Raw genomic sequence first — 56636 nt, forward strand, 5'->3', positions numbered from 1 at the left:
CCCCACCCGGCGACCCCACCCGCGGCATCCCCGGACCGCATGAGACACCCCCACCCGGCGACCCCACCCGCGGCATCTCCGCCGCACCGTCGGCGTCCTGGCAGGACCGGGCGCGTACGGCGGGGTGGCTGGTGCTGCGGCAGTGGGCCGGGCTGCTGTATTTCGTCCCGGCCATCCATCTGTCCGGGCTGGCGTTGGCGCTGCTGGACTCGGCGTTCGGCAGGGCGGAGCGCGTCGGCCCGCTGTCCCTCGGCGAGCCGAGCTGGTGGCACGGTCTGCTGGTGCCGCTGCCGCTCCTCGCGCTGTACGGGCTGACGGTGGCGTTCGGCGCGGCGGCGGCGGCCGCGGCCCGCCGGCTGCTGGGCCGCTCAGCCGCCGAGCGGCTGGCCGAGCTGGAGGACCGTACGGAACGTCTGCTGGAGCACAACCGGCTGGCGCAGGAGCTGCACGACTCCATCGGGCACGCGCTGACCGTCTCGGTGGTCCAGGCGGGCGCGGCGCGGGCCGCGGGCAGCGCGGAGTTCACCGACCGGGCGCTGGCCGCGATCGAGGAGACCGGCCGCCAGGCCCTGGAGGACCTGGAGCGCGCGCTGCGGCTGCTGCGCCAGGACGCGCCCCGCAGTGCCCAGCGCCCGGCACTGGCCGACGCCGAACGGCTGCTGGAGTCCGCGCGGGCCGCGGGCTCGCCGGTCCGCTCCCGGATCACCGGCGAACTCGCCGCCCTCCCCGGTCCAGTGTCGCGGGAGGGCTACCGCATGGTCCAGGAGGCCCTGACCAATGTGCTGCGGCACGCGGGCCCGGTGCCGGTGTCGGTGCGTATCGCGGCCGCCGAGGACGTACTGGAGCTGGAGGTGCGCAATCCGCTGCCGCCGGGGCCGCGGCCTTCCCCGGGCGGCGGGCGCGGGCTGCGGGGACTGCGTGAGCGCGCCGCGCTGCTGGGCGGCACCGCCGAGTGCGGACCGTACGAGGGCGAGTGGCGGGTGAGCGCCAGCCTGCCGCTGCGCCCCCGGTCCGCCGCCTGGCCGCCCCGCTGATGCGCCCGCTGCCTGTCCCTCCAAGACCCAGGCCCTAAGGTGATCACGTGCCGATATCCGTGCTGGTGGTGGACGATGAGCAGCTCGTGCGGGCGGGGCTGCGCGCGATCCTGGAGGCCCAGGGGGATATCGAGGTGGTCGGGGAGGCGGCGGACGGCGCCGCGGTCCTGCCGCTGGTGCGTCAGCTGCGGCCCGATGTGGTCGCCATGGACGTACGGATGCCGCTGATGGACGGGATCGAGGCGACCCGCGCGGTGCTGCGCGCCGTGCCCCAGCCGCCGAAGATCCTGGTGATCACCACCTTCGAGCAGGACGACTACGTCTATCAGGCGCTGCGGGCGGGGGCGGACGGGTTTCTGCTCAAGCGCTCGCGCCCCGCGGAGATCGTGCACGCGGTGCGGCTGATCGCCGAGGGCAGCTCGCTGCTGTTCCCCGCGGCGGTACGGGCCCTGGCCGCCGGGCACGGCACCGCGCGGGCCCGCGCGGACTTCGAGCGGGCGGCGCTGACCGAGCGGGAGCGGCAGGTGCTGCGCCTGGTGGCGCGCGGGCTGAGCAACGCGCAGATCGCCGCCGAGCTGCTGGTGGGGACGGAAACGGTCAAGACGCACGTCAGCTCGGTGCTGGCGAAACTGGGCGCGCGGGACCGTACCCAAGCGGTGATCGCGGCGTATGAGTCCGGATTCGTGGCACCCGGCTGAGGCGTGGGGCGGGGCGGGTCTCGCCGCACACCGGCCGACCGGTTACGATCCGGCACACAAGCAAAGCGAGGGAGACGGACGTTGGGGCGGCTCACCGGCGGGGATCCCTCCCTGCTGCGACGGATCAACTCCGCGGTGGTACTGCACGCGCTGCGTGCCGCCGACTCTCCCACGCTCACCGACCTGGTGAAGGTCACGGGCCTGTCCCGGCCCACGGTCGAGGGCGTCGTCGAGGGGCTGATCGAGTCCGGCCTGGTCGTGGAGGCCGCGGCCGAGGACAGCGCGACCCGGCGGCAGGGGCGCCCGGCCCGGCGCTTCCGGTTCCGCAAGGAGGCCGGGCATCTGCTGGGCATCGAGATCGGGCCGCACCGGGTGGCGGCGCTGCTCTCGGACCTCAGCGGCCGGGTGGTGGGCTCCGCGCAGCGCGCGGTGGCCGAGACGGCGTCGGCGGACGTGCGGCTGGAGAAGGTACGGACGGCGGTGGCGGAGCTGCTGCGGCGTACGGGCGTATCGCGCGGTTCGCTGCGCGCGGTCGGCGTGGGCAGTCCGGGCATCGTGGAGGCGGACGGCACGGTACGGCTGGGCACGGCGCTGCCGGGCTGGACGGGGCTGCCGCTCGGCGAGCGGCTGCGGCGCTCCTTCCGCTGCCCGGTGCTGGTGGAGAACGACGCGAACACCGCGGCGGTGGCCGAGCACTGGAAGGGCGCGGCGACCGAGACCGACGATGTGGTGATGGTGCTGGCGGGGCTGAGCCCGGGCGCCGGGTCGCTGATCGGCGGCCGGCTGCACCGCGGCTTCGGCGGGGCGGCGGGCGAGATCGGCGCGCTGCACCTGCTGGGGCGCGAGGCCCGGCCGGAGAAGCTGCTGTCCACCACCGGGGAGCCGCTGCACCCGCTGGACGAGGCGCAGGTGGCGCGGGTGTTCGCGCTGGCCCGCGAGGGAGACGTACGGGCCAGGGCCGCGGTGGACCGGTTCATCCAGCGGCTGGTGCACGATGTCGCGGCGCTGGTGCTGGCGCTGGACCCGGAGCTGGTGGTGGTCGGCGGCTGGGCCGCGGGACTGGACGGGGTGCTGGAGCCGCTGCGCGCCGAGCTGGCCCGTTACTGTCTGCGGCCGCCGCAGGTGACGCTGTCGCTGCTGGGTGAGGCGGCGGTGGCCACCGGCGCGCTGCGGCTCGCGCTGGACCATGTCGAGGAGGAGCTGTTCGCGGTCGAGGGGACCGTGACGGCCCGGCACTGAGGGCCTGGCTTCCGCGTCACGTATCGCCGGGCGGCCCTGGTTGTCCAGGGCCGCCCGGCGTCCGTGGCGTCAGCCGGCGAGGACGCTGACCGGGTCGCTCTCGCCGAAGGTGAGGCGGCAGGTGTCGGCGCGGTAGGTGGAGAGGGCCACGGCTGCCGTGCGGCCGCCCGCGAAGTAGCGGGTGGTGACGACCAGGACGGGCGCTCCGGGCAGCCGGTCCAGCTGTTTGGCGTCCTCCGCCCGCGCCGAGCCCAGCTCCACGGCCCGGTCCTGGCCTTCCAGTTCGAGGCGCTGCAGCTCGCGCAGCACGGCGCGGGCGCGGGCCGGCGCACCGGCCGCCGCTATGTCGGGAAGGCCCGGTACGGAGGCGGAGGGGACGTACAGCAGCTCGGCCGCGACCGGCTGGGTGTGGGTGACCCGGCTGCGATGGACGATGTGCACCACGTCGCCGGGCGCCGCCTCCAGCAGGCGTGCGACCGCGATGGGCACGGTCTCGGCGGCGGTGGCGTCCACCGCCTGCCAGGCGTCCCCCGGCGCTCCGGGCCAGGTGTGGCTGGCCGGGTCCACCGCGACGCCGACGCGCGGCGGGGCGACGGTGGTGCCCACGCCGCGGCGGCGCTGCAGCCTGCCCTCCAGCTCCAGCTGTTCCAGTGCCTGCCGGAGCGTGGCGCGGGCGACGCCGAAACGGGCGGCCAGGTCCCGCTCGTTGGGCAGGACCTCCCCGACCGCGAACTCCGAGTCAAGGGCATCGCTGAGCACGGTCTTGAGATGCCAGTACTTCGGCTCCGGCACCGATTCGAGCTGCGTGGTCCCCACCCTGTCCTCCGAAATGGCCATGTCGCCGACGGGGCTGATCCCCCGCCGGACGCGAGCTCGGATATGAGCGTTTCTTTATTAAAGGTTGTTGCAGTATGCCTGCGACGATATGGCGGCCCCCACCCTTGGTCAAGACCAATTGGGGAACCGTTTGCCTTCGGGCACCCGGCGCCGGGCGGCCGCGCACAGGGGGCCGGACACCGAGGTGATCTTGTGTGCGCGGGCCACGGCGGGCCCGGCCAGGGGACGCGGGAGCCACCGACCGCTCCCGCGACCCCTCCGGGTCCTGCCGCGCCCCGCCTTCCGCTAACACCACCGGCCCCGCGGGCGCCGCGCGGCACCGGCCCGCGCGGCGCGCGGGCAGGCCGGAGCCAGGCGTGAACGGGCCGCGGGGCGTGGGGAGTTCAGTTCCGGGGCAGCGAGGAGCACAGCCGCTCGATCTCTTCCTCGGTGTTGTAGTAGTGCACCGACGCCCGCACCCAGGGCTGCGGCTGGCCCGGGCGGGCCGAGGCCACCGACACGTTCACCCGCCGGTCGGCCAGCTGCCGCTTGATGTCCTGACTGTCGTGCCCGGCGATCGTGAACATGACGATCCCGCACTGCCGCGCCCCCGTGTCGTGGACCTCGGCCCCGGGGACGGCGCGCAGCGCCCGCCGCAGCGTCCCGGCCAGGTGTGCCACCCGTTCCTCGATCGCCTCCAGGCCGACGCCCAGGGCGTAGTCGGCCGCCACCCCGAGACCGGCCTTTCCCGCGTAGTTGGTCTCCCAGGTCTCGAAGCGGCGTGCGTCGTCGCGGATTTCGTAGGTGTGCTGCGAGGTGAGGGTGGCGGCGTGCAGGTCCAGGAAGGGCGGCTCCAGCTGCTCAAGGACCCGGCGCGAGCAGTACAGGAAGCCGGTGCCGCGCGGTCCGCGCAGGAATTTGCGGCCGGTCGCACTGAGCAGGTCGCAGCCTATCTCCCCTACGTCCAGAGGGAGTTGGCCGATGGACTGGCAGGCGTCCAGGAGGTAGACCACGCCTGCCTCACGGGCGGCCTTGCCGATTTCGGCGGCCGGGTTGACCAGCCCGTTGTTGGTGGGGACGTGGTTGACGGCGATCAGTTTGACGCGCTCGTCGAGCATGTCGCGCAGCGCGTCGACGTCCAGCTGCCCGGTGCTGTCGTCGGGGACGACGTCGATGCTCACCCCGCGGTGCCGGGCCGTCTGCAGGAAGGCGATGACGTTGCTGGCGTACTCGCTGGAGGTGGTCAGGATGCGGTCCCCGGGCCCCAGCGGCAGCGCGTAGAAGGCCATGTCCCAGGCGCGGGTGGCGTTCTCCACCACGGCGATCTCGTCGCGGTGCGCGCCCACCAGCCGGGCCAGCGCGTCGTAGGTGTGCTCCAGCCGTTCGTGCCGCTCGGCCGCCGCCTCGTATCCGCCGATGCGCTCCTCCAGGCGCAGGTGCTCCACGACCGTGTCGGTCACCTGGCGCGGCGGCAGCGCGGCGCCGGCGTTGTTGAAGTGTGCCCTGCGGTCACAGCCCGCGGTGTCGCGGCGTACCCGGTCGACGTCGATCCCCATGGCTTCGCTCCCCACAGCTCACCCTTTCCCGATCTCCCGCCCCCGTCGTTCATGTCGCCGCGCCCGAACACCCGGCTGTCCCCCACGCCGTGAACGAACCCCGCGCCGTGCGGCCACGCCCCGCGGCGCGGACCGCACCCCGCCGCCCGCGCCGTACCCTGCCGCCCCCGCGTCTGGTGCGCGCTAGTGCCCCGGCTGGAGCCCGGTGAGCTTGTCGGGGTTGCGCAGCACGTACACCGTCTGCACCTTGCCATCGGCGATGTCGAGCTGGAAGACCGCGTCCAGCACGCCGCCCACCGTCCCCACCACTGCCCAGCCGCCGTTGAGCTCCATGAAGGAGAACTCCATGCCGGGCGGTGTGCTGTGGGCCACGCCGATGAGGAAGCGGCCGACCTTGTCGGCGGACTCGATGACCCGCAGCGGCGCCTTGGACTTGCCGCCGCTGTCGCCGACCAGCCGTACGTCGTCGGCCAGCATCTTGAGCAGGCCGTCCAGGTCCTCGCCGACGGCCGCGGCCAGGAAGCGCTCGGTCAGATCGCGCTGGCGGGCCGGGTCGACCTCGAAGCGGGGCCGGCGCTCCTCGACGTGGCGGCGGGCCCGCCCCGCCAGTTGGCGCACGGCGGGCTCGCCGCGCTCCAGGATCGAGGCGATCTCGGCGTACGGGTAGCCGAAGGCCTCGCGCAGTACGAAGACCGCGCGCTCCAGCGGCGAGAGGGACTCCATGACGACCAGGACGGCCAGCGTCACCGACTCGGTCAGGGCGGCACGCTCGGCGGTGTCGGGGACGCGGTCGCCGAAGCGGGTGACCACCGGCTCGGGGAGCCACGGCCCCACGTAGGACTCGCGGCGCGACTGGAGGTGCCGCAGGCGGTCGATGGCGAGCCGGGTGGTGACGCGGACGAGAAAGGCGCGCGGTTCGCGCACCGTGTCCCGGTCGGCGGCCGACCAGCGCAGCCAGGCCTCCTGGACCACGTCCTCGGCGTCGGCCATGCGGCCGAGCATGCGGTAGGCAACGCCCAGCAGGATGGAGCGGTGCTCCTCGAAGAGGTCGGTGGCGGAGTCGGTCGGCACTCCTCTATCCCAGCTGGCACCGCGCCCCTTGTCCAGCGCGGATGGCAAGAATCCGCGGCGCCGGGGCGTGGCGTGCGGCACAGTCGCGGCCCGGGCGGGCCGTGTACGGGCGGCCCGGCGCCGTCGCCGGGTGCCGCTCAGTTTGGCGAAAAGCCGTCAAGCGGCGGCTACCACTGAGTAGTTATTGCTGACATCGTGTCTACAACCGGCCCCGCCGGGCTCCCTACCGTCTCCGGCATCCCCCGAGGAGCATCCATGGCCACACCGGTCTCCTTCGCCACCGTCACCCCCGCGGACCTGCCCTCCTTCTCCCTCGCCTACGAGCGCAAGGGCGCGGGCGAGCCGGTGGTGCTGCTGCACGGCATCGGCCACCACCTGAAGGCCTGGGACCCGGTTTCGGACATCCTGGCCGCCTCCCACGAGGTGATAGCCCTGGACCTGCCGGGCTTCGGCGCCTCGCCCGCCCTGCCCGAAGGGGTCGGCCACGACCTGGGCACGGTCAGCCGGCTGCTGGCCGCCGCCTTCGAGGAGCTGGGCCTGGACCACCCGCACGTGGTGGGCAATTCGCTGGGCGGCCTGCTCGCCCTGCGGCTGGGGCGCGACAAGCTCGTACGGTCGGTGACGGCGCTCTCCCCCGCCGGGTTCTGGACGGAGGGCGAGCGCCGCTACGGCTACGCGGTGCTCCAGGGCCTGCGGGTCGGCGCGAAGGTCCTGCCCGCCCCCGTGGTCACGGTGCTGTCCCGCTCGGTGGCCGGCCGGACCGCGCTGACCGGCGCCATCTACGCCCACCCCGGCCGCCGTTCACCCGCCGCGGTCGTCGCCGAGACCGAGGCGATGCGCGGCGCCACCGGCTTCGCGCCCACCCTGGCCGCCGGCCGCGGCCTGCGCTTCACCGACGACGTCCCCGACGTCCCGGTCACCATCGCCTGGGGCACCCGCGACCGCGTCCTCCTGCGCCGCCAGGGCATCCGCGCCAAGCACACCGTCCCCGGCGCCCGCCTCATCCGCCTCCCCGGCTGCGGCCACGTCCCGATGAACGACGATCCGGCGCTGGTGGCCCGGGTCATTCTGGACACGGTGCGGTGAGGGGCGGGGCGCGCTGAAACATCCTGGTGCGGCGGCCGGGCCGGAGCGTACGGCCTGGGTCGCGAAGAGGCGCGACGGCAGCGGGCGTTGGGTTCGCCGCGGAGTGCGGGGGCCGCACCACGCTCCGGGTCATCGCGTCGCTGCGGAGTGCTCGGGTCGGCAGCGCGGGCCGGAACGCCCTGATGTGACGCGCCGGCCGGCTCCGGGGCCGTACGGCTGGGTCGCGGAGCGCCGAGGTGGCATCGGTGCGATCAGGTGTCGTGGGGCGCCGAGGTGTCGCGGGGCGGGGCGGTGGCCGGTGGACGGCCGTGCGAGCGGTCGGTCTTGGCGGGGCGGCGGCGCAAGGCTCCGGTGCCCAGGGCCACGCCCGCGGCGACCAGGGCGCTGCCTGCCGCCTGGGCCGTGCCGTAGGTGCCCGTACCCGCGAGGGGGGCGGTGAGGGCGGCGAAGACGGGGATCAGGCCGGCGAAAAGGGTGGCGCGTTCGGCCCCGATGCGCTGCACGGCCGCGTACCAGCACACGAAGCCGACGACGGTGACCACGGCGGCCTGCCACAGCAGCGCGCCCGCCTCCACCGCGGTCGGCATCCGCAGCCAGTGGGAGCCGTCGGCGAGCACGCCGATCAGGGCCGACTCGGCGGCGGCCAGCGCGCAGCCCGCCGCCGAGAGGAGTCTGGGGCCGAGCGGGGCGAGGACGGGCACGGCGAGGATCGCGAAGCCCGCCTCGCCGCACATCGCCGCGACGGAGAACAGGATGCCGGCCAGGTCGGTGCGCCCCCAGCCCTGTACGGCGGCCGCCCCGGCGGCCACCACCAGCGCCCCGCAGACCACCGTCCGGGTGGGCCGGCGGCCGTCCAGCGCGGGCACGATCACCGCGACCAGGACCGGCGTACAGCCCACGAACACCCCCGGTACGGCGGGCTCCGCGGTGCGCTCGGCGGCCAGGACGGCCAGGTTGAAGCCGACCATGCCGACGGCGGCGGACAGCGCGAGGCGCCCCCACTGGCGCGGGGTCAGGGCGCGCAGCGGCGCCGTGCCGCGCCGGCCGAGCAGGGGCAGCAGGAGGAGGGCGGCCAGCCCGTAGCGCAGCGTCTGCCCGCCCGCGTACGGATAGTCGCCCAGCAGGCTGTTGACGGTGAAGGAGCCGCCCACGCAGAAGAAGGCGGCGGCGGCGAACAGGGCGCCGCTTCGATGGGTCCGATGCATGAGACGGACGTTATGGATCACCGCGGTCCGGCTTAAGGTCCAATCCCATGACGGAATCGGGGACCACTTCGGGCGGCGCGGGCGAGCGGGTCGGCGGGGACTGGAGCGCGGCGTGGGAGCTGCTGCTGCCGACCGCTTCGGCGGCGCCGCGCCAACGCGGCCGGGTGCTCCAGCGGGCGCTGCGCGACGCGGTGCGCTCGGGGCGGCTGGCGCCCGGGACCCGGCTGCCCGCCAGCCGCGAGCTCGCCGCGGACCTGGGGGTCTCACGGGGCCTGATCACCGACGCGTACGAGCAGTTGACGGCCGAGGGGTACCTGAGCAGCAGCCGGGGCGCGGGGACCTGGGTGAGCGGGACGGTACGCGCCGCACGGCCGTCCGGCGCCGCGCCCGATACCCAACCACCCACCCCCGCCTACGACTTCACGCCGGGCACCCCCGACCTCTCGCTCTTCCCGCGCGCCGCCTGGTCGGCCGCGCACCGGCGGGCGCTGGCCCGGCTGCCGCACCGGGGCCTGGGCTACCCCGACCCGCGCGGGATCCTGGAACTGCGCACCGCCGTGGCGGAGTTGCTCTCCCGGCGCCGGGGCGTACTGGCCGACCCCGAGCGGGTGGTGGTGTGCTCGGGGGTGGCACAGGCGTTGACGCTGATCGGCTTCGCGCTGAGCGGCAGCGGGGTGCGGTCGGTGGCCGTCGAGGACCCCGGCAGCCCGGAGCACGCGGCGCTGTTCGCGGCCACCGGCGTGCGGGCCGTCCCCGTGCCGATGGACGGCGACGGGCTGGACGTGGCGGCCCTGGCCGCGAGCGGCGCGCGGGCCGCGGTGCTCACCCCCTCGCACCACTTCCCTTCCGGGATCGCCTACAGCGCCGCGCGCCGGTCCGCGCTGCTGGAGTGGGCCCGTACGGCGGACGGGCTGATCGTCGAGGACGACTACGACGGCGACTTCCGGTACGACAGGGCGCCGGTGGGCGCTTTGCAAGGGCTGGACCCGGACCGGGTGGCGTACGCGGGGTCGGTCAGCAAGTCCCTGGCGCCCGGGCTGCGGCTGGGGTGGATGGTGCTGCCCCGGTCGCTGGCCGCGGACGTGGTGGCCCGCAAGCGGACCATGGACATGGGCAATCCGGTGCTGGACCAGGCGCAGCTGGCCGACTTCATCGCGCGCGGGGACTACGACCGCCATCTGCGGCGCTGCCAGCGGGCGTACCGTGCGCGGCGGGACGCGCTCGCCGCCGCGCTGGCCGAGCGCTTTCCCGGTGCGCAGGTGACCGGCATCGCCGCGGGGCTGCATGCCATCGTCGCGCTGCCCGCGCGGTACGGGCCCCAGGAGCGGTTCCTGGGCCGGGCGCGCGGTGCGGGAGTGGCGCTGCGGGCACTGTCCGAGTACGCCCTCGGCGGTGGCCGGTCGGGCGAGGACGGCCGGGTGCATCTCGTTCTGGGGTACGCGGGCCTGTCGCCCGCCGAGATCGCCCGTGCCGTCGCGGTGCTGGCCGGTGCGTGAGCGCGTCCGTCGGACCAGCGGCTGTGCGGTCGTGACGCCGCGGGCCGGTGAGGGGCTGGTCGCGCCCACGCGGCGGAGCCGCACAGCGACGCGGCCCCGCGCCCCTTACGGGGCACGGAGTGCCCAAGTGGCCGACGGGTGGGCGGGGTTCTGGACGGGGGCCGTCAACGGCAGCATCATCGGGCGCGGTCGCCCGCCGTTCACCGTGTGTTGGGGCAGTGGGCACCCGGCACCGATACGAACGGGACGTCACCGAGATCAGTACGGCAACAGGAGGTTTCCCATGGCGCGAGTTCCGGGTCCGGCGGCGGGGATCGGGCGGCGGGCGGTGCTGGGGGCGGCTGCGGGTGCCTCCGCCGTGGTGGCGCTGCCGTCGCGGGCGCTCGCCGCGCCCGCACAGATCCGCTCCGGGCGGCCGAGTGCCGCGTGGGGTGTGCAGGCCGGGGATGTGACGGCGTCGTCCGGGCTGGTGTGGACCCGCTCGGACCGGCCGGCCCGCATGATCGTGCAGACCGCCGCCACCGAGTCCTTCCGCGGGGCCAGGACCTGGTGCGGGCCGCTGCTCGGGCCGGGTACGGACTTCACCGGGACCACCGCGCTGCACGGTCTGCCGCCCGGCGAGCAGATCCACTACCGGGTGCTGCTGGCCGACCCGGACGACCCGCGGCGCAGGAGCCGGCCGGTGACCGGGACCTTCCGTACCGCCCCCGTGCGCAGACGGACCGATGTACGGATGCTGTGGTCCGGGGACCTCGCGGGGCAGGGCTGGGGTATCAACCCCGAGCTGGGCGGCTACCGCGTCTACGAGGCGATGCGCCGCCGCGACCCGGACCTGTTCCTGTGCAGCGGCGACAACATCTACGCCGACGGTCCGATCCAGGAGCGGGTCACGCTGCCCGACGGGCGGATCTGGCGCAACATCACCACCCCCGAGAAGGCCAAGGTCGCCGAGACCCTCGCGGAGTACCGGGGGAACTTCCGCTACAACCTCCTGGACGAGAACCTGCGCCGCTTCAACTCCCAGGTCCCGACCGTCATCCAGTGGGACGACCACGAGGTGCGCAACAACTGGTACCCGGGCCAGATCCTGGACGACCCCCGCTACACGGTCAAGGACGTGGATGTGCTCGCGGCCCGCTCGCGGCGGGCGTTCGGCGAGTACTTCCCCATCCGTACGCTCGGCGCCGGACGGGGCGACCGCGTCTACCGGGTCGTCCACCACGGCCCGCTGCTGGATGTGTTCGTCCTGGACATGCGCACGTACCGCAACGCCAACTCCCCCGGCCGGCAGCCCGCCGACGGCCAGGGCATTCTCGGCGCCGAGCAGCTGCGCTGGCTCAAGCGCGAGCTGTCCCGGTCGCGGGCCGTGTGGAAGGTGATCGCCGCCGACCTCCCCATAGGGCTCGTCGTCCCGGACGGCGCGGAGAACTTCGAGGCGGTGGCGCAGGGCGATCCGGGCGCGCCGCTGGGCCGCGAGCTGCAGATCGCCGAGCTGCTGCGGCACATCAAGCACCGCCGCATCACCGGCACGGTGTGGGTGACCACCGATGTGCACTACACCGCCGCCCAGCACTACGACCCGGCGCGGGCGGCCTTCAAGGACTTCGCGCCGTTCTGGGAGTTCGTCTCGGGTCCGCTGAACGCCGGAGGGTTCCCCGCGGTGAAGCTGGACGGGACGTTCGGGCCGCGGCAGGCCTTCGTCAAGGCGCCGCAGCGGGCGAATGTGTCGCCCGCCGAGAGCCCGCAGTACTTCGGTGAGATCGACATCGAGGGGGCGAGCGGGGAGCTGACCGTACGCCTGCGGCAGGACGACGGCGCGGTGCTGTTCCGCCAGGTGCTGCAGCCGGGACGGGTGGGGCAGTAGCGGCCGCGGAGTCTTTTACCCATCGGTCACAGAGCGTTTGTGATCAGGCAACACCGCTCCGCGAGGCTGTCTGCATGAATGAGGTGACCTCTGCGAAGAAAGCCCGCCGTCACCACTGGCGGCGGGACCTGGTCGAGCTGGCCGCGCTGTTCACGGCCGTGGCGGTGGCCGACTGTGTGGCCAACACGATCGCGCACGGCCCCTCGGGCCCGGGGCTGCTGGGTGTCTCGGCGGTGGTGCTGCTGGCCACGGTCGCGTTCCACACCTGGTGGTCACGCCGCCATCAGCACGCCCCGCCGCCGACGGACACCGATACCGGCCGTGATACCGGCGCCGCGGCGTCCGTCTCCCCCGCCGTCGCCTCCGACGAGGGCGGGCAGGGGACGGCGCTGTGGCGGATGCGCACGACCGTACGCGACGAGCCGGGCAGTCTGGCCGCGCTGTGCACGGCGCTGGCCGGGCAGCGGGTGGACATCCTCGCGCTGCAGACCCACCCGCTGTCCGACGGGACGGTGGACGAGTTCGCGCTGCGCGCGCCCGCCGCGCTGCCGGCCGCCGAGCTGACCCGTACCGTCGCCGCGGCCGGCGGGCAGCACACCTGGCTGGAGCGGGCGGACGCGCACGACCTGGTGGACGCCCCGGCCCGGGTGCTGGCCCTGGCCACCCGCACCGCCCTGGACTCCTCCGAACTGCCGCTCGCGCTGCGCCAGTTGCTGGGCCGGTGCACCATCCACTCGGTACCGGCCCGTTCGCTGACCGGACAGCCGCTGGCCGAGCAGGTACCCGAAGGCGGCATCCTGACCGAGCACACCATGAAGTTCCGCGATTCCTCCGGTGGCTCGCTCACCATCGAACGCCCTCAACTCCCCTTTACTCCCACCGAGTTCGCCCGCGTACGGGCGCTGGTGGAACTGGACTCCCGGCTGGGCCAGCGGGTGCCGCCGCGCCGCGAGGTGCTGACGCTGCCCGCGGGCAACGACATCACCGTGCGCCGCGCCGACACCTCCGACCTGGCCGCGGCCCGCGAGATGCACGACCGCTGCTCGCCGGGCACCCTCGCGCTGCGCTACCACGGGCCGGTGGGCGACGCGGACCGCTATCTGGCGCATCTGCTCAGCCCCCGCTTCGGGCGCACGCTGGCCGTGGAGACGGCCTCCGGGCGGCTGGTGGCGCTGGGGCATCTGCTGTGGGACGGCGAGGAGACCGAGGTCGCCCTGCTGATCGAGGACGCCTGGCAGCGGCGCGGCATCGGCGCCGAACTGCTGCGCCGGCTGGTGGCGATGGCGGCGGACAGCGGCAGCAAGAGCGTGTACGCCATCACCCAGTCCTCCAACACCGGGATGGTGGCGGCGATGCGCGGCCTGGGGCTGCCACTGGACTACCAGATCGAGGAGGGCACGCTGGTGATCACCGCCCGCCCGGCGGCGGACGGTGCGCAGCGCGCGTCGGCGGGCGCCACGGACGGGCGGCGGCCCGTACCGGCGCAGGAGGTTCCGGCACGGCGCTGAGCAGGAGTTCCGGTACGGCACTGAGCAGTGGTTCCGGTACGGCGCCGAGCGGCGAGCCGTGCCGTACGGCCGGGCGGCCCTACCCGTACGGAGAAACCCGCCCCGTCAGCATCGACCGGGAAATTGATGGTGACGGGGCGGGCCCTTCCGTATGAGGATGGGCCCCATGTCTGCCCACACCTCGCCCATCGGCGACCCGCTGCCCCGTCAGGTCGCCGACGCCTACGTCGACGCTCTGGTCGACCTCGACCCGATCCTCGGCACCTACCTCGGCCTGCCCGAGAGCTCCGGCAAGCTCCCCGACTTCTCCCCCGCCGGCCTGGAGGCGCGGGCGCGGCTCTCCCGCCGGACCCTGGACCTGCTCGCCGAGGCCGAGGCCAGGCCGGGCGGGGACAGCGAGGCCGAGCGGCGCTGCGCCCGGCTGCTGCGCGAGCGGCTGACCGCCGAACTCGCGATGCACGAGGCGGGCGAGGAGCTGCGCGCGGTCAACAACATCGCCTCCCCGCTGCACGCCGTGCGCGACATCTTCTCGGTCACGCCCGCCGAGACCGAGGCGGACTGGGCGGCGATCGCCCAGCGGCTGCGGGCGGTGCCCGACGCCCTGGACGGCTATCGCGCCGCACTCACCGAGGGCATCAAGCGTGATCTGCCCGCCGGTCCGCTCCAGGTGGCCACCAACATCGAGCAGCTGGAGGAGTGGCTGGGCACGGACCGCAGCTGGTTCGCCGACTTCGCCGCGGGCGGTCCCGCGTCGCTGCGGGCCGAGCTGGACGCGGCGGCCGAGGAGGCCACCGCGGCGCTCGCCCAGCTCCACGACTGGTTCCTGAACGTCTACGGCCCGCAGGTCGCCGACGCCCCCGACGTGGTGGGCCGGGAGCGCTACGCCCGCTGCTCGCGCTACTTCAACGGCACCGACCTGGATCTGGACGAGGCCTACGCGTACGGCTGGTCGGAGTTCCACCGGCTGCTGGGCGAGATGCGCGCCGAGGCCGAGAAGATCCGGCCGGGTGCGAAGTCGCCGTGGGAGGTGCTGAACTGGCTGGACGAGCACGGCGAGGCCGTCGAGGGCGTCGAGGAGACCCGGGTGTGGCTCCAGTCGCTGATGGACGAGGCCATCGAGAAGCTGGACGGCACGCACTTCGAACTCGCCGAGCGGGTCAAGCGGGTGGAGTCGCGGATCGCGCCGCCCGGCGGCGCCGCCGCCCCGTACTACACCGAGCCGTCGCTGGACTTCTCCCGGCCGGGCCGCACCTGGCTGCCGACGATGGGCCAGACCCGCTTCCCGGCGTACGACCTGGTCTCCACCTGGTACCACGAGGGCGTGCCGGGCCATCACCTCCAGCTGGCGCAGTGGGCGCATGTCGCCGAGAGCCTGTCCCGCTACCAGACGACGGTGGGCATGGTCAGCGCCAACGCCGAGGGCTGGGCGCTGTACGCCGAGCGCCTGATGGACGAGCTGGGCTTCTTGACCACCGCGGAGCGGCGGCTGGGGTATCTGGACGCACAGATGATGCGCGCGGTGCGGGTGATCATCGACATCGGTATGCACCTGGAGCTGGAGATCCCCGCGGACTCCCCCTTCCGTCCCGGTGAGCGCTGGACGCCCGCGCTGGCGCACGAGTTCCTGAGCCTGCACAGCGGCCGGCCCGCCGAGCACATCAAGAGCGAGATCATCCGCTACCAGGGCTGGCCGGGCCAGGCCATCGGCTACAAGCTGGGCGAGCGGGTGTGGCTGCTGGGCCGTGAGGCGGCCCGCGCCCGGCACGGCGCCGACTTCGACCCCAAGAAGTGGCACATGGCGGCTCTCTCGCTGGGCTCCCTGGGCCTGGACGACCTGCTCGCGGAGCTGTCCGCGCTCTGAGGCGCCGCTTGCCCGGCTCCGGGCCCTATGGGCAACCAGCCCCGGGCCCGGTGGCCGACCGGCTCCAGGGCCCGGTGCTCGCCCGGCGGCGGCCGGCCACTGCGTATCCCGTTGTGGCCGGCCGCCGTCAACCGTAAGGTCCGCTGTCATGACCAGCGTCTTTCTCCTGTCGGGCGACCCGCTCAAACCGGGCCGCCCCGATCCGCAGTTCGCCTCCGACGCCGCGTCCGCGCGCTCGGCCGGTGCCCGGGTGGCGGTGATCGACCACGAGGCGCTGGCCTCGGGGGACGCCCCGCGGGCCGTGGCGCGGGTGCCGTACGGGGCGGGCGCCGCGTGGTACCGCGGCTGGATGCTCACCGCCGAGCGCTACGAGGAACTGGCGGCGGCGCTGCGCGAGCGCGACTGCACCCTGCTCACCGAGCCCGGCCGCTACCGCGCCGCACACGAACTCCCCCACTGGTACGGCACGTTCGCCGCGCTGACGCCGCACAGCCGCTGGCTGCCGTGCCCGCCCGGCCAGGCCCCCGGGCAGGACGAACTGGCCCGCCTGGCGGCCCCGCTGCTCCCCGGCCCGCTCGTCGTCAAGGACTGGGTCAAGTCCCGCAAGCACGAGTGGGAGGAGGCGGCGTACGTCCCCGACGGGGCGGACACCGCGCATCTGACCTCGGTCGTCAAGCGCTTCGTGGAGCTCCAGGAGGAGTTCCTGACCGGCGGTGTGGTGCTGCGCTCCTTCGAGCGGTACGGGAGCGGCGGCGAGGCCCGGGTGTGGTGGGTGGACGGTGTGCCCGTACTGACCGGCGCGCACCCGGACGCACCGCTGCTGCGTCCCGTACCGGATCTGCGGGAGGTGGCGCCCGCGGTACGGGAGTTGGGCTGCCGCTTCGTCACCACCGATCTGGCGCTGCGCTCGGACGGGGTGTGGCGGGTGGTCGAGGTCGGTGACGGGCAGGTCAGCGGGCTGCCCGAAGGGGCGGACGCGGACGGGCTGTTCGAGGCGCTGGTGACCGCGGGCGAGGGCTTCCCGCTGGTGCTGGCCGAGGGGCGGCTGGAGCTGCGGGCCCAGCTGCCGCACGCCGCCGCTGCCCTGGCGGACGGCCACGGCGCCGGGCTGACCTGGGTGGACGGCGCGCCGCCGGCGGGCTCCGCACAGGGCGCCGGCATCGTCGCGCGGGCCGCGGCGGGCGGGCTGTACCGCCCGGGCTGGGGCCTCTTCGCGATAACCCGCGCCACGGACGGCACCGCCCTGGGCAGCATCGGCTTCCACGGCCCGCCGGACGAGGAGGGCACCGTGGAGATCGGCTACGACCTCTCGCCCTCGGCGCGCGGCGCGGGCTGGGCCACGGACGCGGCGCGGCTGCTGGCGTCCTGGGCGGCCGCCCGCGCGGAGGTCCGTACGGTCCTGGCGACCACCGATCCGGACAACACTCCCTCACAACGGGTGCTGGAGCGCGCCGGGTTCGAGCCGGTGGCGGACCGCGACGGCCTGCGGGCGTACGTCTTCGAGGCCACCTGACCCGGTGACCGCGCCCCCGAGCGGCGCGGGGAACTGCGCGACCGGCCACGGCGTGCCCGCGGTTGTCTCACAGCACATCCGGCGAAGCCTTCAGGCCAGGAGCCGGGCGTCAGGAGTCGTCGGACGCCAGGTGCTTGGCGAAGAAGGCATCGATGCGCTGCCAGGCGTCGGCGGCCGACTCCGGTTCCGGGCGTATGCCCATGATGAGGCGCATCAGGGGGCGCAGGGCCGGCGGCACGTTGTCGGCGTCGTTGAGGAAGGAGTGGCCGGCGTTCGGGTAGACGTTGACCTCGTGCTCGACTCCGGCCCGCTCAAGCGCCTCCTTGAGCTTGGGGGCGTTGCCGCGGAACGCGCGGTCCTTGGCGCCGTAGTTGGCGATGACCGGGCAGGCCGACGCCATCGTGGCGTGCAGGTTCTTGGGTACCTGCCCGTAGTTGGCCGCCGCCACGTCGTAGCGCCCCTGCCCGGCCAGTACGAGGGCGAAGCCGCCGCCCATGCAGAAGCCGATGACGCCGACCTTGCCCGTGCAGTCCTCGCTCTCCAGCAGCCACTGCCGGGCGGCCTCGATCTCCCCGTACGCAGGGCCCTCGCCGGCGGAGAGCTGGCGCATCATCGAGACCATGCACTGGCGGGCGGGACGGCCGTGGTAGAGGTCGGGCATCAGGGCGAGATACCCGGCCGCCGCCATCCGTTCGCCCAGGCGCCGGTTGACCGCGTCCGGGCCCCCTCCCTCGAAGAGCACCACTACGCCCGGCCAGGGCCCCTCCCCTGCGGGGCGGGAGAGGAATCCGGACAGCTGCGCGGAGCCGTGGTGCCGGACGCTCAGCCCGGAAAGATCAACCGTTGAGTTCATGGTGGTGACCGTACGGGAAACGGCTCCCACCAGGCATGGGTTATTTTCGGCCACCACGCAACTCCCGCGCCCGCGGCCGAACCGCTCCCCGCGCGCCGCCCTCCTCCTCAGCGGCGGAATCCTCCCTCGGAGTCGATGACCTGGCCGGTGATCCAGGACGCCTCGTCGGTGGCGAGCCAGGAGATCAGCCGGGCCGGGTCGTCCGGCTCGCCCCAGCGTCCGGCCGGGAAGAGCTCCGCCGTCCGCAGGATGTCCTCCTTGGTGGCGTAACCGGTGTCCACCGGGCCGGGGTTGACGGTGTTCACCGTCACGCCCAGGTCGGCGAGGGCGGTGGCCAGGGTGCGGGTCGCGGAGGCGAGCGCGCCCTTGGCCACGGCGTAGGCGACCTCCTCGGGCATGCCGGGGCCCAGGTCCTGGCCCGAGGTCAGCAGCACGACCCGGCCGCCGCTCTGTCCGTGGTGCCGCTGGCGGGCGTAGGCCTGAACGAGGAGGATCACGGACCGGGTGTCCACCGCCCAGTGGGCGTCGAGCATGGCGGCGTCGAGGTCGTCCAGGGGGCCGTCGCTGCCGCTGAGGGCGTGGTTGGCGACCAGGATGTCGATCCTGCCGCCCAGGGCGCGGGCGGCGCTGTCCACCAGGCGGGCGGGGGCGTCGGGGGCGGTCAGGTCGGCCGGGCCGTGCGCCACCACCGCGCCGGGCGCGAGGAGTTCGCGTACCCCCTCGGCGACCGCCTCCGGTCCGCCGGGGTCCGCGCCCCAGGGCTGGGCCGCGTCGTGCGGGGCGTGGTGGTGCAGATACACGCCGGCGCCGTACGCGGCCAGCCGTCTGGCCACGGCGTATCCGATGCCGGCCCGCCGGCTCGCACCGGTGACCAGGGCGGTACGGCCCCGCAGGGGCAGGGGCGCGCGGTACGGGGCGCTGGGATAGTGATCGTCTGTCATGGTGCCCCAGCCTCATGCCCACCGGGCGCCGCCGCCATGTGATTTACCGAACAGGGCCGCCGCCTCCACCGCTCACGCGTCCCTGAGCAGCTCGCTCGTCCCTCAGCCGACGAAGGTGAACTCGGGATAGCGCGCCGAGGGACCGTCCAGCAGATGGTCGTCGCGATGCCGCAGCCAGCGGTCGAAGAAGGAGGTGACATAGGCCCGTTGGGCCGCGACGGCGCGCTCCGGGTCGGCGGTGCCTATCTCGCCCTCCACGACGCCGCGGTCGAGTCCGGTCTGCGGCATGACCGTTTCGAGGTCGGTGTAGCTCTGGTGCCGGGAGCCGCGCAGGGTCAGATCGCGTTTCCAGCCGCCGCTGTTCTTCCAGAAGGCGCCCCAGGACGGCTCGGTGGTGTGGTCGTTGCCCTGGCTGCCCATCAGCAGCAGGGGCCGGCGCAGTCCGTGTTCGGCGACCGGCATCAGGTGGGTCCCCTCGGGCTTCTGGTTGTACTCCAGCGTGCCGTCCATGTTGATCCCGGCCTTGATGCGCCGGTCCTCGTACATGCCCTCGGCCGCGGTGATGCCACCGCCGGACTGGCCGAACATGCCCACCCGCCGCGGGTCCAGGGCCTTGGAGAGCCCGTGCGGCAGCGTGTCGAGGCGGTCGAGTACGAAGCGGGTGTCCGCGACCCGGATGCGCAGCACCTTCTCCAGCAGGGCCGGCACGGTGTCGTCCCGGCCGGCCTGCGCGAACTCCTTCAGCATGGGCGCGTTGCCCTTCACCGAGCCGTCGGGGAACTGGACGGCGGAGGCCTCGTAGGTGTGGTCGAGGGTGATCACGATGTATCCGCGGCTGGCCAGCTCCTCCACCAGCGCCGTGTTCCACGTGCGCGGGTCGCCGGTGCCCGGTGAGTAGATCACCACCGGCCGCCGGCCGCCGCGGGTGTCCACCGGCGCCTCTTCGTACGCGTGGGTGCGGGTGGCCGCCCAGTCGACCGTGCCGCGCGGCACCTTGTGGCCGGGGCCGCCGGTGGGGTCCGCGTCGAAGCGCTCGGCCGCGCCCGGTGCCATATGGGGCGCGAGGCGGTGGCCCGCGGTGCTCCGCGCCGGGTACCACACGCTGACCATCAGCTCGCGGTACGGCACCGTCTTCACCCACGGGTCGGGCCGGGAACCGTCGACCAGGCGCAGCGAGACCGTACCGATCGCGTGGCTGCCGGTGGGGGCGGGCAGCGCGACCCGCACGCCCGCCGGACGGGCCTGGGCGGGGGCTGCGGCCAGCAGGGTGGTCGCCGCCAGTCCGGCGGCCGCGAGCGCCCGGAGCCCGCGGCGCGACCGGGTGGAGCGAAGTGACCGGTTCGGTGGAGGAGTTGACGGAGCGGAAGGCGAAGTACTCATGTCTCCATGCTGATCAACGGCGGGCTCCTGGTCGATGGTGCTGGCACGACACCACGGGGTTCGGTCTGCCCCACCCCGGACGTGCGGATCACCCCAGGACGGCCTCGTACACATGTCACCCTCGGCCGGTCCTCGCCGCGCGCCCTCTCGGCAGCCGCAGCCCCCGCCGCCCGCCCTCTCAGCAGCCGCAGTCCTCGCCGCCGGCCGGTGCGGTCAGCGGGTCGGCCGGGAGCTGCCGGGGCCCCTCCCAGGTCTCGACGGCGTAGCCCTCACGGATCCAGTATTCGATGCCGCCGAGCATTTCCTTGACGTGGTAGCCGAGGCTGGCCAGGGCGAGCGCGGCGCGGGTGGCGCCGTCGCAGCCCGGTCCCCAGCAGTACACGACGACCGGGACGGCCGGGTCCAGCACCTGCCCGGCCAGACGCGGGATGTCCGCGGTCGGCAGGTGGACGGCGCCGGGCACATGGCCCTGGTCCCAGGCGGGGGTGGAGCGGGAGTCCACGACCACGAAGCCGGGGTCGTCGCCGGCCAGCGCGGTGTGCACATCGGCGACATCGGTGTGGCAGGCGAGTCGCGCCGCGAAGTACGCCGCCGCCTCGGCGGGCGCGGCGGGCGGCACGGCCAGGACCGGGCTCGTGGGAGTGGCCGAGGGGGCGGGGGTGCGCTGCGCTGTCTGTGTGCTCATGCCGAAGAATCTACGGAGCGCCCGCGCCGCCCGGAACCAATGATCAACGGCAAAACCCTTGATCCGCCGGGGATTTCCCTGCTAGACACCGCACATGACCGGTTATTCCCCCGACGCCACCGACTGGCGCATCCTCGACGCCCTGCAGAGCAACGGCCGCGCGGGCTTCGCCGAGTTGGCGCGCGCGGTGAACATGTCCGCGAGCGCGGTGACCGAGCGGGTGCGGCGCCTGGAGGAGAGCGGCGTGATCTCCGGCTACACGGCGACCATCGACCCCGAGCGCATCGGCCTTTCCGTCCTGGCCTTCGTACGGCTGCGCTATCCCAACGGCAACTACAAGCCCTTCCACGACCTCCTGGAGGGCACGCCCGAGATCCTGGAGGCGCACCATGTCACCGGCGACGACTGCTTCGTGATGAAGGTCGCCGCCCGCTCCATGAAGCACCTGGAAGAGGTCGCTGGCCGCATCGGCGCCCTCGGCTCGGTCACCACCAGCGTCGTGTACTCCTCTCCCCTGCCCCGCCGCCCGATCAGCCCATGAGGCCCCGGCCCCGGCGCCCGCCGGCCGGGGCCGGGACGCCGCGGACATCCGTCAGATCACAAGCGCCCTAGTCGTGCCCGCGGTGCCGTACGGAGGAGCCGGAGCGTTCCTTGACGACCTCGAGTTGGGCGGGGATGCGGCGGCGGAGGTCGGTGACGTGGCTGACGATGCCGACGCTGCGGTCGCGTTCGCGCAGGGAGTCCAGGACGTCCAGGACCTCGTCGAGGGTCTGTTCGTCGAGGCTGCCGAAGCCCTCGTCGATGAAGAGGGTGTCCAGGCGGGTGCCGCCCGCCTCGTCGGTGACGACATCGGCCAGGCCCAGGGCCAGGGCGAGCGAGGCGAAGAAGGTCTCGCCGCCGGAGAGACTGGCGGTGTCCCGCTCGCGTCCCGTCCAGGCGTCGATGACGTGCAGGCCCAGGCCCGAGCGGCGGGTTCCGGCGGCCCGTTCGTCGGAGTGGACCAGGGTGTAGCGCCCGGCGGACATGCGGTGCAGGCGGGCGCTGGCGGCGGCCGCGACCTGTTCGAGCCGGGCGGCCAGGACGTAGGACTCCAGGCGCATCCGGCGTTCGTTCTCGGCGGAGGTGCCCGCGGCGAGCCCGGCGAGGTGCGCGATGCGGTCGAACTCGGCGCGCAGCGGGGCCAGTTCGCGGGCGTCGGCGAATGCGCGGGCCGAGAGGCGGTCCAGTGCGGCGCAGCGCTCGCGGGCCGTGGCGAGGGCCGCGTGGGCCGCGCGCAGCCGCCGCCCGGCCTCTTCGTGGGCGGCGCGCGCCCGGTCCGGTTCGGCGGGCGGCTGCCCGGCGGCGGCGCACAGCTGCGGGTCGGCCAATTCGGCTGCCACGGCGGCGGATTCGGCCTGCCAGGCGTCCAGGCTGCGGCGCAGCTCGTGCCAGGCGCGCTCCTCCAGGATGGCCTCGGCGGCGGCGCGCGGGGACTCGAAGCCGGCGCGGTGGGCGGCTTCGGCGAGTTCGGCGTCGGCCTCCTTCAGGCGCTGGGCGCAGGCGTCGGCGGTACGGGCCGCCTGTGCGGCGCGGGCGAGCAGGTCGCTCTGGCGCTCCAGGCGCCGGGCACGGTCGGCGACGCTCGCACTGTCGCCCCTGGCGCGGGTCAACTCGGCTTCCAGGGAACGCTGTTCGCCGTCCAGGGCCTCGCGCCGGGAGGTGCGCGCCGCGGCCCGGCTCTCGGCCTGCCGCTGGGCCGCGCGGCGCTGCTCGTACTCCCGCTCGGCGCGCGCCAGCGCTTCGCGGGCGGCGTGCAGCGAGGCCCCCGCGGCCTGTTCGCGCGCGTGCGCGGTCCGCAACTCCTCTACTTCCCGGGCGAGTTCTGCGACCGTACGGCCGTCGGCGCCGACCGCGGCGGCGGCCAGCTGTTCCTTGAGCGACTGGAGCCGGTCCTGGACGTCCTGGCGTACGGACTCGGCGCGCCGGTGCTCCTCCAGCGCGGCCTCCTCGGCGCCGCGGTCGACGTGCCCGGCGCCCGCGCGGGCCGGGGCGGGGTGCTCGGTGGCGCCGCAGACGGCGCACGGGGACCCGTCGGCGAGTGCGGCCGCGAGTTCGGCGGCGATGCCGCGCAGCCGCCGGTCCTTGAGGTCCAGCCAGTGTTCGTGTGCGTGTGCCGCGCGCTGTCTGGCGTGCAGCAACCGGTCCTCGGCGGCGGCCACTTCGGCGCTGAGGCCATCGCGGCGACGGGCGGACTCCAGGCGCTGCTGGGCCGGTTCGATCCGGGCGGCGAGCTGCTCGGCGCGGGCGGCCGCCTCCTGGGCCGTCTCGATGCGCCGCTGGTGCTCGGCGCGGGCCGGTTCCCAGCCCGCGAGCCAGTGCTCGGCGTCCAACAGCGCCTGCTCGTCGTCCTGGGCCTCGCGCTCCAACGCGGCCCGATCGGCGCCGATCTCGGCGGCCCGCCGCTCGGCGCGCCGGGCCGCTTCCAGCGAGCCCAGTTCCTGCCGCAGCTCGCCGTCGAGCTTGGCGATCCGGTCCGCGTCGGCGTCGCCCAGCTCCGGTGGCAGCGCGGACCGGCAGCTGCGGTCGGCGCGCTGTGCGGTGTCGTGCTCGCGCCAGGCGGCGTCGCGCAGCGCGAGGGCGGGGGCGACGGCCTCGGCGGCCCGCGCCCGCTCCATGCGCCGCCGGGCCGCCGTCACTTCCTCGTCCCGGCTCTCCAGCGCCTCGGCCCGCCGCCGGGCCCTGGCGTGCTGGTCCTGGAGGCGTGCGCGTTCGCGCTGGTCCTCCAGGTGCCGCGCGGCCGCGTCCTCGGCACTCTCGGCGGTACGGACCGCCGTCAGCGCCGCGTCCCGCCGCTCGCGCGCCGCGGCCCGGGCCACCGCGGCCCAGGTCAGCACCGTCTCGGCGAACCCGGGCTCACCGGCGCCCGGCCGTCCGGCCTCCTGCGCGGTGGTCGCGTTCCCCGTCGCCTTGCGTCCGCCGCGCGCACGGCGGGTGCCCGCTGCCGTACGGCCCTCTTCGTGCGCCCCGGCCTGCGCGGGCACCGTTCCCCCCGCCGCCGGACCGATCCCGGCCGGTGCGGGCAGGGACGCATCGCGCAGGTCCGGCAGGTCCCCCGCGGCCTGCGCCATGCGGTGGGCCAGCGCCAGCAGCCCGTCGTCGGCGACGGCGACGCGGTCCGCCGCCGTCTTGCGCCGGGCGGCCAGCTCGTCCTCCAGCGCGACGAACCTGCGGGTGTCGAAGAGGCGGCCCAGCAGCCGGGCGCGGGCCTCGGCGTCGGCGCGCAGGAAGCGCGCGAAGTCCCCCTGGGGCAGCAGGACGACCTGGCAGAACTGCTCCTTGCTCATGCCGAGCAGCTGGCCGATCTCCTCACCGATCTCCTGGTGGGACTTGCTCAGCGCCTTCCACGCGCCCGCACCGGAAGCCGCGTCGGCCTCGCCGGGAACGTATTCGCGCAGCCTGCTCTGTGCCTTCTCCCGGGTGGTGCCGGTGCCCTTCTTCTTCGGCCGCGGCTGCTCGGGGCAGCGGGTGATCTCCAGCCGCCGCCCGCCGACGGTCAGCTCCAGGACGACCTCGGTGAGGGTGTGCGGGTCGGCGAGGTCGCTGCGCAGCGCCTGGCCGCCGAGCCGCGCCCCGGGCACCGAGCCGTACAGCGCGAAGCAGACGGCGTCCAGCACCGAGGTCTTGCCCGCGCCCGTGGGTCCGTGCAGCAGGAAGAGACCGGCTGCCGAGAGCCGGTCGAAGTCGATGGTCTGGGGGGCGGCGAACGGCCCGAAGGCCTGGACGGTCAGCCGGTGCAGCCTCATCGCGCCACCTCCGCCACGGCGTCCTGGACGCGCGCCCGGTCGATGGCGGAGCGCAGCACGGCCCGCTCCTGCTCGTCGGCCGCTCTCCCGGAGCGCACATGCTCGACGAAGTCCTCGGCGATCTGCTGGTCGCTGCGGCCGCGCAGCCGCTGGGCGTAGGAGGCGGGCGAGGTGGCGGGCACCTCCTCGGGGTCGAAGGCGAGGCCCAGGATGTGCTCGAAGCGCTCGGCGAGCCGGGCCATGGGCTCCTGCGGGCGCGCGGGGTCGGTCAGTGTCGCCTCGACCCAGGACTGTTCGTGGCGGGCCAGCGCCGCATCGGCCAGCAGGTCCTCCAGGCGCCCGCGGATGCGGGCCAGCGGCCGGGGCACCGGGCAGTCCACCCGCTGCGCGTCCAGCGCGCCGTCCGCGTCCAGGTCGATCAGCCACATGCTCTTGCGGTGGTCGGCCTCGGAGAAGGAGTACGCCAGCGGCGAGCCGGAGTAGCGGACCCGCTCGGTGATCTTCTGGCAGCCGTGCAGATGCCCCAGCGCCACGTAGTCGACCCCGTCGAAGACCGCGGCGGGCACCGAGGCCACGCCGCCGACGGTGATGTCGCGCTCGCTGTCGCTGGGCGCGCCCCCGGTGACGAAGGCGTGCGCCAGGACGATGGAGCGGGTGCCCGCCGGGCGGGCGGCCAGGTCGGCGCGTACCCGCTGCATCGCGGCGGTCAGCACCTGCGCGTGGTCGGCCTTCGCGGCGCCCAGCTCCTCGCGCACCATGGCCGGTTCCAGGTAGGGCAGGCCGTAGAAGGCGACCTCGCCGTGCTCGTCGGGGAGCACCACCGGGGTGTGGCAGTGCGCCGGGTCCGTACGCAGGTGGATGCCGGCCTTCTCCATGAGTCCGGAGCCGACGCCCAGGCGCCGGGCGGAGTCGTGGTTGCCGGAGATCATGACCGTGGGGACGCCGAGGTCGGCGAGGCGGTGCAGGGCGTGGTCGTACAGCTCGACGGCGGCCAGCGGCGGCACCGCCCGGTCGTAGACGTCGCCCGCCACGAGCACCGCGTCCACCCGCTGCTCGCGGACCGTCTCCAGGAGGTGGTCCAGGAAGGTGCGCTGGGCGTCGAGCAGGTTCACCCGGTGGAAGGACCGGCCCAGATGCCAGTCGGATGTGTGCAGAATCCTCAAGACACCGCTCCGACCTGCATGTTTCTCATTCCTCCGCACTCAAGGTCAGCACCGGGTCAGTACCGGCCCGCTGTCAGCACCGTCAACGCTAGACCCGGTCGGTACCTGGTCCATCACCGACCTCAGTTTCCCATCCGCTTTGGGCGTCAGGTCGCCTCGGTTCGGGTGGCGAAGGTGCGCCGGTGGACGCCTTCGGCCTTGAGGACCGAGTGGCAGGTGCTGCGGCGGCCTTGTCCAGGGCGCTGCCCGGCCCGTGGTTTGCACCGGTGACGGGGAAGCGCTGTCCGGCCAGTCTCAGCGGGTCCGCGGCGAACCGGGCGCGCTCGTGGTGAGCGGTCGTGCAGTCCATCGCCGGACCGTACGGCTGGTCCGGCGCGTGTTCGGCCCTCCGCCCGCAGCGCGGGCCGACCCGCGCCGCGCCTGGTGTGCGGGCGGCCGGACCCTGCCTTGAGCGCAGGGTATGACCAGGTCACTGGGGGTCCGCCCGCTTCCGCTCAGGGCGGCGGTCCCGTTCCGCAGGCCCGTGCCGCACGTGGCTGCGCGCGCCCGAACCGCGGCGGGGCACCGTCCGAGCGCCGCGGCCGGCGGGTCCGGTCACGGAGACGACACCCGCCTGCCCCATGGCCGAAACCTGCATCTGAACAACCCAGCAATCTTGGGATTCTCTGGTCATGCGCCTCTCCAGGCACTTAAGTACCTGTCGGGCATGCGCTACCGGCCGAGCGCGACCGTCACCGGCCGGGTTTCGCGCCAGCGGGCATCGCTGCCCTGCTCGTCGGCCCACGCCGCTGTCCTTTGCACGACCGTGCCGTCCCGTTCCACCTGCCCGAAGGGTCCGCAGCCTATGGCCGCCAGTGCACACCGTACGGTGTCGTGTCCACACCACCCGGTGAGCCGCAGCGCCGACGGCAGCGACCGGGAGGCGCCCTCCGTCCGAGGGCGGCGCTGATGGCGGGTTCGAACCCGGCCGGCCGTGACACGGAGCTCTCCGCGGCGGTGCAGGACATTCAGGCGGGCTACTGGATGCGGATGCGGCAGGTGCTGGCCCGGACGGGCAACTGGCCGCAGTGGACATCGCGCACTCAGGTGCTGGGGGTCGTCGCAGCCGAGACCAACGTGGTGGAGTTGTGGCTGACAGAGGAACCGGGCAGCCCCGCTGCCCGGTTGATGTACGCCAGAGTCGCCACCGAGCGGGTGCTGCGAGCCCACCGCAGGCACTGGGCGCATGGCTCCCGGCAGGCACGGGACCTGGAGACACTGGCAGACCGGGCCCGGCAGGCCTGCCACCGGGCGGGCGAGGGGAATCCCGGCGATCCGGTGCCCTGGATCTGCCTCCTGGCCCTGGCCGAGACGGACACAGCGGAACGCTGCCCGGAGCATCACCTGGCTCCGCCGCCTCATGAGTATCTGCTGCCTCACGGGCCATGGGGACTGTTGAGCGAAGTGCACCGGCGTGATCCGTTCAACCGCGAGGCGTGGCACCGCATGTCCCAGACGCTCCAGGCCCGCCCGGGTCCAGCGGGCCGCCAGGCGGTCGCGATGGATTTCGCCCGCTGGACGGTCTCTTTCGCGCCGGCCGACTCGCCACTGCTTCTGCTGCCTGTCTACGCCTGCGTGCAGGAGCACCGGGAGCGGCGGGAGGGGGGCGTCGAGGTCATGCAGAACCTGCTGTGGACCAGGGAGGACGTCACCCGGGCCGTCACGAGGGCTTACGGGGGCTGGTTCGAGAAGTGCGATCCGGCCACCAGTTCCCAACTGGATCTGAACCACCTCGCGTTCGCCCTGACGAGGGGCGGCTTCCCGCAGTGGGCAGCCGAAGTGTTCGACGCCATCGGCGACTTCGCCACGCCCGACCCGTGGCAGTACGGCACCCGGCACCCGGAGGACCAGTGGTGGCAGGCGTTCGAGGAGGACCGCGACGCCTGCCGCAGATCCCACCCGCGGCATACGGAAAGACGCACATGACCGCCGGCCGGCCCAGCGGGCGGGCGCCGCCACGCCCCGCCGGCGGCCCAGCGGCCACCCCGCTTTCATCCCTTCTTTCAGCTTTCCTGTGCGGAGAACCCATGACTTCGGCAAGAACACGACGCCAGCGGCCGAAACCGGTGAACGACGACGGGGAGGACGCGCGCATCCTCCAATCGCTGGGCTACACCCAGCAACTGCACCGCCGGATGGGGGCTTTCGGCAACTTCTCCGCCTCCCTGTCGGTCATCTCGATCATGTCGGGGACCTTGCTGCTGTTCGGCTACGGCCTGAACTCGGGCGGCCCCGCGGTGATCATGTGGGGATGGCTCGCCGTCGGGCCGCTGGTGCTGTGCCTGGCCGCGGCCCTGGCGGAGATCACCTCCCGCTACCCCACCAGCGGCGGCCTGTACTACATGGCCCGCCAGCTCGGAGGTGAGGGGTGGAGCTGGTACACCGGCTGGCTCAACCTCCTGGGCCTGCTCGGCGGAATCGCCGCCCAGGACTACGGCATCGCGACGTTCACCGCCGCGTGGATGAACCTGCAATTCGGTTACACACCCACCCCGGGCTCCCTGCTGGCCCTGTACGCGGTCATCCTCGCGCTGCACGCGGTCCTGAACCTCTTCGGCACCCGGCTGATGAATGTCCTGACGTCCCTGAGCGCGTGGTGGCACCTGACGGGGGCCGTCGTCATCATCGGCGCCCTGACGCTCCTGCCCTCCCACCACCAGTCGGCCGGCTTCGTCTTCTCCGAGTTCACCAACACCACCGGCTGGGGCGCCCCGATATACGTGATCCTGCTGGGCATGCTGCTGCCGGTCTTCGCCCTGGCCGGATACGACACCTCGGCCCATCTGAGCGAGGAGACCAACCACGCCTCCGTCGCCGCGGCCCGCGGGATCTTCCGCTCGGTGGCCGTGTCCTGGATCGCCGGCGGCATCCTGCTGACCACGCTGCTGTTCGCCATCCAGGACTACGCCACGACCCTGGCCGGACCGACCGGCGTACCGGTCGCCCAGATCTTCCTGGACGCACTGGGCGTGGCCGCGGCCAAGGCCCTGCTCCTGGTGATCATCGTGGCCCAGTTCCTGTGCGGCTACACCGTGACCGCCAGCGCCAGCCGCATGATCTACGCCTTCGCCCGGGACGGCGCCCTGCCCGGATCGGCGCGCTGGAAGAAGGTCAGCCGCCGCACCGCCATCCCCGCCAACGCGGTCTGGCTCGCGGTCGCCGTGGCGTTCGTCCTCGCGCTGCCCTCTTTGTATTCCGCCACGGCGTTCTCGGCGGTGACCGCCATCTCGGTCGTGGGGTTCACCCCGGCCTACGCCATCCCCGTGCTGCTGCGGCTGCGCCACCGCGACCGGTTCACCCCGGGGCCCTGGCACCTGGGCCGCTGGAGCCGGCCCATCGGCTGGGTGGCGGTGCTGTGGGCGGCTGCGGTCACGGTGCTGTTCCTGCTGCCGCAGACCAGCCCGATCACCGCCACCAGCTTCAACTACACCCCCGTCGCCGTAGCGGTGGCCCTCCTCATGGCCGCCCTGTGGCGGCGCGTCGGACGCCGCTCCTACCGCGTGCCCCGCTCCCACTCCCACACCGAGGACAAACAGTTCGAAGGCATCATCTGATGACAGCTGCACCGCGTGCCACACATCCAGTCCCCACCGGCCCAGAGGCGCCGACGCCGTCCCCTCCCGGCTCCGGGCCCTCCACGAACTCCACGAACTCCACGAACTCCACGAACTCCACGACCTCAACGACCTCAACGACCTCAACGACCTCAACGACCCATGGGAGTACGGTGACTGACCTCACGGAGTCCATCGAATCGGCACAGCAGCTCACAGTGGCGTGGCGTGCCATGGTGCTCGACCGCGATCCAGACGCGGACGTGCGCGACCTGCCCGGCATCGCCGTCCGCTGGGCCGACGGCCGATTCGCCTTCTGGAACTGCATCACCCTCACCGACATCGGCGCAGGAGCACAGCTCCTCGGGCAACGTCTGGGCCAGGCAGCGGACATCATGCGCGCGAAGAAGCACCCGGGCTTCCTGTGGCTCTTCGAGGACCTTCTCGACGACGAGGCCCGCACCACCCTGGCCACAGCGGCCGAGCAGGCCGGACTGCGCTACGCCTTCCCCGGGAGGGGCATGGCCGGAGACCTGCTGCCCATCCCCGACCCGGTCCACCCCGACCTGACGTTCGTGCGCGTGACCACCGACGAGCAGCTGCGGGCCTATGCCGACCTCCAGTCACGCGCTTACGGCTTCCCCTTGGAGGAGGGCCGCGACGGCCTGGTCGGATCCGCGCGCTGGAAGAACGAGATGTACGCCTATCTCGCCATGCGGGGCGACGTTCCGGTGGCAAGCGCCGCTACGGTCGAAGCCCAAGGCCGCCTCTTCGTCGCCTTCGTCGCCACCGACCCGCAGTGGCAGCGCAGGGGCTACGGCGAGGCGGTCACGCGCAAGGCGCTGTACGAGGGCGCCCGGGCCACCGGGCTGACCCGCGCCACTTTGCACGCCACCGCCGCCGGGGCCCCCGTATACCCGCGTATCGGCTTCAAGCCGAACTCACCCATCCACTTCTACAGCCTGAAGGGCTGAGCCGACGAGGCGGAACTCCGTTGTCCGGTCGGGCCTGTCCGCAGTGACGACGGAGCCTCGCCGGCATCGGCCGTGCCGACGGGTATCAGGGGGCGTTCTCGGCGGCGATCTCCTCGCCGACACGGGCGACCGTCCGGCGCAGCCAGCGGTGTGCCGCGTCGTGGGTGTGTACGGGGTGCCACCACATCGCCTCCTGGACCGGCACGGCCTCGAAGGGGCACGGCAGCACCCGTACGGCGGCCAGGCCGGCCAGCCGCCCGGCCAGCCGCTCCTGGATCATCGCGATCCGGCGGGTGCCCTCGACGACGTACGGCAGCAGGTGGAAGAAGGGGACGGACACCTCCACCCGGGGGCTGATGCCGATCATGCTGAGCTGGCGGGCGGCCGGGGCATCGTAGGGGCGCCGGTAGACCGCCCAGGGCAGCCGGGCCAGGTCGTCCAGGGTGAGATGGTCGCCGACCTCCGGGTGGTCCTCGGCCAGCAGGCACACCCAGCGGTCGCGGAACAGCTCGACGGCGGGGAGGCCGTCGATGATGCCGTGCGGCATCACCAGGCCGTCGACGGTGCCGAGCACGGTGGCCGTGTTCTCGATGGCGTCCGGTTCGAACTGCCGGAAGCCGATACGGATGCCCGGTGCCTCCCGGTGCGTCAGTCGGGCCAGTGCCGCGCCGAACAGGGCCATGCCGTAGTCGGATCCCAGGAGTGTGAACTCGCGTGTCTCGGTGGCCGCGTCGAAGGCGGCCTGGCTGGCGAAGACCCGGTCCAGCAGGTCGCAGGCGGTGGCGCTGCGCTCGCGCAGGACCGCGCCGAGCGGGGTGAGCCGGTAGGTGTTGCCGACGCGGGTCAGCAGGTCGTCGCCGAAGTGGCGCCGCAGACGGGACAGTGCGGCGCTCATCGCGGGCTGGCTCAGCCCCACCCGCTCGCCGGCCCGGGTGACGTTGCGCTCCTCCAGCAGCGCGCGCAGGGCGAGGACGAGGTTGAGGTCGAGCCGGGAGAGGTTCACAGGAGCCGCCTGCCGTTCGCTTGGGTATCCAGCACGTCGATGCCCACCATAGGAAGGATTGATTTCCCTGATCCCTCGGGGCGGGGCCACAGTGGTGGACATCCAGTGAGAGGACACCTCGTGGCCACGCCCGTGCATCTGCCCGCCCCTTTACAACTGCCCGCTCTGCAGGCGCCGTTCGCGCTCGGCACCTTCTCCGCCCGCCGAGGGGATACGTTCCCCGGCCTGGTGGCAGGGGACCGCGTACTGGACCTGAGCCGGGCGCTGGACGGTGCGCCGGCCAGCACGCGCGCACTGCTGGAGAGCTGGGAGGAAAACCTGCCGGTCCTCTCGCAGTTGGCGGACAGCGGCGGTACGGCCTGGCAGGCGCTGGACGGGCTGCGGATCCACCCGCCCGTCGAGCCCCGGCAGGTCTTCCAGTCCGGCGCCAACTACCGGCAGCATGTGATCGATCTGGAGCTGGCGCACCGCGCGCCCGACGACCCGCGCGGCGCCAAGCGGGCGCGGGCGGAGATCGGCCGGATCATGGACCGGCGGGCCGCGGAGGACCTGCCGTACGTGTTCACCGGCCTGCCGGGCGCGATCACCGGTCCGTACGACGATGTGGTGCTGCCGTCCTGGTGCCAGAAGCCGGACTGGGAGCTGGAGTTGGCCGTGGTGATCGGTCGCCCCGCGTACCGGATCGGGGCCGAGGAGGCGCTCTCGTACGTCGCGGGCTACACCATCGCCAACGACCTGACCGACCGCGCGGCCGTCTTCCGCCCGGATCTGCCGGCCATCGGCACGGACTGGCTGCGCGCGAAGAACGCCCCGGGCTTCACCCCGCTGGGCCCCTATCTGGTCCCGGCGGCGTTCGTCACCGACCCCGGCGATCTGCGCATCACGCTGAAGCTCAACGGCCGCACCATGCAGGACGAGTCCACCCGGGACATGCTCTTCGGTGTCGCCCGGCTGATCTCGTACATCTCCCAGCGCGCTCAACTCCTGCCCGGCGACCTGGTGTTGACCGGGAGCCCGGCGGGTAACGGCCTGCACCTGGGGCGGCTGCTGCGCGACGGCGATGTGATGGAGGGCTCGATCACCGGCCTCGGGGCGCAGCGCACCCGCTGTGTCGCGCAGCGCCGGGAAGGCCGGGAAGAGGAGCACTCCGCCGCATGAACGCCACCCGAAGCGTCCTTGTCGTCGGCGGCGGCACCGCCGGCAACGCCCTCGCCGTCCTGCTGCGCAGAGCGGGCATCGCCGTCGACCTCGTCGAGGCCAGGCCCGACGGGAACGCCACGGCGGGCTCCGGCATCACTCTCCAGGGCAACGCCCTGCGCGTTCTGCGCGAGGTGGGGGTCTGGGAGCAGGTGAGCGCCCATGGGTACGGGACCGACGGCATCACCGTCGCCACCGCCGACGGCACCGAGATCGTCAGGCAGCAGCAGGTACGCACCGGCGGCAGCGGACTGCCCGCCGCCCTGGGCATGCGGCGCCCCGTGCTGCAGCGCATCCTCATGGAGGCCGTACGGACCTCGGGGGCCCGGGTCCATCTGGGCTGTACGGTCCAGGAGTTGACCGACGGCGCGTCCGGTGTCGAGGTGTCGCTCACCGACGGTACGAGCGGCCGCTACGACCTCGTGGTCGCCGCCGACGGCCTCAACTCCCCCACCCGGGCGCGCATCGGCATCACCGACGCGCCCGCCGCGACCGGCCTGGGCATCTGGCGTGCCACCGCGCCCCGCCCGGCCGGTGTCACCCGTATCCACGTCGCGTACGGCGGCTCCGCGCTGATCGCCGGGTTCAGCCCGACCGGCCCGGACACGCTCTACGCCTATCTCGTCGAGCCGCAGCGCGAGCGGTCCGGCCTCGCCCCCGGCGCGTACGCGCAGGAGATGTGCCGTCTCGCCGCGGAATACGGCGGGCACTGGGACCGTATCCGCGCCTCGATCACCGACCCCGCGCAGGTCAACTACACCTGGGCCGAACGGCATCTGGTGAGGGGCGCCTGGCACCGGGGCCGGGTCGTCCTGGTCGGCGACGCCGCGCACACCTGCCCGCCCACCCTCGCGCAGGGCGCCGCGATGTCCCTGGAGGACGCCTCGGTCCTCGCCCAACTACTGGTCCCCCACGCCGCCTGGGGAGCGAACCTGCAGCACACGCTCACCGCCTACCGCGACCGCCGCTTCCCCCGCGTCCGCAGGGTCGTCGACGCCTCCGTACAGATCGGCCGATGGCAGCTGGCGGGCGCGGACGACGCGGACGTACCGGGACTGATGGGCCGCACCTTCTCCGCGCTGGTTCAACTCCCCTGACTCCACAGTCCGTTGAAACCCTCCATACCCAAGGAAACGTCATGCGTCTGCTCACTCATCTGCGCCACGTCGACCTGGCCGTGCCCGACCTCGACAAACAACTCGCCTTCTACACCGACGTCTGGGGCCTGACCACGGTCGCCGAGGACTCCGGGATCTCCTTTCTCGCCGCGGAGGGCTCGCCCGAGCAGTACATCCTGCGGCTGCGCAGGGCCGAGGAGAAGCGTCTCGATCTCATCTCCTACGGCGCCGCCCGCCCTGCCGATGTGGACACCCTCGCCGAGCAACTCCTCTCCCAGGGCGTCCGGTTGATCTCCCGGCCGGGTCCGGTCGACACGCCCGGCGGTGGCTACGGGTTCCGCTTCTTCGACGTGGACGGCCGCACCATCGAGGTCTGCGCCGACGTCGCGGCCCGCCGGCACCGGCGCATCGAGGAGAAGGAGGCCATCCCGGTCCGCCTGTCCCACGTCGTCGTCAACTCCCCCGATCTGCACCGGACCAAGGCGTGGTACGAGCGGCATCTCGGCTTCGCGCTCTCCGACAGCCTCGCCTCACCGAGCGGCGAGGAGATCATCCACTTCCTGCGGATCAGCACCCAGCACCACTCCATGGCCGTCGCCAAGGGACCGCACACCGCCCTGCACCACATCTCCTTCGAGATGCGCGGCGTGGAGGAGTACATGCGCGGCTCGGGGCGGGTGCTGCGCGCCGGTTTCCGCAAGATCTGGGGGCCGGGACGGCATCTGGCGGGCGACAACACCTTCACCTACTTCCTGGACCCGCACGGCAACACCGTGGAATACACCACCGAGCTGGAGCAGTTGGACGAGGACACCTGGCACCCGCACGTCTACGACCTGTCCCGCCCTGAGGTGGCCGACCAGTGGGGCACCGCGAACCCGATGAACGAATTCGTCGCCAAGGAGTCGTTCAACGACGTCGACCGCGGCGTGTTCGTCGCCCCGCCCATCTGACCGGTCCGAGCGCCGGCCGGCCGCCCCTTATGCCGTGGCGGGGACGCCGAGCGCCGCGGCGGTGGCGCGGACGAAGCCCTCGGGGTTGTCCAGCATGATGTTGTGCCCGCAGTCCGGGACGGGGACCACCAGCACCCCGGCGGCGGTGAGCGCGTCGGCGCCCGGCAGCGGCCCGTCGGCCTGCGGCAGCAGGAAGGTACGGGGCAGTGTCAGCTCCAGCAGCAGTTCGCGCAGGGTGGGCACCGTGCCGCCGACCAGGCGGGTGGCGCTGCGGTGCAGGGCGGTGCGGTCGGCCAGGCGCATGGTGGACCACCAGTGGGCGCCGACCCGGTCCCGTACCTCCTGCCAGCCGCCGGCCAGGAACTCCTCCTCGGTGTACGCGGCGATGCCGCTGCTGCCGCCGGAGCCGGGTGTGCGCGGCAGCGGGTCGAGGTTGGCGTCGACCAGGACCAGCCGGGAGACCAGGTGGGGGTGGCGCGCGGCCAGGACCGGGCCCCCTCGCCCGCGCCGCCGCGGCGCGCCCTTACTTCCCCTCCTGCGCCAACTCCAGCTGTCGCGCCGCCAGTTGCTCGATGCGCTGGTGCCAGACGGCCAGTGCCCGGTCGGCGTCGAAGCCGTCGGGGCCGGTGTGGGTCAGGATCAGGCGGGCGCCGTGCCCGGTTCCCTGGCCCAGCTCCCAGCGGACCAGTTCCTCGGGCGGCACCGCGTACTCAAGGACGGCGGGCGGGTTCACCAGGGTCACCGCGCCCGGCAGGAACTCCGGCGCGGTGAATCCGGTGGGTGCCTGATCGCCCGCCGACGGCTGCGCGCCGTCGGCCAGTTCGGCCCAGACGGCCTCGGCGGGGCGTACCAGCTGCCGCTCGAAGCGCACCCGCCGGCCCGCGGGGGTGTCCTCGATAGCGCCTCCACCCAGGTCGAACTGTTCGAGGTAGGCCTCGTGCAGATCGCCGTCGTCGCGGCCCACGTCGACCGGCTCGCCGTCCAGCAGCTGCATCAGGGCGGTCATGCACAGGTGCCAGCCCGAGGCGTAGCTCGCGGCGCCGAAGCGGTCCTCGAAGGTGTGCACGAGGGTGAGCAGCGATCCATCGCCCTCCCGTGCGATCTCCCAACGCAGGTGTTCCTCGCCCCAGTCGAAGGCGAACACCCGTGGCTTGTCGGCCTCGGTGACGCGGCCCGCCGGGCCCACTTCGCGCTCGCCGGGGAGGCGGAAGGTGATCGTCCCGCCGGGGGTGAGGTCGGCCTCGACCTCGGCGGGGAACCAGCGGGCGAGGCTGTCGGGCCGTGTGACGGCCTCCCACACCGCGCGGGGCGGGTGCGGGATCCGGCGCTGCATCCGCAGGGCGGTGCGGCCGTCTTCGGTGGTGAGGGTGTCGCGGTGCGGGTTCATGGGGAGCCGTCCTCCTTGGCGTGGGGGTGCCGTTCGCAGCTGTCGGTGCCGGTGGTCCACAGGTGGCGGTAGGGCGCGAGCCAGGTGTCCAGCTCGGCCAGGGGCGCGGGGTGCAGCGCGTACCAGCGCCGCTGTGCGTCCTGCCGGACCCGCACCAGTCCCGCCTCGCGCAGCACCCTGAGGTGCTTGGAGGTGCCGGGCTGGCTGAGTCCGAGCCGTTCGGTGAGTTCACCGACCAGGTGCGGGCGCTCCAGGAGCAGGTCGAGGATCTTGCGGCGGCTGGGCTCGGCGAGGGCGTCGAACGGTATGGGCATGCCCTGAACGTAGCCGTGGGGCTATATAGCCGCAACGGCATACAGGGGCGTGTGGCGCGGCAGCGGGTGTGACGCGGCCTCACACCTCGCCGTAGGCCTCCCCGCCCAGCTCCAGTACGGCCGTGCCCGCCGTGGCGTCCGCCAGCCAGGCCCGGAAGGCGTCCAGGTCGGACTCCGGCAGGCCCACCTCGATGCGCACATCGGCCCCGTACGTCACGTCGCGCACCGCCCGTCCGGTGGCCCGCAGATCGTTCTCGACCTTGCCGGCGCGCTGGTGGTCGACGGTGACGGTGGCCAGCCGGAAGCGCTGCCGGGTGACGGTGCCCAGCTCGTCCAGGGCTTCGCCGACCACGCCCCCGTAGGCGCGGATCAGCCCGCCGGCGCCGAGCTTGATGCCGCCGAAGTAGCGGGTGACGACGGCGACGACGTACCGCATCTCGCGGCGGACGAGCATCTGGAGCATGGGGACGCCCGCGGTGCCGCCGGGCTCCCCGTCGTCGCTGGCCTTCTGGACGCCGCCGTCGGCCCCGAGCACGTACGCGTAGCAGTTGTGCCGGGCGGTGGGGTGTTCCCTGCGGATGCGGGCGATGAACTCCTGGGCCTCCGCCTCGGTCGCCACCGGCGCGAGCGCGCAGATGAAACGGGACTTGTTGATCTCGATCTCGTGTACGCCCTCGCGCGCGAGCGTGCGGTACTGCTCCTGCATCACGCCACCCTACGTGGCCGTGGGGGCGGGGGAGGAACGGGATGTCTTCCGAGGCCGCGACGGGTTGCCCCTCGGGCCGCGATCGGGTGCCCGGCACCCCTCGGGATCGCCGCTGCCCTCTGTAAGGATGAGGGCAAAGATCCTCGCGGGGGGGTGCGGCTCCGCCCCGTGAGCCGTGACGGGAGGCAGCCATGAGCACCCGCAGGACCTCACTGCCGGGAGTCGGCACCCAGTACGACTTCACCACGCACTCCGGCCAGCACCTCTCCGTGGTCGTCCACCACGACGGCCGGCGCTTCCTCGGCCTGTACGCGGCCGACGACCCCGACTCCTGTCGCGCGACCGTCGCGCTGGACCCGGACGAGGCGACGGCGCTGGCCCATCTGATCGACCGGGCGCCCATCGACGCCGTCCGCACCGACGGCATCGACCTGGTCACCGAGCACATCCAGGTCGGCCCCCGCTCCCCGTACGCGGGCCGGCTGCTGGGCGACACCCGGGCCCGTACCCGTACCGGCGCTTCCATCGTGGCCGTGCTGCGCCGCACCAGCGCCCACCCCTCCCCCGGCCCCGACTTCCGCCTGGCCACCGGGGACACCCTCGTCGCGGTCGGCACCCGCGAGGGCGTGGACACCCTCGCCTCGATCGTCGCGGAGGGCTGACCGTGCACCACACCACCGCACTCCTGATAGAACTCGGCGCGGTCATCCTGGGCCTGGGGCTGATCGGCAGGCTGGCGGGGCGGGTGGGGCTCTCGCCCATTCCCCTGTACCTGCTGGCCGGGCTCGCCTTCGGGCACGGCGGGTTACTGCCCCTGAACGCCAGCGAGGACTTCGTCGCCGTCGGCGCCGAGATCGGGGTGATCCTGCTGCTGCTCCTGCTGGGGCTGGAGTACAGCGCCTCCGAACTCGTCACGAGTCTGCGCACCCAATACCCCTCCGGCGCCGTCGACTTCGCCCTCAACGCGCTGCCCGGCGCCGCCGCCGCGCTGCTGCTGGGCTGGGGCCCGGTCGCCGCCGTCGCGCTGGCCGGAGTGACCTGGATATCCTCCTCCGGCGTGATCGCCAAGGTCCTCACCGACCTGGGCCGCCTCGGCAACCGCGAGACCCCCGTCATCCTGGGCATCCTGGTCCTGGAGGACCTGTCGATGGCGGTGTATCTGCCGCTGCTGACCGCGCTGTTGGCCGGGGTGGGGCTGGCGGGCGGCAGTGTGACGCTGCTGATCGCGCTGGGGGCGGTCGGCGCCGTCCTCTATCTGGCGCTGCGGCACGGCCGGCTGATCAGCCGGGCCGTCTCCTCGGACAATCCCGAGATGCTGCTGCTGGTCGTCCTCGGCCTGACCGTGCTGGTCGCCGGGGTCGCCCAGCAACTCCAGGTCTCCGCGGCGGTGGGGGCGTTCCTGGTGGGCATCGCGCTGTCGGGCGAAGTCGCCGAGGGGGCGCGCAAGCTCCTGACGCCACTGCGCGACCTGTTCGCCGCGGTCTTCTTCGTCTTCTTCGGCCTGTCCACCAGCCCCGCCGACATCCCGCCGGTGCTGCTGCCCGCGCTGCTGCTGGCCCTGGTCACGGCCGTGACGAAGATCGTCACCGGCTGGTACGCGGCCCGCCGGGCCGGCATCGGGCCGCGCGGCCGGCTGCGGGCGGGCGGAGCGCTGGTCGCGCGCGGCGAGTTCTCCATCGTCATCGCCGGACTCGCCACGGCCACCGAGCCGCGCATCGGCCCGATCGCCACCGCCTACGTACTGATCATGGTCATCCTGGGCCCGCTGACGGCCCGTTGGGCCGCGCCCGCCGTCGGCGCGCTGCGCGAAGTCCTGCGGCGCACCACCCGTACGGCGCGCCGGGCGCCCGTACCGGAACAGGCCCCCGCTCCCGCCGAGCGCGCGTCCGTCCCCCGCCCCGCCTCACCGAGCGACCCGCTGCCCCCGCACTGACCCACCGGCCCTCTCCCCCATCGGCACCGGTCGCGCTTCCCCCGCGCGGCCGGATGCCGGCAGAACCGGTCAACCCCGGCGGCAAGCCGCCGACGTCCTTCCCGCGCGCCGTCGGCCAGCTGCCCGTCCACTACAACCACGAGAGCACCGGACGCCCCTACGACCCCGACAACAAGTTCACCTCGAAGTATCTGGATCTGCCCGGAGGGCCGCGGTACGCCTTCGGGTACAAGCTGAGCTACACCGCCTTCGCCCTGGGCGCGCCCCGGCTGAGCACCGGCCGGATCGCGGCCGCCGAGCTGCGCGCGGGCGGCACCGTCGAGGTCGCCGTCTCCGTAGCAACACCGGGGAGCGCACCGGCGACGAGGTGGTCCGGCTCTACGTGCACGACATGGCGGCGAGCGTCGTCCAGCCGGTGCGCAAGCTGCGCGGCTTTCGCCGGGGGACGCTGGAGCCCGGCAAGGCCACCACCGTCCGCTTTTGGCTGACCGCCGAGGACCTCGGCTTCTGGACCGGCTCTCCCCAGGGGGGAGTTCGTCGTCGAACCGGGCCGGATCGACCTCTGCACCGGCAACAGCTCCCGCACCACGACCAAGCGCACCCTCACCATCACCTGACGCGCACCCGCCCGGCACTCCGGGATGACTGTTCGGCAATTGGCGGGAATCTGACCGGACATGGGGGAGGATCGGGGCATGGCAGGTGTGGAGGAGACGCTGCGGGATCTCATGTGCCTCGACGGGGTCATAGGCGCATCGATCGTGGACTATTTCAGCCGTTTCCCCCTCGGAATCGCCGAGGGCGTGGCCGGCCCCGATCTGGTGAAGGCCGCGTACGCCGACACCGATGTCGTACGTGCCAAGCTGTCCGCTCTGGAGCTGCTCGGCTACCGGGTCGACCAGGTGGAGGACATCCTGATCACACTGGACTGCGAGTACCACCTGATCCACCCGCTGTCCCGGCGCAGCCACCAAGGTGTCTTCGTCTACCTGGTCCTGGACCGGCAGCGGACCGACCTCGGCGCGGTGCGCTCCAAGCTGTGGGAGATCGAGCTGCGCCTGGAGCTGTGAGCGCACCGCCCCGCGTCGTCCTGGAGGTCACCGGGCGGGCGCCGCGCCATCCGCGCGCCGCCCGGCCTGCGGGCCGCTCGTCAGACCCAGGTGCCGGTCACGGCCACGGTGGTGACGCCCGGGCCGAAGGCCACCAGCAGGCCGGTGGCACCGGGCCGCGGGGGCCGGGCGAAGGTCTGCTCCAGGACGTCGAGGACGACGACACTGGCCGTGTTTCCGCGCCGGGACAGGGAGTTCTCGCTCAGCTCGAACATCGCCGGTGGATTTCCCAGGCCCTTGCTCACTTCGTACATGATGCGCGGGCCGCCGGTGTGGCCGATCAGGAAGTCGGGCAGCGGGGAGAGCGCGGAGGTCCCGGCGCAGCCAGGTGGCCAATCCCGGCATGGCCTGGGCGACCACTTTAGATATCCGGGGGTTGGTGCCGAAATGGAATCCCGCCTCATCGACTTCGTAGGCGATATGGCCGAGTGTGTCGGGCGCCAGGTCCTCATAGGAGTTCTCCAGCCGGAATCCCGGCCGGTCCTCGCGTACCACGCAGGCCGCGGCCGCGTCGCCGAACAGTGCGGTGGAGATGAACGAGGCGATGCTGTCGTCCTGCGGCTGATAGGAAAGGGAGCACAGTTCGACAGCGACGACCAGGGTCACCGAACGGGGGCGGGCCAGGGCGAGTTCGCGGGCGCGGGCCAGGGCGTAGCCGCCGCCCGCGCAGCCGACCTGGGTGTAGGCGTAGCGCCTGACGCCCCTGCGCAGCCCGGCCCGTTGCGCGATTCGGGGTCGATGAAGTGTCTGGTGTGCACGGAGGTGTTCCGCATCATCGTTGATGCCGTGCGTATCCGGGGATGTGCACGGTGCCGCTCGGCCGTATGTGAAACGGCCTCGTCGAGCGTGACGGTGTGATCGGGCAGGCAAAGGGCCGGAAGGCAGACCGTGGACACACTGCTCCCTGGGGGGAATTGAGGGGATCAATCGATGGGGACAGCCCATCACACGCGAAGGGCCCCGTCAGCACTTCTCGTCTTACGGAATTCTTACGTCCAACGCCGCTGCCGGAAAAGGCCGTTGCGCCGCCTTGCCCCGGCACCGGCGCCCGGCACACTGTGGACACCGGGCAGCGCGCCTGCCGCACGGCGCGGCCGGTGCAGGCGCTGCCGGCTGGAGCCCCCATGTCCGTCGCCCGTCGTGGAAATGCCGCCCGATTCCGTGTGTCCCTGCCGGTGGCCGCAGTGGTCCTGGCCGTTGTCGGGCTGTGCGTCGCGACGCTGCGCCTGTGGCGGCCCGCCGCGTCCGGTCCGGGCGATGGCCGGGGGCCGGGCGGCGCCGGTGTGCGCGAGCCGCGGCGCCCCGCGCCCGGCCCGCCCGGTGACACCGTCGCCGTCCCCGTACCCGACGGCTCGTAGATCCCCGGGTGGCCGCGCACACCACGCGCGGCCACCGGGACCGTCCCTCAGCCCCTGCGCCCGCGCCTCAACTGCCATACGAAGTACGGCGTCCCGATGAGTGCGGCCAGCAGGCCGGAGGGGATTTCCGCCGGGGCGATGACGACCCGGCCGACCGTGTCCGCCGTGACCATGAGGGCCGCGCCCAGGAGTGCGGCCAGCGGGAGCATGCGGTGCGCGCGGGAGCCGGTGAGCATGCGGGCGGCGTGCGGGGCGACCAGCCCCACGAAGGCCACCGTGCCGACGACGGCGACCGCGCAGGCGGCCATGGCGACGGCCAGCGTCAGTGCCGCCAGCCGGGCGCGCTCCAGGGGCAGGCCCAGCGTGCGCGGGGTGTCCTCGCCCAGCGCCAGCAGGTCGACCCGGCGGAAGGAGTACGCCAGCAGGGGCGCGGCGGCCACGGCCACCACGGCGAGCATCGCCAGGTCGGTGCTGTCGCGCGCGTAGGTGGAGCCGGAGAGCCAGGTCAGGGCCTGGGCCACCTGGAACTGGGCGCCGGACACCAGGTAGTTGGTGGCCGCCGTGGTCAGCGCGAAGGTGCCGATGCCGACCAGTACCAGGCGTTCGGGCGCCACCGCCCCCTTGCGGCGCGAGAGCCCATAGGTGAGCGCGAAGGCCGCGGCGCCGCCGATCAGGGCGGCGACGGGCAGCATGGCGTACGGCACGCCGGGCAGCGCGATCACCACGAGGACCGCGCCGAAGCCCGCTCCGCCGCTCACCCCCATGACCGTCAGGTCGGCGAGCGGATTGCGGGAGACGGCCTGCACGATGCCGCCCGCGACGGCCAGCAGTGCCCCCGCCAGGGCCGCGACCAGCAGCCGTGGCAGCCTAAACTCCAGCACCACGCTGCGCACCAGGTCGTCCCCGCCGGTCAGCAGCTGCGCGAAGTCGCCCAGTGGGACGGCGATATCGCCCAGCAGCAGCCCCGCGGCCAGCAGCGCGCACAGCGCGAGCGCCGCCGTCAGCAGCAGGGGCGGGAAGGCGGGTCTGCGGCCTCGGCGGGTGGGCATGGCCGTGCCGGGCGCGGCCGGTTCGACGGGCAGGCGCCGGGCGAGCCACAGGAAGACCGGTGCGCCGAAGAGCGCGGTGACCACACCGGCCGGGACCTCGTTGCCGGTCGGCGAGGTGATCCGGGCGAGCAGGTCGGCGGCGAGCAGCAGGGTGGCGCCCCACAGTGCGGCGGCGGGCAGCAGCACCGCGTGTCTGCGGACTCCGGCGAAGCGCACGAGGTGGGGTGCGGCCAGGCCGACGAAGCCGATGGGCCCGGTGACGCTGACCGCGACCGCCGCGAGGAAGACGGACAGCAGGACCGCGTACAGCCGCATCCGGCCGACGTTGACGCCCAGTGCGCGCGCGGTCTCGTCGCCGGTGCCCAGGATGTCCAGCGTACGGGCCAGCAGCAGGCCGCCGACCAGCCCGGCGGCGAGCAGTGGCACGACGGTCAGCGACCGCGCGCTGTCGGCGACGGCCAGCGAGCCGTGGCCCCAGAAGAAGACCGCGCCGGTCTCCTCCTCAAAGAGCATGACCAGCACCGCGGTGACGCTGGACAGGGCGAGGGTGACGGAGACCCCGGCCAGGACGAGGTGGGCGGGTCTGCCGCGGGAGCCGCCGGCGACGGTGTGCACCAGGGCGGCGGCCAGCAGTCCGCCGGTGAACGCGACGCCGCCGCGCGGCAGGTCGCCCAGCGTCAGCCCGGTGATGGCGCAGACCGCCACGGCAAGGTAGGCGCCGGCGGTCACGCCCAGGGTGTCGGGCGAGGCGAGCGGGTTGCGTACCGAGGACTGCAACAGCGCGCCGGACAGGGCGAGTGCGGCCCCGCCGACCAGTCCGGCCAGGGTGCGTGGCAGCCGTCCGCCGAGCAGTACCGCGCGGGCGGTGCCGTCGTCCTGGCCGAAGAGCAGGCCGAGCAGATCGCCCAGGCCCACGCCGCTGCGGCCGTAGCTCAGGTGCAGCGCGGTGATCAGGAGCAGTGCGAGCACCCCGCCCGAGACGACGGCGGCCGGGCCGGCCACGAAGCGTCGTGTCCGGCCCGGGGCGCTCACCGAAGGGGTGGGAGCGGTGGTGGTCATGAAGTGAGCGCGTCCGCGATGTCGCCTGCGGCCTGGGCGGTGGAGAAGGGGCCGCCGAAGAACCACGTGCCGGGGTTCAGGGCGTGCACCCTCTCGCCCTTGGTGAAGTCCAGGCTCTTCCACAGGGCGTTCTTGGGCAGGGCGGTGGCGAAGACGTCGTCGTTCTTGGCGGCGACGTAGACCAGGCTGGACTTCTCCACGGGCTTGAGGCCCTCCACGTCCACCTTGCTCATGCCGTACGCGTCGGCCTTGCCGCTCCAGGCGTTCTTCAGGCCGAGCTTGGGCAGCAGGGCGCCGGGGATGGTGGAGTCGGTGAGGATCTCCACGGTGGCGGCGCCGTTGGTGGTGTAGCCGCGGGCGACGGTCACCGGGGAGCCGGCCTTCTTGCCGTCGGCGATCTTCTTCTTGGCGGCCTCGACCTTGGTGTCCAGGTCCTTGAGGGTCTTGTCGGCGGCCTCCTGCTTGCCGGTGGCGGTGCCGATCGTCTTCAGCGTGGCCCGCATCTCGTCGTACTCGCCGCCCTTGGCGTACGGGTCGAACATCAGGGTCGGCGCGATGTCGCTGAGCTGCTTGTAGTTGGCCGAGGAGCGGATCTTGGAGGTGAGGATCAGGTCCGGCTTGAGGGCCTTGATGGTCTCCAGGCTGGGGGCCTGGCGGGTGCCGACGTCCTTGACGCTCTTGTCGAAGCGCGGACCGGCGGTGACCCACTGGCCGTAGCCCTTGATGTCGGCGACGCCGGCGGGCTGGACGCCGAGCGCGAGCAGGTCCTCGGCGTAGGTCCACTCCAGGGCGACGATCTTCTTGGCGGGGGCCGTGAGCTTGTGCTCGCCCTTGATGTCGGTGACGGAGAGGGAGCCGTTCTTGGCGGCGTCGTCCTTCTTGCCGCTGTCGGCACCGGCCTTCTCGCCCGCCGAGCCGCAGCCGGCGGCGGCGAGCGCGAGGAGTGTGACGGCCATGAGGGCGGGGAGAGTTCGCTTGACTGGCATGAGCGGAGATTCCTTCGTGAGGGTCACGAGTGTGACGCGTCCGCGGGCGCGGGTTCGCGCCAGGACGGCAGACAGGTGGGGACACCTGTGCGGGGGTCTTGGGCGATGGTCGTCTCGATGCCGAAGGCGGTGCGGATGTTCTCCTCGGTCATGACCTGGGCGGGGGTGCCCGAGGCCACGATCCGGCTGCCGGCCAGGACGACCATCGCGTCGGAGAACGCGGCGGCCTGGTTGAGGTCGTGCAGGACGACGGCGACGGTGATGCCGTGCTCGTCGGCGAGGCGGCGCACCAGCCTCAGCACCTCGATCTGGTAGCGGATGTCGAGGTAGGTGGTGGGCTCGTCGAGCAGCAGCAGCCCGGTGCGCTGGGCCAGTGCCATGGCGATCCAGGCGCGCTGGCGCTCGCCGCCGGAGAGCTGGTCCAGCGGGCGCTCGGCCAGCGGCCCCAGCTTGGTGGCCGCCAGCGCCCAGTCGATGGCCTCCCGGTCCTCCTGTCCTGTGCTGCGGGCCAGCAGTCCCTGGTGCGGGTGGCGCCCGTAGGCGACCAGCTCCTGGACGGTGACCCCGGCGGGGACCAGCGGGGACTGCGTCAGGAAGCTGAGCTTGCGGGCCAGTTCGCGCGGCTTGTACGAGCTCAGCTCGCGGCCGTCCAGGACGACCTGGCCCGCCTGTGGGGTGTGCAGCTGGGCCAGGGCGCGCAGCAGGGTGGACTTGCCCGAGCCGTTGGGGCCGACCAGGGCGGTGACCTCGCCGGGTGCCAGGGCGACGCTGATGTCCCGCACGACGGGCTCACCCCCGTGGCCGAGGGTGAGCTGCGCCGTGCTGATCTCGATGCTCATGCGAGGGGGTTGGGGACCGTGCCGTTGGGGCGCAGGGCGTGCCGCAGCGCCCGGTCGACGTACTTGGTGACCACGAGGCGGTCGGTGTTGAAGGGGTAGCGCGGGAAGTCGGTGTCGAGCATGTCGAACTCGGCGAAGCGCTCGGCCTTCTCGGGGAAGCGCTTGTGGTAGGCGACGACCGCGTCCCGTACCAGCTGCCAGAACTTCTCCTCGGCGACGCCCAGCTGCTCGGCGGCGATCGGCGCGAGGTAGCGGAAGTGGCCCAGCAGCAGCTGGTCGACGACGTGCTGGCGGATGACTACGGGGTTCTTGCGGGGCAGTACGTGGTCGTAGCCGTCGGGCTCGGGGCCGCGCTCGGGGACGGGGGTGTGCGAGACGGAGACGTCGTCGACGAAGTCCTTGAGGAACAGGCGGCGCGGCACGTCGTTCGCGTCGTAGCCGATGAGGGTGTTCTGGCCGTGCGGGTTGAAGGTGATGCCGTAGGTGTAGAGGACGTGCAGCACGGGGGTCAGGACGGTCTCGAAGAGGCGGGAGAGCCATTCCTCGGCGGGCAGGCCGGAGCTGCGGGCCAGTTCGGCGGCGAAGGAGGTGCCCTGCTCGTCGATGTGCAGCAGGGAGGCGAAGGTGCGGACCCGCTCGCCCTCGTCCTGGCGGGTGGTCACCGAGGTGCGCCAGATGCAGCCGAGCGCCTCCAGGTGGTGGTAGGGCACCTCCGGGACGCGGTCCAGGTAGGGGTGGCGCACGGTGACGGAGGCGATCTCGCCGAGGAAGACGGTGCGCAGCTCGTCGCGCAGGACGGGGTCCTTGTCCAGCAGGCCGGTCAGCCACTGGGTGGTGACGGGGGCGCCCTGGGTGCAGTGCGGCGGGATGCCGCGCCAGATCAGGGTGTTGATGATCTTCAGCGGGACCTTGACGTCGTAGCGGCCGCGCTCGCTCATGTTGGTCATGGTGCGTACGGACTGCTGCGGCAGGTAGGCGTCCGCGCTCTCGCCGAGCGGGATGATGCGGCGCTGGGCGACCTCGCCCGCGTACAGGACCTGGACGGCGTGGTCCCACTGCCAGGGGTGGACGGGCATCCAGACGTAGGCATCCGGGTCGCAGCCGGCCTGCTCGATGCGGGAGCGGAAGGCGGCGATGGTCTCGGCGCCCAGCTCGTGCTCCATGACGGAGCGTTCGCTCAGCTCGGAGGTGCCGCGGAACTCGGCCAGGCCCCGGTGGACGGCGATCCACTGCATGCGTACGAGCTGCTGGGACTCGGGGGCGTAGGCCCGTACGTCGGTGGCGGAGAAGCCGATGCGGCCCTTGTTGGCGACGAGGGTGGGGTGCCCGGTCATCTGGCACTCCAGCTCGGCGTGGCCCAGCTCGCGCAGCTCGGCCGCGGTGGCGCCGCCGTGCTCGATGCGGGCGGCGTCCACGGCCAGGGTGGCGGAGACCTCGGTGAGGTACATGCCGAGCGTGGGGGCGTCGGTGCCGATGGTGTCCGCGCAGTCGACGAGGAACTGCTGGGCGTCCCAGGCGGGCGTCTCGATCTCGTTGCCGAGCAGGCCGGCCGCGCCGCGGGTGACCGAGGCGCCGTCCACGCGCCAGGAGCCGAGCGCACCGTGGGTGGCGCTGAAGACGTAGGAGACCCCGCTGTCCAGGTCGATGCGGTAGCGGCCGTCCGTGTCCTCCAGCGGAGCGGGCTTGATCAGTTCCTCGAAGGCGAACTCGGAGAGCGTCTTGGCGAGCAGGCGGCGGTTGGCCTCGCGCCAGGACTCGGGGGTGACGTTTGCGAGTTCGGGGACGGGGTGGCTGCCCGGTGCGGTCGGTGCGGACATGAGGTGGAGCCTTTCGTCGTGGTGGTGCGGTCCGTCAGGGGCCGGCCGGTCAGGCCGTGGCGAAGGTCTGGAAGGCGCTGCGCTTGGGCAGTTTGAAGAGGTCGCGGCCGGTGACGGCGTTGAGGATGCAGGCTCCCCGGTAGGCGCCGATGCCCAGGTCGGGGGCGGCCGCGCCGTGGGTGTGCAGCTCGGCGTTCTGGACGAAGAGGCCCGCGCCGACCTGGGGGACGGTACGGATGCGGTGGCCCGCGGTGACGTCGTAACGGCCCTTGTCGTCCCAGGCGATGAGGTCCTTGACGGGGTCCAGGCAGCCGGGGTCGCGGGGTCCGTAGCCGGTGGCGGCGATGACCGCGCCGGTCTCCAGGGTGCCCTCGCGGTCGGTGTCGGCGTGCTGGATGCCCAGGCGGACCGTGCCGGTGGTGGCGTCGCGCTCGGCGCCGGTGAGGGCGGTGGCGGGCAGCAGGCGTACGGCCGGGCGGTCGCCGTCGAGCATGTGGTCGTACAGCTCGCTGTGGATGAGGTCGATGGTCTCGGTGTCGATGCCCTTGTGCAGCTGCCACTGGGAGGCGATGAGGCGGTCGCGGACGTCGGGGGCCAGGCCGTTGAAGTACCGCATGTACTCGGGGGTGGTGTACTCCAGCACCAGCTTGGAGTAGTCCAGCGGTGCGAAGCCCCAGGAGCGGGTGAGCCAGGTGATGGCCCAGCCCGCGTCGCGCTGGCGGCGCAGCAGGTCCAGGAAGACCTCGGCGCCGGACTGCCCGGAGCCGATGACGGTGATCTCCTGGACGCCGTCGGCGGCGAGCTTGTCGATGCGGTGCAGGTGCTCGCCGGAGTGGAACACCCGCTCCCCCGCGACGCCTTGGAGCGCCTCGGGCAGCAGCGGCTCGCTGCCGACGCCGAGCACGACGTTGCGGGCGAGCCGGGTACGGGACTCACCGGTGGCCACCTGACGCAGCGTCAGCTGCCACAGGTCGCGGTCCGCGTCCCACGCCAGCTGTTCCACCTCCGTGCCGAAGTGGCAGTCGGGCAGGTTGGCGGCGGCCCAGGCGCAGTAGTCGGCGTACTCGCGGCGCGGCATGTGGAAGCGCTCGGAGATGTAGAAGGGGTACATCCGGTCGTGCTCGATGAGGTAGTTGAGGAACGACCAGCGGCTGGTGGGGCGGATCAGGGAGACCAGGTCGGCCAGGAAGTTGACCTGGAGCGAGGCCCAGTCGAACATCAGGCCGGGGTGCCAGTCATAGGCGGGGCGCCGGTCGTAGGAGGCGAAGGACACCTCGCCCACCTCGTCGGCCAGCGCCGACAGGGACAGGTTGAACGGCCCGATGCCGATCGCCGCGAGGTCCAGGATCTCGGCGGTGGTGTGCTGCGGCTCACGCGTCACGGAACTCTTCCTCCAACTCAACGGCCTGACCGGCCCGTACGACCGCGTTCAGCAGTTCGTCGATGTCGCCCTTGCGGGCCTGCGGGTTGAGCAGCGTGAACTTCAGGTGCACGGCTCGGTTGCCCTCTTCGTCGGCGGCGTCGGTGCGGCCGATGAGCGCGGATCCCTCGCGCAGCATGCGGCGGCGCAGTTCGCCGTTGACGGCGTCCGCCGCGGCCGGGTCGTCGCTGGCGTAGCGGAAGACGACGGTGGTGAGGGTGGCCTTGGCGGTCAGGCGCAGCCGGGGGTGTTCCTCGATGCGCTCCTGGGCGTAGCGGGCCAGGTCGTGGCAGGCGTCCAGCATGGCGCCGATGCCTTCGCTGCCCAGCGCGAGGAAGGTGGCGGCGGCCTTGAGGGCGTCGGCGCGGCGGGTGGTCTGCAGGGACAGGCCCAGCAGTCCGTCGTAGCCGGCCTCGCCGTCGTCGTCGGGGTTGAGGTAGGCCACCCGCAGACCGGTGGTGGGGGTGAAGTCGGCCGCCTCGCGGGCGAGCAGGACGCTGGTGGCGGCGGGCTGCCAGGCGGTCTTGTGCAGGTCCAGGGTGATGGTGTCGGCTTCTTCGATGCCGTCCAGCAGCGGTCTCATACGGTCGGAGAAGAGCGCGCCGCAGCCGTAGGCGGCGTCCACGTGCATGCGGATGCCGTGTTCGCGGGCGACGGCGGCGATCGGCCGCAGCGGGTCGATGGAGCCGTAGTCGGTGGTACCGGCGGTGGCGACGACGGCGATGGGCAGTTCGCGGTCCGCGTCCAGCGCGCTCAGCGCGGCTTCCAGTGCGGCGGGCCGCATCCGGTTCTCGGCGTCCACGGGGACGGGCCGCACCGCGTCCTCGCCCAGGCCGAGCACGGCGCAGGCGCGGGCGACGGAGAAGTGGGCCAGTTCGGAGCAGAAGACGACCGGGCTCAGGGCCAGGCCGGTGAGGCCCTCGCCGCGTACGTCGCGCAGCTTGGCGGTGGCCGCGTCGCGGGCGATGAGCAGCGCCTGGAGGTTGGAGGCGCTGCCGCCGGGGGTGAGCAGGCCGCCGGACTGCGGTCCGTATCCGGCCAGTTCGGTCAGGCCCTTGATCAGGCGGCGCTCGACCTCGACGGCATAGGGGCCGCTGTCCCAGGTGTCCACGGAGGCGTTGAACACCGAGGCCAGGACGTCGGCGGCGGCCGCGATGGTCAGCGACGGCGGCTGGAGGTGGGCGGCGGCGCGCGGGTCGGCGAGGTCGACGGTGCCCTCGGCATAGGCCCGGGCCAGCGCGAGGACCGCGTCCCGTCCGCCGCCGGTGCGCGGCAGCACGCCGTCGGGCAGCTGGTCGTCGACCAGGCGGGTCAGCTCCTGCGGGCTCATGGCGGGCAGCGGCCCGGTGCGGCGGCGCAGGCCGGTGGCGGCTTCCCGGGTGAGTTCGGCGACCAGCCGTCCGACCTCCGCCAGTCCCGCGGGGTCGGCCGCGAGCAGTTCGGGTTCGAGGAGCAGGGGCGGGGTCGGTGCGGGCGGGGCGTGGCCGGATATGGCGCTACCGGGCATCGTCATGGTGGTTCCTGGGTGTCCCTTTGTCTGGGTGGTCTCAGCGGTCGGCTGCGGTGGCGGTGGCCGCGAACGCGGCTGAGGGGGAGGCCGCTTGGGGCATATCGGTGGGCGCCGTACGGGTGCGTACGGCGGTGAGCGGCGCGATCAGGGCCAGTGCCGCACAGAGCGCGGCGCCGGCCACGAGCGGGGCGGCGAGCGCGGCGGACGCGGTGGCGGTGGCCAGCATGGGGGCGAGCAGCAGCCCGCAGGTCTGGGCGGCGGCGACCAGGCTGTAGGCCGGTCCGGTTCCGGACACCGTCAGCACCCGCTCGTCCAGGGCGACTTGGCCAAGCCCCAGGCCCGCGCCGAACAGCAGCCGGGCCACGGCCAGCGGCGCGACGTCGGCGCCGGCCGCCTGCCAGGCCAGTCCCGCCGCCGCCAGGGCCAGGGCCAGTGGCAGCAGCCACGCGCCCAGGCGCCGGCGCAGGGCGCACGCCGCGGGGAGGACGGCGAGCACGGCCAGGTGCGGCAGGACGAACAGCAGGGCGGCGACGGTGGTGGACGCCCCGCCCGCCGTGGCGTACTCGGTGAAGTAGGGGCGTACGGCGTACAGGGCAACGGCGTTGGCCAGGACGAAGCCGGCCAGGCCGATCAGTGCGGCGCGCGGCGGGGCCGTCGCGGCATCGGCCGGCGCCGGGGCGGCGGGCTGCCGTCCCTGCCTGCGCAGCAGGGCGATGCACGCCACCAGCAGCACCGTCTCGACGACGGCGAGCAGCGGCAGCGCGAGCCGCGGCCGGGGCACCGAGATCACGACGGTGCCCAGCAGGGTCGCCGCGATGGAGGCCGCGTGCAGCACGGCGACGTACTGCACGACGCCGGGCAGCAGTCCCCGCGGGTGGCTGCGCGCTATCGAGGGATAGGCCAGCAGCACCACGGACTTGGCCACCACCAGCGCGACCGACAGCGCGCTGAAGACCGCGTAGCTGGGGGCCAGGGCGAGCGAGGCCGCCAGGATCACCGCGGCGGTCTGCCCGGCCGTCACCAGCCGGGGCAGCGACATGTGCCGGGTGGCCCGGCCCCACAGCGGCAGCGCGATGACGGCCGCCAGCTGACAGGCCATCAAGAACGCGCCGGTCGCGGCGAGATCGCTCACCCCGTAGGCCGTACGGAACAGCTTCGGGTAGAACGGGGCGAGTGCCGACTGTGTCGCCATGTGCAGCCCGGCCGCGCCGAGCAGCACCGCCCGGCCGTCGGTGCCGCCGCGCCCCACCGTCACGGGGTACGCTCGCGGATCATGAAGGCGGCCCGCTTGTCCGGGAGGTCCAGCTCCCGCAGCTTGCGAAAGCCCGCCCGCTCGAAGGCCCGCACGGAGCGCTCGTTGCGTATGTCGGGCTCGGCCACCACCTTTTCCGCGTACGGGTCGGCCGCCAGCTGCCAGTCGGAGACGGCCCGCAGCAGTTGGGCGCCCAGCCCCCGGCCGCGGAACTTCGAGGGCCCCAGCAGCAGGTGGACGCCGGCGTCGCGCGCCCTGGCGTTGTAGTGGTTGGCCAGCGGGTCCAGATCGGCGCGGTACAGCTCCCAGTAGCTCATGGGCGAGCCGTCCAGGCAGCCTATGTAGGGCGTGGAGTGCCCGCTGGCCACCTGCTGGCGCAGATAGGCCTGGATCTGCTGCTCGGGCTGGGCCATCTCCCAGAAGCGGGCGACCTCGGGGTCGTTCATCCAGGCGTGTACGCGTGCCAGGTCGGCCACCGGGTCGACCTGGCGCAGCGAGAAGACCGTGCCGTCCTCCAGCTCGCGCCGGGCCTCCACGCCAATGGTGCCGGACGTGCCCTGGCCGGACGTCATCGGCGCACCTCCGCGATCGGGTTGGCGATGTCCACGTACACCGACTGGGCCTCCAGCGGGCCGGTCAGCTCGTCCATGCCGCGTACGCGGGTGAGCAGGTTGGCCTTGCAGCTCAGGGTCGGTGCCTCGCGCAGGATGGTGGCCAGGCGCAGCCGTTCGCCGTGGTCGGCGGCGAGCTTGGCCAGGGCGTCGTCCGCGCGGTGCAGCAGGGCGCTCTCGGGTGCCAGGCCCTCGGAGCCCAGGGCGCCCACCAGGCCGAGCATGTTGTTGATGCCGACGTAGTAGGCCAGCCGCTCGTCGATGACCTCGTCCTGGACGTAGGTGCCCAGGTTGCGGCCGACGTCGGGGATCCAGTCGTACAGGGCGGTGCTGCGGGTGGGCGAGAAGTAGTAGCCCTGGTTGTCGCGGTAGCGGCCGCCGACGGGCCAGCCGTCCTCGTTCAGGACGACCAGGGTGTTCTGCTGGTGCGCCTCCAGGCCCAGGCCGTAGGTCGCGTACAGCCACAGCACGGGGGTGACGACGGCGTCGAGGTAGCGGGCGAACCACTCCTGCGCGACGTCGGCGACCGGCCGCCCGGTGCGCTCGGCCAGGCCGCGTACGAGGGTGGCGAGCTGTGAACTGCCGCCCGCCGCGGGCAGGTCGGGGCGCACCGAGACCAGGCCCGCCATGCACACGGCGCGCTCGTCGCTGCGGAAGGGGTTCTCGCGGACGACGACGTCCAGGCCGCTGGGGGTGCCGTCGGGTGCGTCGACGGCGATCCAGGCCGGGTCGCGCACGATGCCGAAGCCGGGGTGGGCCGCGCGCAGCGCGTCGTCGAGCCCGGCGGCCAGCAGCCGGTCGACCTCCAGGCCGCGCTCCAGCTCCACCCGCATGTTCTCGCGGCGGGAGTTGGTGATGCGCAGGCCCAGGGAGAACTTGAGCATGACCGGGGCGTCGGCGCGGTAGAGGGTGCGCACGGAGGAGGTCGGTGACCAGTCGGGGCCCGCGGGGCCCAGGTCGTGCAGCAGTCCGGCGTCCAGCAGGGCGCGTACGCCGGGGCGGCTGAGCACATCGCGGGCCTGCCAGGGGTGGGCGGGCACCAGGACGGTCCCGGCGGGTGCCCGCACGCTGTCGCCCGCGAGTTCGGCCATCAGCTCCTGGGCGGAGCGCTCCAGGGCGGAGTCGGCCGCGACGACGCAGGGGTCGGCGGCGAACCAGTGCAGCGGGAAGGCGCCGCGCAGTTCGGGCGAGTAGGCCTCGGTCTCGGCGTCGGTCAGTCCCTCGCGGCTCTTGGGCGTGGGGTGCAGCGGGTGGCCGATGATCAGGGCCTGTTCGCCGGCGAGGAAGGGAGTGGTGCCCTCGGGGTCCTCGGTCGCCCGGCCGCGGGCCCGTACGAAGTGGGCGATCCGGCGGGTGGAGTCGGTGACCCGGCCGGTCAGGTCGGCGACCGCCTCCGGGTCGGCGGCCGCGGTCTCCACCGCGATCAGGGCGGCGAGTACGGGAGCTGCCAGGGGCGTGCCGGTGTGCAGCCGGGCCGGGCCGAAGCGGTGCCAGCCGACGGCGGACCAGTGGGTGACGGGGGCCTCGACGGCGGTGCCGGAGGCGGCGAAGTCCAGGCGCAGGGTGCCGTCGGCGGGCCGGGTCACGCCGGTTTCGCGCACCCAGCAGCGCAGCAGGTTCTCGGTGGCGGCTGCATCCGCGGTGACACAGGAGTCGATGGGGGCGGTGTGGCCTACCGGCTCCGGCGGATGCTGGTGGTCCAGCGGCGAGCTCATGGGATCTCTTTCTCTCTGACGGCCGAAGGAATAATTAGGTAAGGCTTACCTAGTACGCAAGTCCCCGTGCGGAGCCGGGATATGCCGCGGGGCCTGCGAAACGGGGTCCAGGCCGAAGGTGGTGAAGGCCGTCCGCTTGGGCAGCGGGTAGGCATCAGTGCCGGTGAGGGCGTTGAGGATGACGGCGCTGCGCCAGGCCGCGAGGCCCAGATCGGGGGCGCCGACACCGTGGGTGTGGCGCTCGGCGTTCTGTACGAACACCGAACCCCCGATCCCTTCCCCGAGCACGATCCGGTGCGCCTCGTCGATCTGCGGGCGCCCGGAGCCGTCGCGCTGCACCTGCGGCAGCAGCGACTCGATCAGGCCGTCGACGGGGCGCTCGGCGTAGCCGGTGGCCAGCACCACGGCATCCGTCAACAGCCGTGCCTGGCTGTGCTGTTGGCCGTGTTCGACGCCCAGCTCGATGCGGCCCTGTACCTGGCGCGCGCCGCACACGCCGACGCCGGGGGTGAGCACCGCGTCGGGCCAGCCGCCCTCCAGCGTGCGCTGGTAGAGCTCGTCGTGGATCTCGCCGAGGGTGTCCCCGCTGACGCCCTTGTAGAGCTGCCACTGCTCGGGCACCAGGCGGTCGCGTACGGGCTCGGGCAGGCCGTGGAAGTAGCGGGTGTAGTCGGGCGTGAACTGCTCAAGTCCCAGCTTGCTGTACTCCATCGGCGCGAAAGCCGGAGTGCGCGCCAGCCAGGTCAGCCCCTCACGGCCCTGGGGGCGCCGGCGCAGCAGGTCCAGGAAGACCTCGGCGCCGGACTGTCCCGAGCCGATGACGGTGATGTGCTCGGCGGCCAGCAGCTGTTCGCGCTTGTCGAGGTAGTCGGCGGAGTGCCAGACGGGGGCCTCGGGGTCGTCGGTGAGCGGGCGCAGCGGCTCGGGGACGCTGGGCGCCGTACCGACGCCGAGGACGAGGTGGCGGGCGAAGACGCGGCCCACGCCCTCGGCTCCCCCGTCGGCGTCCAGGCGGGTGAAGTCCACCTCGAAGGCGCCCCGTCCGGCGTCCCAGCGCACCGTGTCCACCTGGTGGCCGAAGCGGCAGGACGGCAGCTGTCCGCTGACCCAGCGGCAGTAGGCGTCGTACTCGGCGCGGTGTATGTGGAAACGCTCGGCGAAGTAGAAGGGGAAGAGGCGCTCGCGGGTCTTGAGGTAGTTCACGAAGGACCATGGGCTGGTCGGCTCCACCAGGCTCACCAGGTCCGCCAGATAGGGGACTTGGAGGCTGGCGCCCTCGATCAGCAGGCCGGGGTGCCAGTGGAAGGCGGTGCGCTGTTCGAGGAAGGCGCAGCGCAGCCCCGGCAGGCCGTCGGCGAGGGCGGCGAGGGAGAGGTTGAAGGGGCCGATGCCCACCCCGAGCAGGTCGAGGACTTCTTCTTCGGCGTTCATCGCGTCTCTCCCTCGGTGCTGAGGTCGGCGCCGGCGCCGTCAGGGGCGTCGGCGGGGGCGGACCGGCGTGCCCGGATCGCGCTTTCGGCGACGAGCTTGAGCAGCCCCTCCAGGTCGGCTGCCTGGGTGGTGGGGTGCAGCAGGGTGGCCTTGAGCCAGAGGCGGCGCTGCCCTCCGGTGTCCTCGGCGATCGCCCGGCCCAGGACGGCGCGCCCTTCGGCGAGCAGCATCCGGCGTACCTCCGCGACGAGTTCGTCGCCTTCGGCCGCGGGCAGCGCGTCGGCCGCCACGGGCCGGAACAGCACGGTGCTGATGCCCACGCCGCCGGGGCGCAGCCGCAGCTCGGGATGGTCCTGGACGGCCTGCGCGAACCCTTGTGCCGTCGCGACGCAGTGCTCGACCAGCTCGCCCAGTCCTCTGCGGCCCAGCGCCCGCAGGGTGACGGCTATCTTCAGCGCGTCGGGTCTGCGGGAGGTGCGTATGGAGCGCCCGAGCAGGTCGGGCAGCCCCGCTTCGGTGTCGTCGTCCGCGTTGAGGTAGTCGGCCCTGAAGGCCAGGTGGTCCAGCGCGGCCGCGTCCGCGACGGCCAGCACACCGGCGGCGACCGGCTGCCAGCCCAGCTTGTGCAGGTCGAAGGTGACCGAGACCGCGGACTCGATGCCCGCCAGCCGCGGCGCCAGCGCGTCGCTGAACAGCAGCGGGCCGCCGTAGGCCGCGTCCACGTGCAGTTCGGCGCCGTGGGCGGTGGCCACCTGGGCTATCTCGGGCAGCGGGTCGATGCGGCCCTCGTCGGTGGTGCCCGCGGTGGCGACCACCAGGACGGGTACGGAGCCGGGGCCCGAGCACTCGGCCAGTACGCGCTCCAGCGCGGCGGGCACCATCCGCCCCGCCTCGCACTCCACCGTGACGGGCGTGGGCAGGCCCAGCATCCAGGCGGCGCGGTGCACGCTGTGGTGCGCGTTGGCCCCGCACACCACCTGTACGGAGCGGGCGCCCACCGTACGGGCGCGCTCGCGGGCCAGCAGCAGGGCCACCAGGTTGGACTCGGTGCCGCCGCTGGTGACGATCGCGTCGGGCTGCGGGCTGCTGGGGTAGACGAGCGCGGCCAGCGCGTCCGTCACGCCTTCCTCGACCACCGCGGCGGCGGGCGCCTGGTCCCAGGAGTCCATCGAGGGGTTGAGGGCGGAGGCGGCGAGGTCGGCGGCCGCGGCCACGGCCAGCGGCGGGCAGTGCAGATGGGCCACGCAGTGCGGGTCGGCGGGGTCGGCGGCGCCGCGGGCGGTGGCGCGTACCAGGGTGCGCAGCGCCTCGTCGGCGCCGGTGCCGGTCTCCGGCAGGAACGGCGAACAGGCCGTCCGCACTTGGTCGGTGACGTCCTCGGGGCCGCCTTCGGGCAGCGGCCCGCCGCGCTCTATGGCGCCTTCGGCGAGGGCGTCCAGCACCACATCGGTCAGGTCCCGCAGCACTTCGGGTCCCTCGCAGCCACCGGCCGGCGCGGTTGACAGGTCGTCATGGGTCACGCGGCACGCTCCACGGCGCGCAGGGCCGCGG

Annotated in this window: 48 protein-coding genes and 3 pseudogenes (1 of these 51 running past the window's edge); 21 read left to right on the forward strand and 30 right to left on the reverse strand. The window is 73.4% G+C overall.

What is annotated here, in order from left to right:
- The 3 genes from AC4IJH_RS29695 to AC4IJH_RS29705 form a co-directional block, all read left to right on the forward strand.
- A partial coding sequence (locus tag AC4IJH_RS29695; RefSeq protein WP_490854993.1) for a sensor histidine kinase occupies positions 1-1034 on the forward strand: 1034 nt, incomplete at its 5' end.
- A 47-nt stretch (positions 1035-1081) separates the two neighbouring features.
- Entirely contained in the window at positions 1082-1732 is a 651-nt protein-coding gene (locus tag AC4IJH_RS29700; protein WP_490854994.1) for a response regulator transcription factor, read from the forward strand.
- Between the two features lie 81 nt (positions 1733-1813).
- A complete protein-coding gene (locus AC4IJH_RS29705) occupies positions 1814-2971 on the forward strand; it encodes an ROK family transcriptional regulator (protein ID WP_490854995.1) in 1158 nt (385 codons plus the stop codon).
- A 69-nt stretch (positions 2972-3040) separates the two neighbouring features.
- Here the strand turns inward: AC4IJH_RS29705 and AC4IJH_RS29710 are convergent, their stop codons facing one another.
- The 3 genes from AC4IJH_RS29710 to AC4IJH_RS29720 all read right to left on the reverse strand — a co-directional run bounded on the left by AC4IJH_RS29710 (position 3041) and on the right by AC4IJH_RS29720 (position 6414).
- Entirely contained in the window at positions 3041-3787 is a 747-nt protein-coding gene (locus AC4IJH_RS29710; protein ID WP_490854996.1) for a GntR family transcriptional regulator, read from the reverse strand.
- Positions 3788-4191: 404 nt separating this feature from the next.
- A complete protein-coding gene (locus AC4IJH_RS29715; protein ID WP_490854997.1) occupies positions 4192-5343 on the reverse strand; it encodes an aminotransferase class V-fold PLP-dependent enzyme in 1152 nt (383 codons plus the stop codon).
- Positions 5344-5526: 183 nt separating this feature from the next.
- On the reverse strand, positions 5527-6414 hold the full coding sequence (locus AC4IJH_RS29720) for an RNA polymerase sigma-70 factor (protein ID WP_490854998.1): 888 nt from the start codon (positions 6412-6414) through the stop codon (positions 5527-5529).
- A 255-nt stretch (positions 6415-6669) separates the two neighbouring features.
- On the opposite strand from AC4IJH_RS29720, the gene AC4IJH_RS29725 reads away from it, so the two are divergent.
- Entirely contained in the window at positions 6670-7500 is an 831-nt protein-coding gene (locus AC4IJH_RS29725) for an alpha/beta fold hydrolase (protein WP_490854999.1), read from the forward strand.
- A 251-nt stretch (positions 7501-7751) separates the two neighbouring features.
- On the opposite strand, the gene AC4IJH_RS29730 is transcribed toward AC4IJH_RS29725, so the two are convergent.
- Positions 7752-8705, reverse strand: a complete 954-nt coding sequence (locus tag AC4IJH_RS29730) for a DMT family transporter (protein WP_490855000.1) — start codon at positions 8703-8705, stop codon at positions 7752-7754.
- Between the two features lie 47 nt (positions 8706-8752).
- Between AC4IJH_RS29730 and pdxR the strand changes: the two genes are divergently transcribed.
- The 5 genes from pdxR (at position 8753) to AC4IJH_RS29755 (ending at position 16947) form a co-directional block, all read left to right on the forward strand.
- Complete coding sequence (pdxR, locus tag AC4IJH_RS29735) at positions 8753-10201, forward strand: MocR-like pyridoxine biosynthesis transcription factor PdxR (RefSeq protein WP_490855001.1); 1449 nt, start codon at positions 8753-8755, stop codon at positions 10199-10201.
- A 283-nt stretch (positions 10202-10484) separates the two neighbouring features.
- Positions 10485-12065, forward strand: a complete 1581-nt coding sequence (locus AC4IJH_RS29740; RefSeq protein ID WP_490855002.1) for an alkaline phosphatase D family protein — start codon at positions 10485-10487, stop codon at positions 12063-12065.
- A gap of 74 nt (positions 12066-12139) precedes the next feature.
- Positions 12140-13573, forward strand: coding sequence for a GNAT family N-acetyltransferase (locus AC4IJH_RS29745; protein ID WP_490855003.1), 1434 nt, complete (start codon positions 12140-12142; stop codon positions 13571-13573).
- A 166-nt stretch (positions 13574-13739) separates the two neighbouring features.
- Positions 13740-15434, forward strand: a complete 1695-nt coding sequence (locus tag AC4IJH_RS29750; RefSeq protein ID WP_490855004.1) for a DUF885 domain-containing protein — start codon at positions 13740-13742, stop codon at positions 15432-15434.
- A 148-nt stretch (positions 15435-15582) separates the two neighbouring features.
- Complete coding sequence (locus tag AC4IJH_RS29755) at positions 15583-16947, forward strand: GNAT family N-acetyltransferase (RefSeq protein WP_490855005.1); 1365 nt, start codon at positions 15583-15585, stop codon at positions 16945-16947.
- Positions 16948-17056: 109 nt separating this feature from the next.
- On the opposite strand, the gene AC4IJH_RS29760 is transcribed toward AC4IJH_RS29755, so the two are convergent.
- From AC4IJH_RS29760 to AC4IJH_RS29775, 4 genes are all read right to left on the reverse strand, one after another.
- A complete protein-coding gene (locus AC4IJH_RS29760; RefSeq protein WP_490855006.1) occupies positions 17057-17800 on the reverse strand; it encodes a dienelactone hydrolase family protein in 744 nt (247 codons plus the stop codon).
- A 107-nt stretch (positions 17801-17907) separates the two neighbouring features.
- A complete protein-coding gene (locus tag AC4IJH_RS29765; RefSeq protein WP_490855007.1) occupies positions 17908-18741 on the reverse strand; it encodes an SDR family oxidoreductase in 834 nt (277 codons plus the stop codon).
- 102 nt (positions 18742-18843) lie between these two features.
- Positions 18844-20121 carry an alpha/beta hydrolase family protein gene (locus AC4IJH_RS29770; protein WP_490855008.1) on the reverse strand — a complete coding sequence of 426 codons (1278 nt, stop codon included), beginning with the start codon at positions 20119-20121 and terminating at the stop codon, positions 18844-18846.
- 178 nt (positions 20122-20299) lie between these two features.
- Positions 20300-20806 (reverse strand): rhodanese-like domain-containing protein, encoded by a 507-nt coding sequence (locus AC4IJH_RS29775; RefSeq protein ID WP_490855009.1) that lies wholly within the window; start codon positions 20804-20806, stop codon positions 20300-20302.
- 94 nt (positions 20807-20900) lie between these two features.
- Here AC4IJH_RS29775 and AC4IJH_RS29780 point away from each other — a divergent pair, with 94 nt between their 5' ends.
- The gene (locus AC4IJH_RS29780) at positions 20901-21347 is read left to right on the forward strand and encodes an Lrp/AsnC family transcriptional regulator (protein ID WP_490855010.1); all 447 of its coding nucleotides are present in this window, start codon (positions 20901-20903) and stop codon (positions 21345-21347) included.
- A gap of 67 nt (positions 21348-21414) precedes the next feature.
- Here AC4IJH_RS29780 and AC4IJH_RS29785 read toward each other — a convergent pair whose 3' ends face one another.
- Entirely contained in the window at positions 21415-24588 is a 3174-nt protein-coding gene (locus AC4IJH_RS29785) for an AAA family ATPase (protein WP_490855011.1), read from the reverse strand.
- Positions 24585-25751, reverse strand: a complete 1167-nt coding sequence (locus AC4IJH_RS29790) for an exonuclease SbcCD subunit D (protein WP_490855012.1) — start codon at positions 25749-25751, stop codon at positions 24585-24587. Before AC4IJH_RS29790 ends, AC4IJH_RS29785 begins: the two co-directional genes overlap by 4 nt.
- A 948-nt stretch (positions 25752-26699) precedes the next feature.
- Here AC4IJH_RS29790 and AC4IJH_RS29795 point away from each other — a divergent pair.
- Positions 26700-27716: a hypothetical protein gene (locus AC4IJH_RS29795; RefSeq protein ID WP_490855013.1), complete on the forward strand. Its 1017-nt coding sequence runs from the start codon at positions 26700-26702 to the stop codon at positions 27714-27716.
- 101 nt (positions 27717-27817) lie between these two features.
- Positions 27818-29344: an amino acid permease gene (locus AC4IJH_RS29800; protein ID WP_490855014.1), complete on the forward strand. Its 1527-nt coding sequence runs from the start codon at positions 27818-27820 to the stop codon at positions 29342-29344.
- Here AC4IJH_RS29800 and AC4IJH_RS29805 read toward each other — a convergent pair.
- On the reverse strand, positions 29337-29531 hold the full coding sequence (locus AC4IJH_RS29805; protein WP_490855015.1) for a hypothetical protein: 195 nt from the start codon (positions 29529-29531) through the stop codon (positions 29337-29339). The two genes, AC4IJH_RS29800 and AC4IJH_RS29805, sit on opposite strands and share 8 nt — an antisense overlap.
- On the opposite strand from AC4IJH_RS29805, the gene AC4IJH_RS29810 reads away from it, so the two are divergent.
- On the forward strand, positions 29518-30318 hold the full coding sequence (locus AC4IJH_RS29810) for a GNAT family N-acetyltransferase (RefSeq protein WP_490855016.1): 801 nt from the start codon (positions 29518-29520) through the stop codon (positions 30316-30318). The two genes, AC4IJH_RS29805 and AC4IJH_RS29810, sit on opposite strands and share 14 nt — an antisense overlap.
- An 85-nt stretch (positions 30319-30403) precedes the next feature.
- Here the strand turns inward: AC4IJH_RS29810 and AC4IJH_RS29815 are convergent, their stop codons facing one another.
- Entirely contained in the window at positions 30404-31321 is a 918-nt protein-coding gene (locus tag AC4IJH_RS29815; RefSeq protein WP_490855017.1) for a LysR family transcriptional regulator, read from the reverse strand.
- 120 nt (positions 31322-31441) lie between these two features.
- On the opposite strand from AC4IJH_RS29815, the gene AC4IJH_RS29820 reads away from it, so the two are divergent.
- Genes AC4IJH_RS29820 through AC4IJH_RS29830 form a run of 3 tightly spaced genes read left to right on the forward strand, consistent with a single transcriptional unit; the run spans position 31442 to position 34589 of the window.
- Positions 31442-32479, forward strand: a complete 1038-nt coding sequence (locus AC4IJH_RS29820; RefSeq protein WP_490855018.1) for a fumarylacetoacetate hydrolase family protein — start codon at positions 31442-31444, stop codon at positions 32477-32479.
- A complete protein-coding gene (locus AC4IJH_RS29825) occupies positions 32476-33615 on the forward strand; it encodes an FAD-dependent monooxygenase (RefSeq protein ID WP_490855019.1) in 1140 nt (379 codons plus the stop codon). Before AC4IJH_RS29820 ends, AC4IJH_RS29825 begins: the two co-directional genes overlap by 4 nt.
- A gap of 41 nt (positions 33616-33656) precedes the next feature.
- On the forward strand, positions 33657-34589 hold the full coding sequence (locus AC4IJH_RS29830) for a VOC family protein (RefSeq protein ID WP_490855020.1): 933 nt from the start codon (positions 33657-33659) through the stop codon (positions 34587-34589).
- 27 nt (positions 34590-34616) lie between these two features.
- On the opposite strand, the pseudogene AC4IJH_RS29835 reads toward AC4IJH_RS29830, so the two are convergent.
- The 4 genes and pseudogenes from AC4IJH_RS29835 to AC4IJH_RS29850 all read right to left on the reverse strand — a co-directional run.
- Positions 34617-35078, reverse strand: a pseudogene (locus AC4IJH_RS29835) (alpha/beta fold hydrolase); the annotation flags it as partial.
- 34 nt (positions 35079-35112) lie between these two features.
- Entirely contained in the window at positions 35113-35976 is an 864-nt protein-coding gene (locus AC4IJH_RS29840; RefSeq protein ID WP_490855021.1) for an SRPBCC family protein, read from the reverse strand.
- Complete coding sequence (locus AC4IJH_RS29845; RefSeq protein WP_490855022.1) at positions 35973-36290, reverse strand: ArsR/SmtB family transcription factor; 318 nt, start codon at positions 36288-36290, stop codon at positions 35973-35975. The genes AC4IJH_RS29840 and AC4IJH_RS29845 overlap by 4 nt, the downstream gene beginning before the upstream one ends.
- Positions 36291-36369: 79 nt before the next feature.
- Complete coding sequence (locus tag AC4IJH_RS29850; RefSeq protein WP_490855023.1) at positions 36370-36996, reverse strand: YigZ family protein; 627 nt, start codon at positions 36994-36996, stop codon at positions 36370-36372.
- A 191-nt stretch (positions 36997-37187) separates the two neighbouring features.
- Here AC4IJH_RS29850 and AC4IJH_RS29855 point away from each other — a divergent pair, with 191 nt between their 5' ends.
- From AC4IJH_RS29855 to AC4IJH_RS29870, 4 genes and pseudogenes are all read left to right on the forward strand, one after another.
- A complete protein-coding gene (locus AC4IJH_RS29855; RefSeq protein WP_490855024.1) occupies positions 37188-37658 on the forward strand; it encodes a cation:proton antiporter regulatory subunit in 471 nt (156 codons plus the stop codon).
- Between the two features lie 2 nt (positions 37659-37660).
- Positions 37661-38929, forward strand: a complete 1269-nt coding sequence (locus AC4IJH_RS29860; protein ID WP_490855025.1) for a cation:proton antiporter — start codon at positions 37661-37663, stop codon at positions 38927-38929.
- Between the two features lie 391 nt (positions 38930-39320).
- Positions 39321-39386, forward strand: a pseudogene (locus tag AC4IJH_RS29865) (hypothetical protein); the annotation flags it as partial.
- Positions 39387-39624: 238 nt separating this feature from the next.
- Entirely contained in the window at positions 39625-39999 is a 375-nt protein-coding gene (locus AC4IJH_RS29870; RefSeq protein ID WP_490855026.1) for a hypothetical protein, read from the forward strand.
- Positions 40000-40079: 80 nt separating this feature from the next.
- Here the strand turns inward: AC4IJH_RS29870 and AC4IJH_RS29875 are convergent, their stop codons facing one another.
- Both AC4IJH_RS29875 and AC4IJH_RS29880 read right to left on the reverse strand, forming a co-directional pair.
- Positions 40080-40283 carry a hypothetical protein gene (locus AC4IJH_RS29875; protein ID WP_490855042.1) on the reverse strand — a complete coding sequence of 68 codons (204 nt, stop codon included), beginning with the start codon at positions 40281-40283 and terminating at the stop codon, positions 40080-40082.
- A gap of 235 nt (positions 40284-40518) precedes the next feature.
- A pseudogene (locus AC4IJH_RS29880) lies at positions 40519-40983 on the reverse strand (hypothetical protein); the annotation flags it as partial.
- 179 nt (positions 40984-41162) lie between these two features.
- Between AC4IJH_RS29880 and AC4IJH_RS29885 the strand changes: the two are divergent.
- On the forward strand, positions 41163-41396 hold the full coding sequence (locus AC4IJH_RS29885; RefSeq protein ID WP_490855027.1) for a hypothetical protein: 234 nt from the start codon (positions 41163-41165) through the stop codon (positions 41394-41396).
- 47 nt (positions 41397-41443) lie between these two features.
- On the opposite strand, the gene AC4IJH_RS29890 is transcribed toward AC4IJH_RS29885, so the two are convergent.
- The 12 genes in view from AC4IJH_RS29890 to AC4IJH_RS29945 are tightly spaced (at most 49 nt apart) and all read right to left on the reverse strand, a layout consistent with a single transcriptional unit that may run on beyond the window.
- A complete protein-coding gene (locus AC4IJH_RS29890) occupies positions 41444-43504 on the reverse strand; it encodes an iron ABC transporter permease (protein WP_490855028.1) in 2061 nt (686 codons plus the stop codon).
- Positions 43501-44490: an ABC transporter substrate-binding protein gene (locus AC4IJH_RS29895; protein ID WP_490855029.1), complete on the reverse strand. Its 990-nt coding sequence runs from the start codon at positions 44488-44490 to the stop codon at positions 43501-43503. The genes AC4IJH_RS29890 and AC4IJH_RS29895 overlap by 4 nt, the downstream gene beginning before the upstream one ends.
- Before the next feature lie 23 nt (positions 44491-44513).
- Positions 44514-45329: an ABC transporter ATP-binding protein gene (locus AC4IJH_RS29900; protein WP_490855030.1), complete on the reverse strand. Its 816-nt coding sequence runs from the start codon at positions 45327-45329 to the stop codon at positions 44514-44516.
- A complete protein-coding gene (locus tag AC4IJH_RS29905) occupies positions 45326-47146 on the reverse strand; it encodes an IucA/IucC family protein (RefSeq protein ID WP_490855031.1) in 1821 nt (606 codons plus the stop codon). Before AC4IJH_RS29905 ends, AC4IJH_RS29900 begins: the two co-directional genes overlap by 4 nt.
- 49 nt (positions 47147-47195) lie before the next feature.
- Positions 47196-48527, reverse strand: a complete 1332-nt coding sequence (locus tag AC4IJH_RS29910; protein WP_490855032.1) for a lysine N(6)-hydroxylase/L-ornithine N(5)-oxygenase family protein — start codon at positions 48525-48527, stop codon at positions 47196-47198.
- Positions 48517-50079: a pyridoxal phosphate-dependent decarboxylase family protein gene (locus tag AC4IJH_RS29915; protein ID WP_490855033.1), complete on the reverse strand. Its 1563-nt coding sequence runs from the start codon at positions 50077-50079 to the stop codon at positions 48517-48519. Before AC4IJH_RS29915 ends, AC4IJH_RS29910 begins: the two co-directional genes overlap by 11 nt.
- 34 nt (positions 50080-50113) lie before the next feature.
- Positions 50114-51331, reverse strand: coding sequence for a hypothetical protein (locus AC4IJH_RS29920; protein WP_490855034.1), 1218 nt, complete (start codon positions 51329-51331; stop codon positions 50114-50116).
- Positions 51328-51900, reverse strand: coding sequence for a GNAT family N-acetyltransferase (locus AC4IJH_RS29925; protein ID WP_490855035.1), 573 nt, complete (start codon positions 51898-51900; stop codon positions 51328-51330). Before AC4IJH_RS29925 ends, AC4IJH_RS29920 begins: the two co-directional genes overlap by 4 nt.
- Positions 51897-53654, reverse strand: a complete 1758-nt coding sequence (locus AC4IJH_RS29930; RefSeq protein WP_490855036.1) for an IucA/IucC family protein — start codon at positions 53652-53654, stop codon at positions 51897-51899. Before AC4IJH_RS29930 ends, AC4IJH_RS29925 begins: the two co-directional genes overlap by 4 nt.
- 45 nt (positions 53655-53699) lie before the next feature.
- Complete coding sequence (locus tag AC4IJH_RS29935; RefSeq protein WP_490855037.1) at positions 53700-55085, reverse strand: lysine N(6)-hydroxylase/L-ornithine N(5)-oxygenase family protein; 1386 nt, start codon at positions 55083-55085, stop codon at positions 53700-53702.
- Complete coding sequence (locus AC4IJH_RS29940; protein WP_490855038.1) at positions 55082-56605, reverse strand: pyridoxal phosphate-dependent decarboxylase family protein; 1524 nt, start codon at positions 56603-56605, stop codon at positions 55082-55084. Before AC4IJH_RS29940 ends, AC4IJH_RS29935 begins: the two co-directional genes overlap by 4 nt.
- Positions 56602-56636, reverse strand: the 3' portion of a protein-coding gene (locus tag AC4IJH_RS29945) for a diaminobutyrate--2-oxoglutarate transaminase family protein (RefSeq protein ID WP_490855039.1). The gene runs 1318 nt beyond the window's last position; only the last 35 of its 1353 coding nucleotides appear in the window; its start codon lies beyond the right edge, outside the window; it ends in the stop codon at positions 56602-56604. Before AC4IJH_RS29945 ends, AC4IJH_RS29940 begins: the two co-directional genes overlap by 4 nt.

The sequence above is a fragment of the Streptomyces sp. UF-297 genome (assembly GCF_058245575.1).

Coding starts and splice junctions, on each gene's coding strand:
- AC4IJH_RS29715 (WP_490854997.1), bottom strand. CDS start 5,343: ATGGGGATCGACGTCGACCGGGTACGCCGCGACACCGCGGGCTGTGAC.
- AC4IJH_RS29725 (WP_490854999.1), top strand. CDS start 6,670: ATGGCCACACCGGTCTCCTTCGCCACCGTCACCCCCGCGGACCTGCCC.
- AC4IJH_RS29730 (WP_490855000.1), bottom strand. CDS start 8,705: ATGCATCGGACCCATCGAAGCGGCGCCCTGTTCGCCGCCGCCGCCTTC.
- pdxR (WP_490855001.1), top strand. CDS start 8,753: ATGACGGAATCGGGGACCACTTCGGGCGGCGCGGGCGAGCGGGTCGGC.
- AC4IJH_RS29740 (WP_490855002.1), top strand. CDS start 10,485: ATGGCGCGAGTTCCGGGTCCGGCGGCGGGGATCGGGCGGCGGGCGGTG.
- AC4IJH_RS29745 (WP_490855003.1), top strand. CDS start 12,140: ATGAATGAGGTGACCTCTGCGAAGAAAGCCCGCCGTCACCACTGGCGG.
- AC4IJH_RS29750 (WP_490855004.1), top strand. CDS start 13,740: ATGTCTGCCCACACCTCGCCCATCGGCGACCCGCTGCCCCGTCAGGTC.
- AC4IJH_RS29755 (WP_490855005.1), top strand. CDS start 15,583: ATGACCAGCGTCTTTCTCCTGTCGGGCGACCCGCTCAAACCGGGCCGC.
- AC4IJH_RS29760 (WP_490855006.1), bottom strand. CDS start 17,800: ATGAACTCAACGGTTGATCTTTCCGGGCTGAGCGTCCGGCACCACGGC.
- AC4IJH_RS29765 (WP_490855007.1), bottom strand. CDS start 18,741: ATGACAGACGATCACTATCCCAGCGCCCCGTACCGCGCGCCCCTGCCC.
- AC4IJH_RS29770 (WP_490855008.1), bottom strand. CDS start 20,121: ATGAGTACTTCGCCTTCCGCTCCGTCAACTCCTCCACCGAACCGGTCA.
- AC4IJH_RS29775 (WP_490855009.1), bottom strand. CDS start 20,806: ATGAGCACACAGACAGCGCAGCGCACCCCCGCCCCCTCGGCCACTCCC.
- AC4IJH_RS29780 (WP_490855010.1), top strand. CDS start 20,901: ATGACCGGTTATTCCCCCGACGCCACCGACTGGCGCATCCTCGACGCC.
- AC4IJH_RS29785 (WP_490855011.1), bottom strand. CDS start 24,588: ATGAGGCTGCACCGGCTGACCGTCCAGGCCTTCGGGCCGTTCGCCGCC.
- AC4IJH_RS29795 (WP_490855013.1), top strand. CDS start 26,700: ATGGCGGGTTCGAACCCGGCCGGCCGTGACACGGAGCTCTCCGCGGCG.
- AC4IJH_RS29800 (WP_490855014.1), top strand. CDS start 27,818: ATGACTTCGGCAAGAACACGACGCCAGCGGCCGAAACCGGTGAACGAC.
- AC4IJH_RS29825 (WP_490855019.1), top strand. CDS start 32,476: ATGAACGCCACCCGAAGCGTCCTTGTCGTCGGCGGCGGCACCGCCGGC.
- AC4IJH_RS29830 (WP_490855020.1), top strand. CDS start 33,657: ATGCGTCTGCTCACTCATCTGCGCCACGTCGACCTGGCCGTGCCCGAC.
- AC4IJH_RS29840 (WP_490855021.1), bottom strand. CDS start 35,976: ATGAACCCGCACCGCGACACCCTCACCACCGAAGACGGCCGCACCGCC.
- AC4IJH_RS29845 (WP_490855022.1), bottom strand. CDS start 36,290: ATGCCCATACCGTTCGACGCCCTCGCCGAGCCCAGCCGCCGCAAGATC.
- AC4IJH_RS29850 (WP_490855023.1), bottom strand. CDS start 36,996: ATGCAGGAGCAGTACCGCACGCTCGCGCGCGAGGGCGTACACGAGATC.
- AC4IJH_RS29855 (WP_490855024.1), top strand. CDS start 37,188: ATGAGCACCCGCAGGACCTCACTGCCGGGAGTCGGCACCCAGTACGAC.
- AC4IJH_RS29870 (WP_490855026.1), top strand. CDS start 39,625: ATGGCAGGTGTGGAGGAGACGCTGCGGGATCTCATGTGCCTCGACGGG.
- AC4IJH_RS29885 (WP_490855027.1), top strand. CDS start 41,163: ATGTCCGTCGCCCGTCGTGGAAATGCCGCCCGATTCCGTGTGTCCCTG.
- AC4IJH_RS29890 (WP_490855028.1), bottom strand. CDS start 43,504: ATGACCACCACCGCTCCCACCCCTTCGGTGAGCGCCCCGGGCCGGACA.
- AC4IJH_RS29895 (WP_490855029.1), bottom strand. CDS start 44,490: ATGCCAGTCAAGCGAACTCTCCCCGCCCTCATGGCCGTCACACTCCTC.
- AC4IJH_RS29900 (WP_490855030.1), bottom strand. CDS start 45,329: ATGAGCATCGAGATCAGCACGGCGCAGCTCACCCTCGGCCACGGGGGT.
- AC4IJH_RS29905 (WP_490855031.1), bottom strand. CDS start 47,146: ATGTCCGCACCGACCGCACCGGGCAGCCACCCCGTCCCCGAACTCGCA.
- AC4IJH_RS29915 (WP_490855033.1), bottom strand. CDS start 50,079: ATGACGATGCCCGGTAGCGCCATATCCGGCCACGCCCCGCCCGCACCG.
- AC4IJH_RS29925 (WP_490855035.1), bottom strand. CDS start 51,900: ATGACGTCCGGCCAGGGCACGTCCGGCACCATTGGCGTGGAGGCCCGG.
- AC4IJH_RS29930 (WP_490855036.1), bottom strand. CDS start 53,654: ATGAGCTCGCCGCTGGACCACCAGCATCCGCCGGAGCCGGTAGGCCAC.
- AC4IJH_RS29935 (WP_490855037.1), bottom strand. CDS start 55,085: ATGAACGCCGAAGAAGAAGTCCTCGACCTGCTCGGGGTGGGCATCGGC.